The sequence below is a fragment of the Mesorhizobium sp. WSM4828 genome (assembly GCF_055811175.1).
Genome location: NZ_JBVVQK010000030.1, coordinates 1 through 54012, shown reverse-complemented (window position 1 = coordinate 54012; position 54012 = coordinate 1). Strand labels below are relative to the sequence as shown.

Sequence of the window (54012 nt, the reverse complement as noted above, 5' to 3'; positions counted from 1 at the left end):
GTGCGCAGGTGGTGGCAACGGCCGACGCCGATGTGGCCGAGCGCATGATCAAGGTCAATGTCGTGGCATTGACTCGTTTGACCCGCGCGGTCCTGCCGGAGCTGCTGGCGCGCAACCGCGGCGCCATCGTCAACATCGCCTCGGTGCTGGCCTTCGATACCTCGTTCGGCGGCATTTACAGCGGCACCAAGGCCTATGTCGTCAACTTCACCGAGGCCCTGCAGCAGGAAGTCGCCGATAGCAAGGTCGCCATACAGGTCGTGCTGCCGGGGGCTACGCGGACCGAGTTCTGGGAAGTCGCCGGAAGCGATATTGCCAACCTGCCGGCAGAGATCGTCATGACTGCCGACGATCTGGTCGATGCAGCGCTTGCCGGCCTGGCCAAGGGCGAAACCGTCACCGCGCCCGGGCTCTCCGACCCGGCTGGGTTGGAAACCTATCTTGGTGCGCGGCAAGGTTTCTTCGGCAGCCTGCTGGCCGGCAAACCGGCCGCACGCTACGCTGCCTGAATTAACTGGTCTTACGCTGTCCGCCACATCGGAATGATCGAGGCGGCCAGCAGCAGGCCAAGCACGGCGTTGAGCATGCGCCACTGCCGCTCGGTTCGCAGCAACCGGGCGAGCAACGTGCCGGCCACGCACCACGCCGCCAGCGATAGGGCCGCGGCAAGACCGAAGACCGTGCCGAGCAGCAAGGCGAGCTGCAGCGGCCCGTTGGCGAGCGCGGCAAAAGATGCTGCCGCTCCCAACCCCATGGCCCAGCCCTTTGGGTTCATCCATTGCAGGCCGGCGCCCCCGAAAAAGCTGTTCGGCTTTGTCATGCCCACGTCCAGATTGGGCGGACCGCTGCGGCCGATCTTGAGGGCAAGCCACACCAGATAGAGGGTACCGGCCATTTTCATTGCCAATTGCAGCGATGGAGCGGCGGCCAGCAGACCGGCGAGCCCAGCAGCACCTGCCGCAGCCACCGTGGCCAGGCCGGCCGCACTCCCGGCCATCAGCGGGATAGAGCGGCGAAAGCCGAACTGCGCGCCGGACGCCGTCGACAAGGTCGTGGCAATGCCGGGCGTTGAGGTTGAGACCAGCGCGAACAGGACGAGGGGAAGGACGGTTTCAAACATGCTGCTTCCTTTGAAGCCTGCACGGTAGGCTGTTTGGCCCATCAGTAAATGCAATGTTTGCTATGATCTGCATTAGCAAATATAATGGCAAGATGCTCCGTAACCTCGACACTGCCCTGGTTCGAACCTTCGTCACCGTTGCCGACAAGGCCAGCATGACGGCGGCGGCCAACGCGCTGCATTTGACGCAAGGTGCCGTCAGCCAGCAGATTAAGCGTTTGGAAGAGCTTCTCGGCTGCAGCCTGTTCGACCGCGATCGGCGCGGATTGCGATTGACCCGCTCCGGCGAACGATTGTTCGGCAAGGGCAAGCGCCTGCTTTCCCTCAATGACGAGATCGTGGCGGAGATGGCGGGCGATGCGGTTGCCGGTAAGGTGCGGCTCGGCGTGCCGTACGACCTTGTCGGCACCTTGCTTGCGCCGGTGCTGAAGGCCTATGCCGAGGCCTATCCGCAGGTCGAGATCTCGCTTGTCTGTGCTTCGTCGCCAGAGTTGGCCGCAGCCTTGGCGACCGGCACGATAGAGCTCGCGGTGATCGAGGAGCCGATCGGCCGGTCGGCCGGCGAATGCCTTGTTGTCGACCGGCTGGTCTGGGTCGGCGCCAAAGGCGGCGCCGCCCGCGGCAAGCGGCCCTTGCCGGTTTCGATGGTCGCCGAGACCTGCGCGTTCCGCCCGGTGGTGCTGGAGGCGCTTGACGAGCATGGGCTGGAATGGCGCACCGTATTCGAAAACGGCAGCATCGACGCGACGACGGCGACGGTGCGTTCGGACTTGGCCGTCACCACCTGGTTGGCGTCGACGGTGCCTGCCGACCTCGACATTTTGGCCAACGATCCGGAGCTGCCGTCATTGCCGAATTTTTCGATCAATCTGCATTTGCCGAAGCACGGAGTCGCGCCGGCTGCACTGGCATTCGCGGGCCACCTCCGCGATGGGTTGGCACGCCGACGAGAGGCGGCTTAAAAAACAACAAAAAGGGCGGCCAGTGTTCAGCCGTCCTTGATCGCCCGCAGGATCTACTTCCAGTTCTTGCGCCGCTCGATCTCCGCTTCGGACGGCTGCTCCGTGGCAAAGGACCCGGTCTTGATCTCGCCGGAGCGTTCATAGCTCGCCATGAGGACGCCGGTGGTCGATGTCTGCGAACGGGTCAGCTTGAACGCGGCAGGTATCGTGCCGCTGCCGAACAATTTTTTGCCCTTGCCCAGCACCAGCGGGAAAATCAGCAGGCTGATCTCGTCGATCAGGTCATTGGCGAGCAAGGTCTGGATCAGCTCGCTCGATCCCTGAATGAGCAGGTCCGGGCCGTCCTCCTGCTTCATCCGGCGCAACGTCGCCACGACATCGCCGCCGAGCGGCTGGCTATTTTGCCAGGACAGCGTATCCGGCCTGTGCGTCGCCACATATTTGGTGACGGCGTTGAAGCTGTCGGCGATCGGGTCATTCTTCTGATAAGGCCAGTGGGCGGCGAAGATGTCGTAGGTCTTGCGGCCGAGAAGCAGCGCGAACGGTTTTGAAAACGTCTCGCCCATCGCGGCGCCCATCACGTCGTCCCAGTAGTGAAACGTCCAGCCGCCGAATTTGAAGCCCCCGACAGGGTCCTCTTGCGGGCCGCCGGGCGCTTGCATGACGCCGTCGAGGCTGACGAATGTTGCGGCGATGATCTTCCTCATTGGAGCTTCCTTTCCCTGATCCGTGCCGTCATGGCCGGAGTTCGAGCCAAGGACGGGCGAACGGGCATTTATCCGACAGCGGCCGGCAAATTTCCAGGGTTGGAAGGGCGGATGACTGCCGACCTTGTTGCATCGGCTTGGAGAAGAGAAACGCTCAGCCCAGACCGACGACCGTATCGTAGAGCAGCTTGAAGTTGAGCACCAGGATGAGCCCAGCGACCACCCAGGCCAGCACGGCAACAGCGCGGGAAATGGCGAAATTGCCCATCTTGCGCTTGTCCGAGACGAACTGCACCAGCGGTACGACAGCGAAGGGAAGCTGCATCGACAGGATTACCTGGCTGAAGACCAGCAACTGGCCGGTTCCCTTCTCGCCATAGAGCGCAGTGACCACCACCACCGGGACGATGGCGATGCCGCGCGTCAGCAGGCGGCGCGCCCATTGCGGGATGCGCAGACGCAGGAACCCTTCCATCACGATCTGGCCGGCGAGCGTCGCCGTCACCGTCGAGTTCAGGCCGGAGGCAAGCAGCGCTACGGCAAACAGAATGGAAGCGATGCCGAGGCCGAGCAGCGGCGACAGAAGCTCGAAGGCCTGGCCGATCTCGGCAACGTCATGATGACCGGTGCCGTGGAACGCCACCGCCGACACGATCAGGATGGAGGCATTGACGAACAGCGCCAGTATCAGCGCGATGGTCGAGTCGGTCGTCGCCCATTTGATAGCGTCGCGCTTGCCGCGATCGGTGCGCTCGTAGGCGCGGGTCTGCACGATCGAGGAGTGCAGATAGAGATTGTGCGGCATCACCGTGGCACCGATGATGCCGATGGCGATGTAAAGCATGGCCGGATTGGTGACGATCTCGGACGATGGCACGAACATCGCATGCAGGATGGAGCCGACCGGCGGGGCGGCGGCAAAGATCTGGATGGCGAAGCAGCCGAAGATGATGATCAAAAGCGCTATGATGAAGGCCTCGAGGAAACGGAAGCCCTTGTTCATCAGCAACAGCAGCAGGAAGGCATCGAGCGCGGTGATGATGGCGCCGCCGATCAGCGGAATGCCGAACAGCAGTTGCAAGGCGATCGCCGTGCCAATGACCTCGGCGAGGTCGCAGGCGATGATGGCCAATTCGCAAGCGACCCAAAGCATGAAATTGACCGGACGCGGATAATAGGCGCGGCACGCCTGTGCAAGGTCGCGGCCAGTGGCGATGCCAAGCCTGGCGGCGAGCGCCTGCAGCAGGATCGCCATCAGGTTCGACAACATGATGATGAACAGCAGCGTGTAGCCGAACTGAGCCCCACCGGCGAGGTCGGTCGCCCAATTACCAGGATCCATGTAGCCGACCGAAACCATGTAGCCCGGCCCCATGAAGGCGAACAGCCGGCGAAGCCAAATCCCCGAGTGCGGCACGGCGATCGTGGCGTTGACTTCGCGAAGGCTGGGCTGCTCGCCGTCCTCCGGGCGGGCAAATCGCCACATGGACCGGGGGGCTGAGGTGGCTTCGGCTTCCGACATGAACTGGCTTTCCACAGGAGCGATCGATATTCTGTCCTTATTTATGCCACGGCTGAACATTATGCAATATGCTATATTTCATTGTCTGAGCTTTTTCGTGCAACCGCTTGGCCGTGCGGCCGGAACGGCGGTGAACGCCGGTTGCGCCGGCCACCGAATGGAAATAAACGGCCAGAACCAATAGGGTTCTGTGCTATGACTGCAATGCCGATTCAAACTGCCGGGAGGAGCGCGTATTGGCGCTGAAGAAAAGACCGGTTCCTCGCGAAAAGCCGCTGCCTGATGCAGAAATTCACTCGGAAGGCTTCCGGCAGACGCGTGAAGCGCGCCGCAGCGCGCTGGTCGAGGATTATGTCGAGCTCATCGCCGACCTGATCGAGGACGGCAACGAGGCGCGCCAGGTCGACATCGCGGCACGGCTCGGCGTCGCCCAGCCGACGGTGGCGAAAATGCTGACGCGGCTGTGCGCCGACGGGCTGGTCTCCCGGAAACCCTATCGTGGCGTGTTCCTGACCGATGCCGGCCGCAAGGTTGCGGAAGAGAGCCGCATTCGCCACCAGACGGTCGAGGCCTTCCTGCGCTCGCTCGGGGTCAGCGCCGAGACGGCGCGCATCGACGCCGAGGGCATCGAGCATCATGTCAGCGCCGAGACGCTCGAAGCCTTTCGCAAGGCAATAATCGCCGCCCGCTGAAAAGCACGGCCAGCGCATCTCGTCGCGCCACTCGCTTCCCACGAGCAGGGTGAGCGGCACAGACCTTGCGATGTCTCGGCCAGACCAGACAAGCGTCAGCAAGCATTGCTTGTTCGCACGAAAAATACTGTGACTTGGCGTAACCGTTGAGATAATTGTTGTCGTGTCCGATCGGACCGGGACACGGCCCGATCAGCCGGAAAATTGCATAAACGGGGGTTGCCATGCTCTGGAAGGGCCGTCGTCAGAGTGACAATGTCGAGGACGAGCGCGGCCAGAGCGGCGGGCTTGGTGGCGGGCCGGGGCAGTTTCGCATCCCGATCGGCGGTCGCGCCGGCGGCGGCGGCATGTCGGGCATCATCATCGTAGGGTTGATTTTCCTGGCAGGGTGGTATTTCGGCTTCGACCCGAGCCAGATCCTCGATAACAGCGGCTTGCAGCCCGGCGGCGGCGAGATCACCGACAATAGCGGCGAGCAAGGCGGCGGTACCGGTGCGCCCGCGTCCGACGAGATGAAGCAGTTCGTATCGACCGTGCTGGCCGAGACCGAGGATACCTGGACCGGTATTTTCCAGTCCGAGGGCCTGACCTATCAAGATCCAAAACTGGTCCTGTTTAGCGGCCGGATCGGCTCCGCTTGCGGTTCTGCCTCGTCAGCGGCCGGACCATTCTACTGTCCCAACGATCGCAAGGTCTATCTCGACACCACCTTCTTCCAGCAGCTCGATCAGCAGTTCGGCGCGTCCGGCGATTTCGCACAGGCCTATGTGATCGCGCATGAGGTCGGCCATCACGTGCAGAACCTCGTCGGCATCCTGCCCAAATTCAATCAGATGCGGCAGAATATGAGCGAAGCCGACACCAACCACATGTCGGTGCAGGTCGAGCTGCAGGCCGACTGCTTTGCCGGCATCTGGGCACATTTCACCGGTCAGAAGGGCATCTTGGAACAGGGCGACATGGCGGAGGCACTGAACGCCGCCAAGCAGATCGGCGATGACACGCTGCAGAAGAAGATGCAGGGCTACGTCGTGCCGGAAAGCTTCAACCACGGCACGTCGCAGCAGCGGCAGACCTGGCTGGCGCGGGGCTTCCAGAACGGCAAGCTATCGGACTGCGACACGTTCAACAATCCGATCTGAGCCGACGGCTTTCTCGTAATCCGAGACTGGATCGCAGTCAGGGGATGTCAGGACGAAAACACTCTGCCTGTTCCCTCATTGTTCCCAGCGATGTGCTCGCCTATAAGGTGTGTTCCCGTTCGCTCGGGCGGCCCGAGGAGATACCATCATGATAGACCCTAAAACCGCCAGGCGGGGCCTTGCGCTTGTTTTCACCACCCTGCTGCTCGACGTCATCGGCTTCGGCATTATTATGCCGGTGCTGCCGGCCTATCTCAGGGAATTGACCGGCGTCGGCATCAGTGAGGCGGCTATCGAGGGCGGCTGGCTGTTCTTCGTCTATGCGGCGATGCAGTTCGTTTTCGCACCAGTGATGGGCGGGTTGAGCGACCGGTTCGGACGGCGGCCTATCCTGCTTGCCTCGGTGCTGACGTTCGCTATCGACAACCTGATCTGCGCTATCGCCTGGTCCTATCCGATGCTGTTCATCGGCCGCGTGCTGGCCGGCGTTTCCGGCGCCAGCTATTCCACGACATCGGCGTTTATCGCCGACATCTCGACCGACGAAAACCGTGCGAAGAATTTCGGGCTGCTCGGCATCGCTTTCGGCGTCGGCTTCGTCATAGGGCCGGTTCTGGGCGGGTTGCTCGGCACGTTCGGGCCACGTGTGCCGTTCTATTTCGCTGCCGGGCTTGCTTTCGCAAACTTTCTGATCGCGCTGTTTCTGTTGCCGGAAACGCTTGATAACAAGCACCGTCGCCGCTTCGAGTGGAAACGCGCGAACCCGGTCGGCACTCTCGTCCAGATGCGCAACTACGAAGGCATCGGCTGGATTGGACTTGTCTTCTTTCTGATGACGCTTGGGCACATGATGTATCCCGCCGTCTGGTCGTTCGTCTCCAGTTATCGCTATGGCTGGAGCGAACAACAGATCGGCTTCTCGCTCGGCGCCTTCGGCCTGTGCGGGGCGATCGTCATGGCGACAGTCCTGCCGCGCGTGATCCCTAAGCTTGGCGAGTGGAAGACGGCGGTAGTCGGTCTGGCATTTACCGCACTCAGCGCCTTCGGCTACGCCTTCGCGTCACAAGGCTGGATGTTCTACGCGGTGATCGTCGTCGGATGTCTCGAGGCGTTGGCCGACCCGCCGCTCAGAAGCCTGGCGGCCGCCAAGGTGCCACCTTCCGCCCAGGGCGAACTCCAGGGCGCGATGACGTCGATCTTCTCGATCACCTCGATCATCACACCGCTGCTTTATACGGCGATCTTTTCCTGGTTCACGGGGCCGAGCGCGCCCGTGGTTTTCGGCGGTGCCCCGTATCTGCTCGGCGCGATTTTCCTCACGCTGGCGCTCGTCGTCTTCGTAAGCAGGGTGGCCAAGCCGACGCCGAAGGAAGTCAAACGCATGCACGCGCAGGAAGCGGTGACGGACGGGGCTTGATCGGCGCCGGGAGCCCGGCCGGCGCCGTCAGTCAAATCCGTTTTTACGCAATGCGCTAGACACGCTCGGCCAGTGCCGGCTCGCCGCGCTTTTCGCGGATGAGATTGACGAAGCGGCGAAACAGATAGTGCGAATCCTGCGGGCCGGGCGAGGCTTCGGGATGATGCTGGACCGAGAAGACCGGCCTGCCGGTGAGCGCAATGCCGCAATTCGAACCGTCGAACAGCGAGACATGGGTTTCCTCGACGCCGCTCGGCAATGAGTCGGCGTCGACGGCAAAGCCATGGTTCATCGAGACGATCTCGACCTTGCCGGTGGTGTGGTCCTTGACCGGATGGTTGGCGCCGTGGTGGCCCTGATGCATTTTTGCAGTCTTGCCGCCGAGCGCCAGCGCCAGCATCTGGTGGCCGAGGCAGATGCCGAACAGAGGGATATCGGTTTTCAACAGGTCCTGGATGACCGGAACGGCGTAGCCGCCGGTGGCTTCGGGATCGCCAGGGCCGTTGGATAGAAAAATGCCGTCGGGCCGCATCGCCAGGATCTCCTCGGCGCCGGTTTTTGCCGGCACCACGGTGACCTTGGCGCCGAGGCCGGCCAGCAGGCGCAATATGTTGCGCTTGACGCCGTAGTCGACGGCAACGACGTGCATCGACGGATCAGCCTGTTCGCCAAAGCCCTCGTTCCAGACCCAGGGCGTCTCGCGCCAGACCGAGGACTGGCCGGAGGTGACCTCCTTGGCGAGATCAAGCCCGATAAGCCCCGACCATGCGGCGGCGCGGCGCTTGAGGTCATCGACGTCGAAGATACCGTCGGGCGCGTGCGCGATGACGGCGTTGGGCATACCCTTTTCGCGGATCAGCGCGGTCAGTGCCCGCGTGTCGATGCCTGAAAGCGCGACGATGCCGCGCTTCTTCAGCCACTGGTCGAGACCGGTTCCGGCGCGGTAATTCGACGGGTTGGTGACATCGGCCTTGAACACGGCGCCGACGGCGCCGGCGCGGGCCAGCGGGTTGAGGTCCTCGATGTCTTCGTCATTGGTGCCGATGTTGCCGATATGCGGAAAGGTGAAGGTGACGATCTGACCGGCGTAGGACGGGTCGGTGAGGATTTCCTGATAGCCTGTCAGTGCAGTGTTGAAGCAGACTTCGGCGACGGCGGAGCCGGTGGCGCCAAGGCCGTGGCTCTCGATGACCGTGCCGTCGGCCAGCACCAGCAAGGCTGTCGGCTTCTCGGCGGCCCAGGGGGCGGTCATCGTTGCCATCGCGGCACTCCTAAAAGGCTGCGCCTTTCACTCGGCGCAGCAAAAGGCGCGCAGCAGCGATTTTCATAGCCTCCGCGCGCAACCAGACTTGGTTCATGCAAGGCCCAGTACATAGGGGAAGGCGCCAAGGCGGTCAATGATGCCGCGCCGTGCGAGCCTGAATTTATTTCGTCGAATAATATCAGCGGTTTGCCGGGCGCTATCGAGTTTGCCTTGAGCTATCGGCACGACTATTGTCCGCCGCATTCGAAGGAGAAAGCACCATGCGAGGAAAAATCGCCGAATCCCTGAAGAGCGCGATGAAGGCGCAGGACAAGCGTCGGCTGCCCACATTGCGGCTGATCCAGGCGGCCATTCACGACCGCGACATCGCCAATCGCGGCGCCGGCAAGGAGCCGGCCAGTGACGACGAGATCCTGCAGATCCTGGCCAAGATGGTGAAGCAGCGCGAGGAATCGGCCAAGGCGTTCGATGACGGCAAGCGGCCGGAGCTTGCCGCGCAGGAGCGCGACGAGATGGCCATCATTCGCGACTTCCTGCCGACGCAACTGGGCCAGGCCGAGACGGAAAGCGCCGTCCGTTCCGCCATCGCCGAGACCGGCGCCAGCGGTGTCAAGGACATGGGCAAGGTGATGGCAGCGCTCAAGGAGAAATATGCCGGGCAGATGGATTTTTCCAAGGCGAGCGGCATCGTCAAGAGCCTGCTTCAGTAAGCTGCGGAAGGGCCTTGCCGTCGCGCCCGCAATCCGGCAAAAGCTCGCGCCCGTGATCGAACTCGTCAAACCGGCGTTTGAACACCTGCCGTCCTACAAGGCGGCCCTCGAGCGCGGCTGGTCGCCGGACAATGTGCGGCTGCTCGACGCCACGCGCGAGCAGCTTGCGGCTATTGAAAAGGATCCTGCGACTTTCCTAGCCGATCTCGACGATCCTGACGGCAAGGGACCGCCGATTGCCTTGCCGGACGGTTCGACGGTGCCGCGGCTGCCCGGATTCCGGCGCTGGATCTGGGACGGGGAGGTCGCAGGCTCGATCGGCTTGCGCTGGCAACCCGGCACCGCGGCGCTGCCGTCGCACGTGCTCGGTCACATCGGCTATGCGGTGGTGCCGTGGAAGCAGGGGCGCGGCTATGCGACCGAGGCGCTGCGGCTGATGCTGGTGGAGGCGAGGGCGGTTGGCCTGCCCTTCGTCGAAATCACCTGCAAGCCACACAATGTGCCCTCGCAGAAGGTCGTTCTGGCCAATGGCGGCCGGCTCGTCGGGCGTTTCTTCGAGGATGCTTCCTACGGCGGTGCGGAAAGCCTGCGCTACCGGATTGATCTATAGCCCTATTCGGCGGCAGCCGGCAGCGGCGGCGCAGCCCGGCTGCGCCATTCCCAGACATGCGAGGCAAGCGCAACCGCGACGGCGACCAGCATGGCGATCGCGCCAACCACCGCCAGGCTGCGATAGCCATAGCCGGCATTGAGCATCGCCGCGCCGAGCGATGCGGCGAGCGCGATGCCGACATTGAAGCCCGACGGAATGAGTGACGAGGCAAGGTTGGAGGCATCCGCGGTCCAGGTCAGTATGCGGGTCTGGATCGGCGTGCCGATGGCGAAGTTGAGGCCGCCCCAGACGAAGATCGCCATCACCATCGGCAGTGGGTAAGGGCTGACGGCGTAGATCAAGGCGAGCATTGCCGCCTGCAGGAAAAGCATGGCGATAAGCGACGGCATCAGCTTCCAGTCGGCGAGCCGCCCGCCGACGAAGACGCCGATCGTTGCGCCGACCCCATTGAGCAGGAGCACCCAAGGTATCCATTTCTCGTCGAGGCCGGTGATCTCGAGCAGCGTCGGCGTGATGTAGGTGAACAGGCCGAACTGGCCGATCATCAGCATCAGCATGATAATGAGCGAGGTCCAGACCTGCTGGCGTGCGAGCACGCGGACCTCGCTGCCAAGGCTCGCCGACGGGCTCGACGATCCCGTCTTGCGCGGCAGCAAAGCGCCGATGGCCGCGAAGGCCACCACGCCGAGGCCACACATCACCCAGAATGTCGCGCGCCATCCCCAGATGTTGCCGATTGCCGTGCCGGCCGGAACGCCGATGACATTCGATACGGTGAGGCCGGACAGGATCAGCGCCACCGCCATGCCGCGCTGGTCTTCGCGCACCAGGCCGACGGCCACCACCATGGCAACGCCGAAATAGGCGCCGTGCGCCACGGCCACGGCTATCCGCAACAGCAGCATCGAGGCGAAGTCGGGCGCCAGCGCGCAGGCGGCTTGGCCGATGGTGAAGGCTGCAGTCAGTCCAAGCAGCAGGGCCTTGCGGGAGAACCTTTTGGTAGCGAGCGCCAGCAGCGGGCCGCCGGCTGCAATGCCGCCGGCATAGCCGGACACGAGATAACCGGCGGTCGGGATCGCGACGCCAAGGCCACCGGCCACCTGCGGCAGCACGCCGGCGATGACGAATTCGGTGGTGCCGAAGGCGAAGGCGGCAATGAACAGGGCAATGAGGGGGAGCATGGCGGAAAGGCGATCCTCGGATAAGGTCGCCTCAAACCACGGATGAGGGCAGCGGGCAATCCAGAAATTGTCGACGCCGCTTTAGCTTTTCTTGATCGCCGGTCAGGCGCCCGCCGCGGAGGCAAGAGCTAGGCGGCTGCCTTCCTCCCGTAAGGAATTTTCAGCCACGCCCGTTCGTGAAGATAGTAGAGCAGCGACTTGGTGACGACCTCGGTCAGGCCGATGGCCGCGGCGAGCTTGATGCTTCCCGTCACAACGAGCGAAATGATCATCGTGTCGATGGTACCGGTGATGCGCCAGGAAAGCGCTTTGGCGAAGCTGCGCGAATGGGTATCCATCGACTTTCCTCCCCGTAGATATTGGACGACCCTTTAGCCGACAGACGGGAAGCGGCGCAAAGATAATTTTTGCGCCTTGGCCCACTGCAATTTTCATAGGCGATGTCCTGAAGCAACCCGGCCTGTGGACGCAATCTATCCGGCCTTCAGCCGCGAACCGGTGAGCAGGCCGCGCTCTTCAAGCACGGGATAGGCCATCGAGGCGAGCAGCGAGTTAATCTGCTTGAGGTCGCGAATGGTGTCGAGATGGATGGAACTGGTCTCGACACTCTTGGCGGTGCCGTCGCGCAGCCGCACGAAATGGCTCTGGCTGGTTTCCTTCTCGCGGTCGCGCAGCCGGTCCTTTTCCAGTACCAACTGGCGAGCGGTCTCCGGATCGCGGGATACCAGCACGTTGAAGGCTAGCCTGGCATTGGCAAGCACCAGAGCATGGAAGGCGCAAAGCTCGCGCCAGCCTTCCGGCGTGAACTCCAGTCCGCGCTCGAATTTCTTCTTCACGTGGACCAGCATGTTGCGCACGATGATGTCGCCGACCTGCTCCAGCTTGACGCAGGCGCCAATCAACTCCTGGCAACGCAGGGCCTCGTCCTCGCTCAGCGGGTTCTTGGTGACCTTGGCCAGATAGAGCTTGATCGCCGCGTGCTTCCTGTCGACACGATCGTCGAGCGCGGCCAGCGCGCCGATCTTGTCGGCATCGGCGCTCTCATAGAGCTCGATGATCCGTTTCAGCATGATCTCGACCGTCTCGCAGACCCGCACCACCTCGCGGGTGGCGTTGGCCAATGCCTGGCTGGGCACGTCGAGCGCACTTTCGTTGAGCGCCGAAAGCTCGACGACGTCGAGCGCATTGGCGGGCTGCGGCTTGGTGCCCAACGCCACGATCTTTTCCGAGGCGCGATAGACCAGGCTCGCCAGCGGCAGGCCGGCGATCAGGATCAGGATGTTGAAGACGATGTGGGCATTGACGATCTGCTCGGGCACAGTGCTTCCCAAGAAGGCGACCGGCGGCTTGAACGTCAGGAACAGGATCAGCATGATCAGCGAGCCCATGCCGCGCATCAGGAGATTGCCGATTGGCACGATACGAACGCCGGGTTCTGCGTTGCGGGTTAGAAGCGGCGCGATGATCGAAGAGCCGAGATTGACGCCGAGCACCAGCACGATACCGAGTTCGGGCGGGATGAAGCCGCGGCCGGCCAGCGTCACCATCAGCAGCACCGCGGCGATCGAGGAATGGAACAGCCAGGTGACCAACGCCGCCAGAAGATAGGCGGTGACCGGATCGCCGGAGAAGTAGTCGACGATGAGCGGCATCAGCGTGCTCTGGCGCAGCGGCTCCGACGCCTGGCCGATCATCTCCAGCGACAGAAGCAGCAGGCCGATGCCGACCAGGATGCGGCCGAACTGGCGCCAGTCGCGCCGCTCGGTGGCCATGAACATGACGGTGCCGGCGACCAGGCAGACCGGCACCAGCAGCGACAGATCGAAGGTAAGCAGCTTGACCACGAGCGCCGAGCCGATCTCGGCGCCGCGCACCGCAAGCTGGCCCGACATGCCGCTGACGATGCCGGAGCCGGCGAATGAGCCGACCAGCAAGGTGACGGCGGTCGAGCTTTGCAGTGCGACCGCCAGGCCGCAGCCGGCCAGAACCGCCATCAACGGATTGCGCATGGTGGCGCGCAGCTTGTGACGCAGCACATCGCCATAGGCGCGCTCGACGCCGGTCTTCACCAGACGGGTGGCAAACAGCATCAGTGCCACCGCACCGGCAAGGTGCAGCAAAACGACTGAGCCACTCATGCCCGGCCCCGCAACGCGACAGGTGCCAGCGACGCGGGCGCGGTGAAGTCAAAGGGGCGAAAGTGGGCGCGAATCGTGGACATTGCAGAGGTTGATGTTACTCCGATTTATTTTAGCCGAATAATAAATTTTGCCCGGCTCGGACGCCTGTTGCCACGCGACGGGGCGTGTCGGAAATGGATGGCTGGCAAAATGGTTGCATTGCCGGCTGGGCTGCGGAGGGTCACGCAGCCCAGGCGGAGTGATCGCTTTAAAGGTAGTACTCAATTAGGCGGCCTAAATATAAGTAATCATTACGAAAACGTAATCTGTGTGTTCAGTTTCGGTTCATCCTTCCGGCTCTATTCCGTAGGCATCGACAACCAAGGAGTACCCGCCATGAAACGCATCGTTCTTTCCGCCATTGCCTTCTCGATGCTGGCTGCAACCACCTTGCAGGGCCAGGCTGCACCTCTGAACACACCAAACGCGCCGCAGTCGAACTACAGCCAGGTCGACTGGCAAAAGCCCGGCAGGCATGTCGAGGTGAACAAGCATGTCGACGTGAACAAGCGCGTCATAGTGAAGAAGAAGGTCGTGGTGAAGCGCAGCCATTGGCGCAACGGCCAGAGATATTCGAGCTGGAAACGTCACCAGCCGATCCGCGACTATCGCCACTATGGCCTGCGCCGTCCGGGTCCCGGCCAGGAATGGATACGGGTCGGCAACGACTATCTGCTGGTCAGCGTTCTCTCCGGGCTGATCTTCGGCGCCATCGCCGCGCAGTGAGCCCGGAACGGCTGACGGGCGCTGCGTCGGGCTTAGATCGAGACGGCGGCCCGCGGGCCGCCTTCTCTTTTTGGCCTGTGAAAACCGGGTATGTTCACCATTAGGAGTCGTCGGGCTTCGCCCGTGTGATTATATGGAAGCCAAACGAGCTGTCCCCCCATGCGCTTTCCGCCTGCTTTCCTTGACGAGATCCGCGACCGCGTACCGATTTCTTCGGTGATCGGCCAGCGCGTCGCGTGGGACAGGAAGAAGACCAACGCGCCGCGCGGCGATTATTGGGCGTGCTGTCCGTTCCACGGCGAGAAGAGCCCGTCCTTCCATTGCGAGGACAAGAAGGGCCGCTACCACTGTTTCGGCTGCTCGGTTTCGGGCGACCATTTCAAGTTCTTGACCGAACTCGATGGGATGAGCTTTCCCGAGGCCGTCGAGAAGATCGCCGACATGGCCGGCGTGCCGATGCCGGTTCGCGACGCCGATGAGGAGCGGCGCGAAAAGGAACGCGCCAGCCTGACCGACGTCATGGAGATGGCGACGGTGTTCTTCCAGGAACGGCTGCAGGGACCGGAAGGGGCAAAGGCCCGCGCCTATCTGCGCGACCGGGGGCTGACACCGACGACGCAGCAGTCTTTTCGCCTCGGCTATGCCCCCGACAGCCGCAATGCGCTGAAGGAGCATCTTGCCGCCAAGGGTGTCCCCAAGGCCGACATCGAGGCGTGCGGGCTGGTGCGCCATGGCGACGACGTCCCGGTTTCCTACGATTGGTTCCGCGACCGCATCATGTTCCCGATCCCGGATTCCAGGGGCAAGATCATCGCCTTCGGCGGGCGGGCACTGGCGCCGGATGCGCTGGCCAAATACATGAACTCGCCCGATACGGAGCTCTTCCACAAGGGCAACGTTCTCTACAATTTCGCCCGTGCGCGCCAAACGCTCGGAAAGGGGGCGCTGGGAAAGGGCGGCACGGTCATTGCTGTCGAAGGTTATATGGATGTGATCGCGCTGGCGCAGGCCGGCTTCGAAAACGTGGTGGCGCCGCTCGGCACCGCATTGACTGAAAACCAGCTCGAACTTCTATGGCGCATGGCTGGCGAGCCGGTGCTGTGCTTCGACGGCGACCAGGCCGGGTTGAAGGCAGCGTGGCGCGCCGCCGACATGGCGCTGCCGGCGGTCCAGGCGGGCCGCTCCGTGCGCTTCGCCCTGCTGCCGGAGGGCAAGGATCCCGACGATCTGGTCAAGGGTGACGGACCGGATGCGTTCCGCGCCGTGCTTTCCGAGGCGCGGCCGCTGGCCGACCTCTTGTGGATGCGCGAGACGGCCGGCGGCATCTTCGACACGCCGGAACGGCGGGCGGAACTCGAAAAGACGCTGCGCGAACTGACCAGCCGCATCCGCGACGAGAGCCTTCGCTATCACTACCAACAGGAAATGCGCGAGCGGGTACAGAGCTTCTTCGGGACCCAGCGCGGACGCCAGGGACGTCAGGACGGACGGTCCGGGGAGCGCTTCCCGGGCAGGGTCTCAGCACCCGGCGGACAGTTTGCACGTGGCGGCGGTGCCGGTGGGCGCACCGCGATCACCGAAAGCCTCGGCCGCTCGGCGCTGGTCAAACGCGGCGGCGAGGGCATGTCGGTGCGCGAGGCGACGATCATTGCGGCCCTCGTCAACCATCCCGTGCTGATCGACGAGAATTTCGCCCATGTCGAGTTCCTCGATCTCGCCAACTCCGATCTGAAGCGGCTGCATGCGGCCATCCTCGACGCCATGGCGCACGATATGGCCAACAACCGCGAGGCTGTAATCGCGACGATCGAGCGGGCCGGCTGCGGTGAGATCTGGCAGCGCGCGGTGGCGCTGATCAAACGTGCGCGGCAATGGCCGGCGCTGGAAACGGCAGCACTCGACGATGCTCGCGATGCGTTCAGCCAGGCTCTCCACTTGCAGCGCAGCGCGCGCACCTTACATAAGGAGCTGAAGCAGGCGGAAGCAGCGCTCGCCAGCGATCCCACGGACGAGAACTACCGGCACCTGGTCGAAATCCAGGCGCAATTTCGTGATGTGCAGGCAACGGAAGCGCTGATCGAAGGGTTTGGCGTATCATCGGGCAGGGCTGGGCGCGTCTAGATCGAAGCCTCCAGAAGACTGAAATGTAAGGACGTGCTTGCACGTTGAATCAAGCGTGCGGTGCTCTAAGTCGGGTAATTGATTCGCTTTTTTCATGCGAATCATGCGAGAGGCGCTTGACCTTCCGGCAGAATGGCGGAATCAGGTCGATTCGAAACGTTAACCCGCCCCGGCATCGACGGGAATGCAGCGATGTAAGGTACTGATCACTGGACAGGCAGTCAGCTTGCCACAGATATCAGGGTTAATCTGGACTTAACGAGAGATGCAGTTACTGGCCCGGTAAAGCGCGTTCTGGAAGGAGCGCATCCAATTTGACCGGACCGGCAGCGTACGCGGCTTTGATACTCAGCCGCTTGGAGAAAATAAAGACTATGGCGACAAAAGAAAAGGAAGAAGTCGAGACCGAACGCGAGGCCGCGACCGATGGCCCTCTGCTCGACCTTTCCGACGATGCTGTCAAGAAGATGATCAAGGCCGCCAAGAAGCGCGGTTATGTCACCATGGACGAGCTGAATTCGGTGCTGCCCTCGGAGGAAGTGACCTCCGAGCAGATCGAGGACACGATGGCCATGCTTTCCGACATGGGCATCAATGTGGTCGAGGACGACGAGCAGGGCGAGGAGCCCGAAGCCGCCGATACCGCCGCTGATGCCGAGGAAGATGCCAACGAGCTGGCCGAGCAGACCGGCACCGCCGTCGCCGCCACCACGACCAAGAAAGAGCCGACCGACCGCACCGACGATCCGGTCCGCATGTATCTTCGCGAGATGGGCTCGGTCGAGCTTCTGTCGCGCGAGGGCGAAATCGCGATCGCCAAGCGCATCGAGGCCGGCCGCGAGACGATGATCGCGGGCCTGTGCGAAAGCCCGCTGACTTTCCAGGCCATCATCATCTGGCGTGACGAGCTCAACGAATCGAAGATCCTGCTGCGCGAGATCATCGACCTCGAGGCGACCTATGCCGGGCCGGAGGCCAAGCAGGCGCCGGTTGTCGAGCGTATCGAGGAAGCCAAGACCGAGGAAAAGTCGCGCCGTTCGCGCGAGGACGAGGACGACATCACCAATGTCGGCGGCGACACCCGTGGCCTGGTGGACGACGACGAGGAGGACGATGACGAGGCGAGCCTGTCGCTGGCGGCGATGGAAGCGGAACTGCGCCCGCAGGTGATGGAGACGCTCGACGTCATTGCCGACACCTACAAGAAACTGCGCAAGCTGCAGGACCAGCAGGTCGAGAACCGGCTGGCTGCCGCCGGCACGCTGTCGCCCAGCCAGGATCGCCGGCTCAAGGAGCTGAAGGACCAGTTGATCAAGGCGGTGAAGTCGCTGTCCTTGAACACGGCGCGCATCGAGGCGCTGGTCGAGCAGCTCTACGACATCAACAAGCGCCTGGTGCAGAACGAAGGCAAGCTGCTCAGGCTGGCCGAAAGCTATGGCGTGCGCCGCGAGGAATTCCTCAGGGAATATCAGGGCTCGGAGCTCGATCCGAACTGGACTCGCTCGATCGGCAATTTGACCTCGCGCGGCTGGAAGGAATTCACCAAGAACGAGAAGGACGCCATCCGCGACCTGCGCGCCGAGATCCAGAACCTCGCCACCGAGACGGCGATTTCGATCCAGGAATTCCGGAAGATCGTCAACCAGGTGCAGAAGGGCGAGCGCGAAGCCGCGATCGCCAAGAAGGAAATGGTCGAGGCCAATCTGCGCCTCGTCATCTCCATCGCCAAGAAATACACAAATCGCGGCCTGCAGTTCCTCGACTTGATCCAGGAAGGCAATATCGGCCTGATGAAGGCGGTCGACAAATTCGAATACCGCCGCGGCTACAAGTTCTCGACCTACGCGACATGGTGGATCCGGCAGGCGATCACCCGTTCGATCGCCGACCAGGCGCGCACCATCCGCATTCCGGTGCACATGATCGAAACGATCAACAAGATCGTGCGCACCTCGCGCCAGATGCTGCATGAGATCGGCCGTGAGCCGACGCCGGAAGAACTGGCGGAAAAGCTCGCCATGCCGCTGGAAAAAGTGCGCAAGGTGCTGAAGATCGCCAAGGAGCCGATCTCGCTCGAAACGCCGGTCGGCGACGAGGAGGATTCGCATCTGGGCGACTTCATCGAGGACAAGATGGCGATCCTGCCGATCGACGCGGCGATCCAGGCCAATTTGCGCGAGACGACGACGCGCGTATTGGCCTCGCTGACGCCGCGCGAAGAGCGCGTGCTCAGAATGCGCTTCGGCATCGGCATGAACACCGACCACACGCTGGAGGAAGTCGGCCAGCAGTTCTCGGTCACCCGCGAGCGCATCCGCCAGATCGAAGCCAAGGCGCTGCGCAAGCTCAAGCACCCGAGCCGGTCGCGCAAGCTCAGAAGCTTCCTCGACAGCTGAGGCCGGGTGACGGATAAGCAGTTTAAGGGGCGCCGGTGGCGCCCTTTTCCGTTTTGGCACAGGCGATCACGATTGGACATGCCGCTCTTGCGGGTCGTGCCCTACGAGAGGATAATTCCGCGACGGACGCATTCTCTGGGCGATAAACCCGGATGCCCGCCCCGGCGGTTGGACGCCGTGCTCCGTGGCACCGGAGGGAGGTGTGGCATGACAACTTACATCGTGCTGATCAACTGGACGGAGCAAGGCGCAAAAAATGTGCGCGAGTCGCCGAAGCGGCTCGATGCCGCCAAGAAGCTGCTGGGCGACATGGGCGGGTCCTTCAAGGCATTTTATCTCACCATGGGGGATTGCGACATGGTGGCCGTGCTCGAAGCGCCCGACGATGCCGTCCTGGCCCGCTTCTCGCTGATGCTGGCGGCGGGCGGAAACGTCAGGACGCGGACGCTCAAGGCTTTCCCGGAGGATGCCTATCGCGAGATCATCACCTCGCTCGGGTGAGTTGCGCTCCAGGCTTGGCCGGCCATTTCGCGGGTGAAGTGTTGCGTTGCGGCGTAATGGCGTTTGCCGGATAGTCCGTGCGCGTCCCTCTGGTGCCGTTTCGAAACATGAGCAAGCCGCTGCTGACCGTCTGGTATAATACGCGCTGTCCGGTCTGCGATGCCGGCATCAGCCGGCAGAAGCGGCGGCTGATCGAGGCGGTCAAGGCCGGGCGGATCGAATTTCGCGACATCAATGCCGAACCGACGGCGCTGGCCCGCTACGGCATAAGGCTGGAGGATATCCGCCGCCGGCTGCATGCGACCGACGCCGGTGGCAAATTGCTGGTCGGCGCCGATGTTGCCGTTGCGGTGTGGCTGATAACGCCGGGCGAGGGCTGGTTGGCGACGCTGTTCGGCAATCCCGCCGCACTGCCTTTGACGCGCTATGCCTATGATCGTTTCGCCGATCTGCTCTACGCCTGGAATCGGCGCAAAGGCCGCTGGTGACGGGTCCGTTCACTTGGCAAAGGCCCGGAGATTGTTTCCGGGCCTTCGCATGGGCCGGCTATCGGGCCACAGGCTCGCAAAGCCAGCCAACGATGCGGCGCACCGCCGGCAGCACCAGCAGCAGCGTCCGAAACGCTACCAGCCAGGACAGGGCCCAGGCCGTCAGCCAGGTGGCAGGCATGTCGGGCTGGAAGCCAAGGCTTTTCAGTGTCGAGATAAACGATACGATGAACGTCATCAGCAACGACAGCACTAGCGGGCTGACGATGGCGGCATAGTGCGCTGGCAGCTTTCTGCGCGAGGTTTTCACGATCATCTGGGATTTTCCCTGAAGCATCCGGTCCGTCGCCGTGGCATCCATTCGCCGGTCTTTTCGGCGTCACTGCCCGGAACGACCGGGGTGGATGCGTTGCTTCACGTCAGACGCTTACGGAGCGGTCTTCGACCCTCACGCGCTTCCTAGCTGCGTTCTCCGCCGAAATCAATCCTGCTGGCGCCATTTCAGATACATCGTAAGATATATCTTGACTCGGTCGCTGTAGATATCTAATTGAGATATATCGTAAGACATAACTCAAGGAGCGGACAATGCACAAAGGCAATCATTTCGGGCATCATCGTTTTGGCGAACACGCCGAACGTGTTTTCATGCATATGGCCGGCAAGTTCGGTGGGCGCGGCGGCTTCGGCCCGTTCGGGCATGGCATGAGAGGCGGCGGACGCGGCGGACCGGGCGACATGTTCCGCGCCGGGCGCATGCTGGCCGACGGCGACCTCAAGCTGATCACGCTGTCGCTGTTGGCCGAGGCGCCGCGGCACGGCTACGATATCATCAAGGCGCTGGAGGAGCGCACCAGCGGCGTCTACAGCCCGAGCCCCGGCGTGGTCTACCCGACGCTGACCTTCCTGGAAGAGGCCGGCTATGCCGTTTCTGCGGCGGAAGGCAACAAGAAGGTGTTTTCGATCACCGAGGCAGGGCAGGCGCACCTCAACGAAAATCGCGAGATGATCGACCACGTGCTCGACCATCTCGAGCGCTTCGGCCGCAAGATGGCTAAGGCGCGCGACTGGTTCGGCTGGAACGATGACGGCGACGGTGGCCGGCGCGGCCGCGGCCGCTCGGAAAAGCGCGACGAGTTTCGCGCCGTGCGCCACCGGCTGCGCGCCGCGCTCGGCGAAATCGTCGATGCGCCTGAAGCAAAGCAGGCCGAGGCAATCAGCATATTGGAAGCTGCCGCGGAGGCCTTGGAAGCGTTGTCGCGCGACTGACCTCTGAGTGCCAAGCCAGCTGCGGCCCTTGCCCGCTCGGCCAAGGACCGGTACTGAAAATCATCCTGCACCGCGCTATGTGGTGCAGGATGATTGCCGTTGGAGGATACCCCCATGTCTTTTCTGAAGCGTCTTTTCGGCGGAGGCAACGAAGCCGCCGAGCCAAAGACAGCGGCGCCGGCAAAGCAGATCGAGCACAAGGGATTTTTGATCAGCGCCACTCCCTACAAGGCGGAGGGCCAGTACCAGACCTGCGGCGTGGTTTCTAAGGAGATCGACGGCGTGATGAAGGAGCACAAATTCATCCGCGCCGACCGTTTCGCCGGACTTGATGACGCTGTCGACATCTCGATCAAAAAGGGCATCCAGCTGGTCGATGAGCAAGGCGAGAAGATCTTCGGGTAGATCGGCTACTACAGCCTTGGGTCGATTGGCTCGCTTTCCAACGCCAGCACGGCGAAGACACACTCGTGAACCCGGCGAAGCGGCTGCCTGGCGACAAATCGCGTTAGCGCTTCGTGACCAAGCGCGAACTCTCTGAGCGCCAGGCTGCGCTTGCCGGCCAGGCCGCGTTCTCGGAGGCGGACGAGATTGTCGGGCGCGTCATATTCGGGACCATAGATGATGCGCAAATACTCCGGGCCGCGGACCTTCAGGGCCGGCTGGATGAGCCCCTTCTTGCCACGGCTGACGAAGTCGCGTGGTTTGACCACCATGCCTTCGCCGCCCGAGCCAGTCAGCGCCTCCCACCAGGCGACGGCCTCGGCACACGCGCTGCCGTCGGCCAGATCAACCATACGCCATCGAGTCGGCGTGACCACGCCGCCACGGGCAGCCAGACGGTCCGCGAGCGACATGTGCCAGACATGGTCCTGGTCAAACCAGACACGTCCTTCGCTGGCCAGCAGGTGGAAAGGCGCGGCCTTAAGGTCCTCGACGCCCGAAACTGGCCATACGTAGGGCGCCCAGGCGGTGGCGTATTTGGCTGCGCGGGCGGCACGGTCTTCAAGGCGTGCGTTCAGGCCGGCTGCATCGACGCCGCGCGCCATCGCACGGGCCAGCGCCTCACGGCTGGCTTTGAATCCGGCGGCAGAAGATATCGCCACCGGCGCATATTGGCTTTCGATCAGACTGCCGGCCTTGGCCGACCAAGGCATTATCTCGGCGTCCAGCAGCAGCCAGTCGCTGTTCAATTCTTTCCACAGGTCCGCCGCGTCGACCTCGGTGCGAAGACGGGCGAGCAGGTCCTCCGTCATGGCACTGTCGTTGAAAAAGGACCGTCCGGTGCGGGTCCAGATTGCGCCGGTTTCGTCGCCCGGGATCCCGAAGCGGCTGCGTGCCGCCTGCGCGTTCCGGCAGAGCGCGATCACTGCCCGCGAACCCATGTGCTTCTCCTCGCACACGATCTGGGCAACGCCGCGCTCGCGGAAATAAGCGAAGGCATCCTCCGGACGTTCCAGCCAGCCGTCCTGGCTGCTGGTCTCGGACGGCGACATGGTCGGCGGCAGATAGACCAGCCATTGCGGCGAGAGCGCGAAGCGGCTCATCACCTCCAGTGCTGCCGACGCGTTCTCCTCGGCCACGACAATCCGGCCCCTCAGTCCGGTCTCGATCCAACGGCGCCCGGAAACGTCTTGATAATCGAGCACGCCGTCGGCGTCGGCCTGCGCCGATTTGTCCTGACCGGGCCCGCCCAGCGGACGTATCGGCTCCGACCAGGTCTGGATTGCCGGCACCTCGACCAGTTCGCGTTCCGGCCAGCGCAAGGCCGTCAGCTTGCCGCCGAATACGCAACCGGTGTCGATGCACAGGGTGTTGTTGACCCATTCGGCCGATAGCGTGGGCGTATGTCCATAGATAATGGCCGTCTTGCCACGATAGGCCGCAGCCCAGTCGGCACGGACGGGCAGCCCGAACTCGTCGGTCTCGCCTGTGGTCTCGCCGTACAGAGCGAACTCGCGCACAGCGCCGGAACCGCGTCCGATCATCTCTTCCTTGAGGCCGGCATGGGCGACGGCGAGGCCTCCGCCATCGAGCCAGACATGGCTGCGCAGGCCGTCGAGAAAGGCGGGCAGCGCCTCGCGCAGGCCTCGGTCCTGTGCACCTAGCTGATCGATAGTCTGCTGGAGGCCGTGGGCGACCGTGACCTTGCGGCCTTCTAGCCAGCGGCTGAGCTTGCGTTCATGGTTGCCCTGGACACAGTAAGCCGTTCCAGCCGCGACCATGCTCATGGCGATGCGCAGTACGTCGGGCGAGTTGGGGCCGCGATCGACGAGGTCGCCGACAAAGACGATCTTGCGGCCCTCTGGTGGAACCACCGTGACCGTTCGGTCGCCCAGATGCTCAGACCAGACGATGCCGTAGCCCAATCGAGCGAGCAGGGTATGAAGCTCATCCGAACAGCCGTGGATGTCGCCAATGATATCGAACGGGCCATGATCGTCGCGCTTATCGGTCCACAGCGGCTGTCGCGACACCTCGGCCGCGTCGATGCTGGCCTCGCTGGTAAGCTTCCAGACCTGGCGGAAGCCCTCGCGTTGCAGGCCGCCAAGACCTTTGCGGATCTCGGTTGTCATGCGCTGGGCGACCCCGGCGCCAAACGGCCGGTCGGCTCGCACCGCATTGCGGGCGACGCACACCTCGACGCCTGGATCGAGGACCACGGCGACGGGCAAAGCGTGCCACTTGCGCGCCAGCTCAATCCAGGCCTTGCGGTCGGCGGCTCGCACATTGGTGGCGTCGATGACGGCCAGCCTGCGGCGTTTAAGCCGCTTGCCGGCTATCTCGCGAACCAGATCGAAGGCATCCGCAGAAACGTCCTGATCGGTTTCGTCGTCGGAGATCAGCGCCCGGCACTGGTCCGAGGAGATGATCTCGGTCGCCAGGAAATGCTTGGCGGCGAAAGTCGACTTGCCCGATCCGGTCGAGCCGATCAGCACGACGAGGGCGAAGTCAGGAATGGTGAGGTTGGTCTTGTTGGGTTCTCTCATCGAGTGAACACCGCCATCTGTGTGGGGGCGCCGAGGGTCGGGTCCTCGGCTCCGATACCGCTGAAGGTGGCCGAATAGCCATAGATCTCGCCGATTTTGGCCGCCCAGGCTTGGAACTGAGCCCGGCTCCATTCGAAACGGTGATCGGGATGGCGGAATGCGCCGGCGGCCAGTCTTGGAAACAGAGCGTTGTAGTCCGCATTCGGAGTGGTCACGATAACGGATTTGGGCGCCGTCTCACCGAAAACGATGCGTTCGACCAGGGGCAGCCTGTCCTCGTCGAGATGCTCGATGACCTCGACCAGAACGGCGACGTCGGCTGCGGCCCAACGGCTGTCCCGGTAGGTCAGCGATCCATGCAGCAGCGTGACCCGGCCCTCGGGTGGCCCGCCTAATTCGTTCAGCTTGAGACGCTTTGCAGCCCATTCCAGTTCGCGTGCCGCCGGATCCAGCCCGAACAGCTTATGCACCCATCGCTCGCGCACGAGCCGACCGAGCAGCTTGCCTTCGCCGCATCCCAAATCTGCAATCGAGGTTGACCCCGTCGCCTGAATGGCCTGGACCACAGCTTCCATGCGCAGATCGTTGAGCCGGATCGGCGTCTCCAGCACTTCCTCGGGTGTAACGCGCAGCTCGGCAGGTTGTGCCTCGCCAGCCGTCTCGGGAGCCAGCCGCTCCAGGGCGATGCGGGCCAAAGCCCTGCGATTGCCAAGATAGCGACGCACGATCAGGTCTTTGGCCGGATGGTTTTCCAGCCACCCCTCTCCCTTGGACAGCAGCTTGTCGATCTCAGCTTCGCCGACCCAGTAGTGCTTGGCATCGTCCATCACCGGGATCAGCACATAGAGGTGATTCAACAAGGCGCTGAGCCGGCCGGTGCCGGTCAGCTTCAGATGGCCATATCGGGGCTCGCCTGCAGCCCCCCCGACTCCTTCGATTGGCGTCAGATCGACTGTCCAGCCCAAGGATTCGAACAAACTTCGAACCAGAACCTCACCGCCGCGCATTGGCAATGGCGTAACCACGGCTTCCAGCGGCAGTTCGCTGTCGGCTAGTTCCTGGCGCTCCTTCGATATACCGGTCATCGTCGTCCGCAGCATCTTGTTCAGCGCCACCGACAGGAAGGATGATGCAGCGTAAGGCCGGTCGTTCACATATTGGTCGAGCAAGCCTTCTGCCTGGCCTTTGCCTCGCACCAGTCCCACCGGGTCGACGTCGAGCAGGAGTGCAGCCTCGCAACGCTCTTCGGTTGCCTCGGGATAGAACAGCCACGCCTTGCCGAAAGACAGGTCGGTCTCGTGCAGACGATCCGGATGCTTGTGCAGCAAGAAACCGAGATCGGTGGCCGGACGGTGCGTTGTGGCAACAGACAGGAACATCCGCGACCGATAGCGCAGACAAGCGGAATAACCAATGGCGGTTGTGTGGCCCACCACAAGCTGTCGCTAACGAAAAACAAGGGCAGGCGCCGGGCGCCTGCCCTTGTACAATTCAGACGATGCTGACGCTTTACGCCGCGGTGGCAACGCGCTCGGCATCACCGGTCGCGGCCACAATGGCGTCGACCTTGGCCGAGGCCTTGGCCAGCGCTGCTGCCACCGCATCGGCGCCCATCCCGACTCCTTCGATGCGGATGACCTCGACATCGGTCATGCCGAGGAAGCCGAGCACGCTGCGCAGGTAGGGAATGGCGTGATCGAACTGCACGGCCGCACCTTCGGAATAGATGCCGCCCGAAGCCAGCACGACATAGACCTTTTTGCCGGTGACGAGGCCCTTAGGGCCGCTCTCGCCATAGGCAAAGCTCCTGCCGGAACGGGCGACGTGATCGACCCAGGACTTCAGCGTCGAGGAGATGTTGAAGTTGATGAAGCCGGTGGCGAGAATCACCGTATCGGCGGCGAACAGTTCATCCAGCACGACATCGGAAACGCCAACGACTTCAGCTTGGCGCTGGGTGCGCGCTTCGGCCGGCGTGTAGATGCCAGTCGCATAATCGGCATCGATGTGCGGCAGCGGATTGGCGACGAGGTCGCGCACGACAAGCGTGTTCGACGGATCGGCGGCAACAAGCTTTTCAGCGAATTCAGTAGCAATACGGGTCGAGTGTGAGGCAGCGCCGCGCGGGCTGGATGTGACAAGAAGGATGGACATAATGGGGTCTCCAGGTTGGATCAAAATCTCCCGACAAATATGTGCGCGCAGACCCATTTGAAAAACTGGTATATTTTGTATATTATCCATCTAAATTGTGGATTGAACGATGCAACCGAACCCGACGCTTGACCAACTGCAGATATTGGTTGCGGTGGCCGAGACCGGCAGCTTCTCGGCCGCCGGGCGCAAATTGAACCGCGCGCAATCGGTGATCAGCTACGCCATCGCCAACCTCGAAGCGCAGCTCGGGCTGAAGCTGTTCGAGCGCGAGGGCACGCGTGAACCGCAACTGACCGATGTCGGCAAGGCGACGCTGGAAGATGCGCGGCGTATGGTCGGCGTGCTGCAACGCATCCGGTCGCGTGTCGACGGATACCGGCAGGGATTGGAGGCCGAAGTTACGCTGTCGGTCGACGTGACGCTACCGTCGCCGGTGCTGGTTCGGGTGCTAAAGGCATTCGAGGCGCAGTTCCCGGCCGTGACGCTGCGTCTGCATATCGGCTCGCTTGGCCTTATCCTCGATCATGTTGTCGGCGGACAGGCCGATCTCGGCATCGGGGGGCTTCTGGGTGAGACGGACGTTAATCTGCTTCGCATCGGCTTCATCTCCCTGGTGCCAGCCGCAGCGCCTGATCACCCGCTCGCGCTGCTGCCGAGACCAGTGGCGCTAGAGGATGTCCGCGAACATATCCAACTGGTCGTCTCGGATCAGTCCGAGCGTACGCGCGGGCGTGACTATGGCGTCTTCGCCTACCGCACCTGGCGGTTGACGGATGTGCGCACCAAGCACGTGCTGATGCGCGAGGGGCTGGGCTGGGGCGGGCTGCCGCGATGGCTGATTGCCGATGATCTGGCGAACGGCCGGCTCGTCGAACTCGATCTTGAGCCTTATAGCGAAGTTCGCGCGCCGCTCTATGCCATGCACCGCGCCGATCGCAGCCCGAAACCGGCGGCCGCCTGGCTGATCGACCAGTTCAAGCGCCAGCTAGGCTGTTTCAACGAATTCGAACCGGGTGAGGTGCCTGAGGATGAGCCGGAGACAGGCCGTCGATCAGCGCCATGAGAACGGCGCGATAGTCCTCGATCGATGCTCCAGCTTCGATGGCGAGCGCTGCGCGGTCGAAGGCAGCGGCGAGCAAAGCGGTCAGTGCTTCTACAGGCAGTCTCGTCATAGAGTGCGAGCGCATCGCGGCAACAAGGCCCTCGCGCAGCGAACGGTTGCCGTGGCGATCGTCGATCGCATCCATGGCGGCGCGGCCGAGCACGGCCGGGCCATCAAGCAGCAAGAGCCGCGTGCGGCCAGGGGCACGCATGGCAGCCAGATAGGCATCCGAGCCGGCAATCAGCGCATCGCGGGCAAATAGCGAAGGCGGCGACGCCCGTTCGATCTCTTCCGAGACGGCTTGCGCCTCCTGTTCGACCACAGCGGCAAACAACGCCTGCTTGTCGGCAAAGTGATGATAGAGCGCGCCGCGCGTGACCCCGGCAGCGGCGACGATCTCGGGTGTGCCGGTCTCGGCATAGGACTTTTCGGTGAACAGTTTTCGCGCCGCGGCGATGAGCTCGGCGCGTGTCGCCTCGGTGCGATCACGGTTGGAGCGACGAGCGAGCCCTTGTTGCATACATGCAGCCTGTATGTTAAATGCATTTACATGCAGACTGTATGTTATTCGCCGGGAGAAGGAAAGATGAGGACGACGAGCTATTATCCGGTGCTGATGACGAGCGACGTCGCCGGCACGGCAGCCTTTTATGTTGCGCATTTCGGCTTCAAGCCGCTGTTTGAGGCCGACTGGTACGTACAGCTGCGCTCAGCCGTAGACCGCAGCGTCAACCTCGGCATCGTCCAGGGCGATCATGAGACGATCCCGGAGGAAGGGCGGGGCCGCACATCTGGCCTGCTGATCAATTTCGAGGTCAGGGATCCGGATGCCGTCTATGAACGGATCACCGCCGCTGGCCTGCCGATCCTGCGAACGCTGCGCGACGAACCCTTCGGCCAGCGCCATTTCATCACCAGGGATCCCAACGGCGTGCTGATCGACGTGATCAGGCCGATCCCGCCGAGCTCAGAATTCCTGGCGCAATATGCGCAGGGTGCTGCGGCGCGCTAACTCGCCCGCGCCAACGGCATCACCGTGACCTGCGTAATGCCGGAGCGGCGCACCACGGTGCACAGTGTCTCGCGGCCAATGCGCTCGGCGTCGAGCATGCGCACCAGATCGTCGACGCCGGTGACCGGGCGGCCGTCGATGGCGGCAATAATGTCGCCTTCCCTGAGGCCGGCTTTGGCTGCCGGGCTGTTCTTTTCGACGGTGCGCAGGCGCACCGCCGTGCTGCTCGATACTTGCGACAAAAGGGCTGCGCGGCGCGGCAGGTTGGTAGTGTCGGCGGAAACGCCGATGAAGGCACGGCGCACGCGGCCGAAACGGATGATTTCCGAGATGACGAAATTGGCCGTGTTGGAGGCAACCGCGAAAGCGATGCCTTGCGCACCATGGATCATCGCGGTGTTAACGCCGATCACCTCGCCGGCCGAGGACACCAGCGGTCCGCCGGAATTGCCAGGGTTGAGCGCGGCGTCGGTCTGGATGACGTCGTCGATGAGCCGGCCGGTGGAGGCACGCATCGAGCGGCCGAGTGCCGAGACGACGCCAGTGGTGACGGTCCATTCGAAGCCGAGCGGATTGCCGATGGCAATTGCAATCTGGCCGCGCCTCAAACGCTTGGAATCGCCAAGCGGCGCAACGTCGGCAAAGTTGCCGTCGGCGCGCACCAGCGCAATGTCGGTGTCGGGATCGCGGCCCAGCACGCGGCCTTCCCTGGAGGCGCCGTCCGGCATTGACACGCGCACGCTGCGCGCATCGCCGACGACGTGGAAGTTGGTGACGACCAGCCCGTCCTGCGCGATGACGAAGCCGGAGCCATGGCCGCCCGGGCCACCGATGCGCTCGATGCGGCAGACGGCGGGCCCGATGCGGTCGACGGCATCGGCGACCGTCGCCGAATAGGCATCGAGAAGGCTATCGTCATATTGCAATTGCTGGGCGGGCAGGGCCATCTGAGGGCTCCGTTTTGAACAAGATGAACAATGCCTATATGTGCGGAGCTGCCGGACCGGCCGCGACCTGACCAGATGGCCAGTCAAATGCCCAACTAGCCGTCAGGCGAGTATCCGCCAACGCCCTGCCGGGCGATATCTGGGTCACGAAGAACCCAGGAGACAAATCATGAGCGATTTCAATCTGAGCACGTTTTCCGACGCCATTGCCGACATCGCGGCAGCCACGGCACCAGCGACGGCCAGCTTCGCGACGCACCACCGGACGTCAACTGCTTTCCACTGGCGGGACGGCTATTTCGTCACTGCCGAGGAGGCGGTCGAGGCCGGCGAGGAGATCGAGCTGACGTTTTCTTCGGGCGAAGTCGTCAAGGCGGAACTGGTCGGCCGCGACCCGTCCACCGGCACGGCCGTTTTGAAACCGGCCGGCGCGCCGAGCGCCCCGTCACTGGTAAAGGCGGATGCGGTGCGGCCGGGCAATCTGGCAGTCGTAGCGGGCAATAGCGACGGCACCTCGCTCGCTACCTTCGGCACGGTCGGCGAGGTCGGCCCGGCTTGGCGTTCGATGCGCGGCGGCACCATCGACCGGCGCATCAATCTTGCCGTCAATGCCGGCGGCCGTTTCGAGGGCGGCCCTGTACTCGACGCCAAGGGCGGACTGATCGGCATGCTGCTGTTCGGGCCGCGCCGGCGGGCGCTGGTCATGCCTTACGAAACGATCGAACGGGCAGTCACGACGCTGCGCGAGAAGGGTCATGTGGCGCGCGGCTATCTTGGCGCCGGCCTGCATCCGGTGCGCAATGGTGATACACAGGGCGCCATGGTGATGAGCCTCGACGATAACGGGCCGGCGAAAGCAGCCGGTCTCAGCCTCGGCGACATCATCGTGTCGTGGAACGCAGAGACGGTGCATGGCCCGCGCGAGCTGATCCGCAAGCTCGGACCGGACAGCGCCGGTGCCTTGGTGACACTCGGCGTGGTGCGCGGCGGCGAGAATCGCGAGGTTTCCCTGACCATCGGTGAAAAGCCACTGAGCTGAGGGATAGATGGTAAGCGGTGAGGTCGCTGGCAGACGGCTGACAGTGCTGATCGCGCTCGGTGACGCCGAGCGCGCACGAAGTCTGTCCGCGGCTCTCGCCGCGACCGATGATCTGCGGCCGGTTCTGGCGGGCGAAGTCGACGGGCGTGAGGCGGCGGATGTCGCCATCGTCGATGATCATGGGGTACAAGACAGTCTCTTCGACGCGGCTATGCCTCGGGTGCTGCTATCGTCGCGAGCGGCCCGGGAGCTGCCGGCCGATACAGTGTTTGCCGTGCTGCCGGTGCAAGCGGACGAGTTGCTGATCGCCGCGGCCGCGCGGCTGGCGGCGGCGGGCTACCGGATTTCGCGCGACAGCCATGCTCTATCCGAACGGCATCACGATTTGACCTTCCATGACAGCGACCGGTTCGAAGACGAACCGACCGACGAGCAAATCGTTCGGCCGACGCTTTCGCCGCGCGAAAGCGAGGTGCTGGCGCTGCTGACAGAAGGCGCGCCCAACAAGGTTATTGCGCGCCGGCTGAACATCTCCGTGCACACGGCGAAGTTCCACGTCGCTGCGATCCTGACGAAGCTCGGTGCCGCCAACCGCACCGATGCGATCGCCATCGCCATGCGGCAGGGCTTGGTGCTGGTTTAGCTCGGATTGTCTCAAGGCCGACGCAGCGTAACCCGCATCCGGTGTGTTGGGCCTTGCGCGGCGGTTCTCAGCCGCGCAAGGATCGTGTTTTTCATGTTGCAGGGAGGCGCAAGGATGTCGCTCAAGGGAAAGACGCTTTTCATCTCCGGCGGGTCGCGCGGCATCGGGCTGGCGATTGCGCTGCGCGCCGCGCGCGACGGCGCCAATGTGACGATCGCGGCCAAGACCGCCGAGCCGCATCCGAAGCTGCCCGGGACGATATACACGGCGGCGCAAGAGATCGAGCAGGCCGGCGGCAAGGCGCTGCCGGTGTTGTGTGACATCCGGGATGAAGCACAGGTCGCCGAAGCCGTCGCCAAGACCGTGGAGAGGTTCGGCGGCATCGATATCTGCATCAACAACGCCAGCGCCATCCAACTCACCGGCACGCTGGAGACTGATATGAAGCGCTACGATCTGATGCACCAGATCAACACGCGCGGCACTTTTCTCGTCTCCAAAGTGTGCATTCCGCACTTGAGGTTGGCGGAAAATCCTCACATCTTGAATCTGGCACCGCCGCTCGACATGAAGGCCAAATGGTTCAAGAACCATGTCGCCTATACGATGGCTAAGTTCGGCATGTCGATGTGCACGCTGGGGATGAGCGCCGAGTTTGCCAGGGATGGCATCGCGGTCAATTCGCTATGGCCGATCTCAACCATCGACACGGCGGCGGTGCGCAACCTCCTGGGCGGAGCGACGGTGGCGGCGATGAGCCGTTCGCCCGACATCATGGCCGATGCCGCACACGCTATCCTGGTCAGGCCCTCGCGCGAGGCAACCGGCAATTTCTACATCGACGAAGAAGTGCTGCGTGCGGAGGGCGTCAGCGATTTCTCGGCTTATGCGCCGGGTGCGACAGGCCCGCTCGCCGGTGACTTTTTTGTGCCGGACGAGGTGTTCGGCCGGACGGATACCGAAATCAAAGCTATCTACTGACGGAAAGCATCTAGCTACAGAAGTATGTCTCAAAAGACCGGCACAGACGCGTGCTTATTCCTCGGCTTTCTTGGCTTTGCCAAGACCCATCAGCCGGTCGATATAGGCAAGCATCAGTGCCGAGAGAACGAAGGCCAGATGAATGACGGTCAGCCACATCAGCTGGTCGGTCGTGTAGGAGACCGAGTTCAAGAACACCTGCAAGAGGTGGATCGAGGAGATTGCGACGATTGTCGAGGCGACCTTGACCTTCAGCGAGCCGACATCGATCGTGCCCAGCCAATGCACCTTGCCGTCATTTTCATCGAAGCGGCTGACGAAGTTTTCGTAGCCCGAGATGATCACCATCACCACCAGTGAGGCGACCAGCGCGGCATCGATGAGGCCGAGCATTTTCAGGATGGTGTCGGTGTCATCGAGCGTGAAAGCGACGGGAACGAACTCGAACAGCTTCTTGCCGAATGACACGGCATAGATGGCAAGCGCTGCACCCAGTCCGAGATAGAAGGCGACCAGCAGCCAGCGCGAGGCGAGAATGATCGATTCGATGGCAAGTTCGAGGCGCTTCATGCGGTTCGGGCTCCGTTGTCGGAGTGCCGTATTTCGGGCAGGCTGCGGCGGTTTGCAAGGCTCCAAAAAAACGAAACCCCGCCGGGGAGGGGAACCGGCGGGGCTCGTGTGTCCCGCTGGAGTCGGGACAGGGCAGGGAACGCCCTGTCCAGAATCTGGGATGGGTAACCACACGTTTCAAGATTGATGACCGCGCGATTCAATAGTTGATCAAATCGCGCGGTTCACATTCCGGTTTATTGGGCGCTGGCCACCGGCGCCACCAGCGGGGTAATCCGGCGGATGGCGACGCGGCGGTTCTCGCGGTTGGGTCCCGACGTGTTGACCTTGAGATACTCCTCGCCATAGCCCTGCGTCGTCAGGTTCTCCGGCGGGATGCCAAACGCGTTGGTCAAGGCTTCGGCGACCGCCTCGGCGCGGCGGTCGGACAGAGCAAGGTTCGCTTCCGGTGTGCCGACAGCGTCGGTATGGCCCTCGATCAGGAAGCTCTCGGCCGGGTTTTTCTTCAGCAGCTTGTCCATGGCGTTGGCAACACCCTCCAGCTTCTGGACTTCGGTGTCGGAAATCGAGGCCGAACCGAATTCGAAGTTGAGCGTGTCGAGGTCGATGCGGCGGGCGATGTCGCGCACGCGGGCCGAGCGCTTGACCTCGTCGATCGAATAGAGGCGCTGGACCCTCTCGACCGGCGGCCGTTCGAGGAAGGTGTAGTAGTCGTCCGGATCCTCGACCTCCTCGGAATCCAGAATGTATTCCTCCTGCGGGATGGTAAGGCGCATCGGCGGCAGGTCGTCGCCCGGGTCGCGCCAGTCTGCATCATAGTCATAGTTCCGCTCGTCGACATAGCTCAGCACATATTCGCGGCCGTCGGGCGCGATGCGTGAACGCTGGATAACGTCGCCGTAACGGTTGCGGATAGTGACGATCCGGACACCATTGTCACGCTCGACGATTTCCCGGGTGCGATCGCCCGACAGGTCCTCATAATAGATATTCCTGGCGCCACGATGCATGCGCGGGGCATCGCTGCTTTCGACGAACGTCTGGTTGTTGAACTGGAGGATGACGCGGTCGCCGAATTCCCTGACGACGTTGGCACCCTGGGGACGCGGACGGCGGCGAACATCCTCGATGTCGGGCGCACGCTCGACACGCTTGCCCTTTTCCTCCGTCACCGGAACGATCTTTTCAGGCTTGATCGCCTGCTGGGCCGCCTTGTCGTCGGTAGGTGGCGGTCCCTCCTCGACCGGAGCCGGCTTCGGGGCTTCCACCTGGTTTTCGCCCTGCTGGGCGGGCTGGTTGCCCTGCTGCTTACCGGCATTTTGGCCGCGCTCCTTGCCACCCTTGCGCTTGCGCAAGACATCCTTCTGGCTGTCCAGAACAGGTGCCTCGTTCGGATTGGCCTGGGCTTCACCCTGGACCGGATTTTCACCCTGGACCGGCGCGGCCTGGCCAGTCGAAGGCTGTTCGCCGGTTGAGGGCTGTTGCTCTCCTGTCACCGGCTGTTCGCCGACAGGCCTCTTGCCACGTTTCTTGATCTTGTCCTGGGGCTGTTCGCCCTGGACGGGAGCGGCCTGCTGCTCGGTCGGAGCCGGTTGGGCCTGTGGGGTCGCTTCCTTATTGGTCGGCGCCGGCTGGCCTTCCGGCTCCGTGGCGGGTCCGGTCAATTCAGCAGGCTTCTTGCGCTTGCCCGGCTTTTGTCCCGGCTCGACAGTCGGAGCCTGTTCTGCCGGGGCGGCCTCGATCTGCTGGTTCTGTTTTTGCTTCTTCTTGCGCGGATTGACGTTGGGCTGGTTGTCGTTTGCCGGCGCTGCCTGCTCGGCCGGTTGTTCCGATGGGGCCGCTTCGATCAGCTGCTGATTGCGCCGCTTCTTGCGGGGCTGTTCGGTCTCGGCCGGAGCGATCTGCTCGGTGGGAGCAGATTCCGTTTGCTGCTGTTGGTTGCGCCGCTTCTTGCGGGGTTGCTCGGTCTCGGCCGGAGCGATCTCGGCCGGAGCAGATTCCGTTTGCTGCTGTTGGTTGCGCCGCTTCTTGCGGGGTTGCTCGGTCTCGGCCGGAGCGATCTGCTCGGCCGGAGCGGATTCTGTTTGCTGCTGCTGATTGCGCCGCTTCTTGCGGGGCTGCTCCGACTCGGCTGGAGCCGCCTGCTCGGCCGGAGCGGATTCCGTTTGCTGCTGGTCGCGCTTCTTCTTTCTGGGCTGCTCTGCCTGCTGGCTTTGCGCGCAGGCCTCCGCCGACTCGCTCTCGGCGCAACTCGATTGCACTGGGATGAGCGGCGCTGCGGTGCGTTGCACGGGGCTGAATGCGGCAGTGCCTTGCAGCGGGAACGCGCCCAACGGCGCGGACGCCATCAACAGGCCAAGCGCCGTGCCTGCCAGAATCCGTGGTTGGCGTTTCATCATAAACACTCCTTGTGGCGTCCCATCCCTGCCCAAACTTTCAGCAACCATGTTTGGTTCCTGTTTGTAGGTTCTAGCTGTGGCACAGGGCGATTGACCGGCGTTTTGAAGGCGACTTCATGTCATTCGTATGGTCCTGGCATATATTCCGGCGTATGGTCCCGGCGTATCGTTCGGACGAGGGTGCACGGTTGCCGTGCTTGACCTTGAAGCGTCCGAGGGCCACATGCCGACGATGGAAAAGCCGTTCTGGAAAACCAAGACGCTCGAGGCGATGACCCCGGCCGAGTGGGAATCACTCTGCGACGGCTGCGGCAAATGCTGCCTGTCCAAACTCGAAGACGAGGACACCGGAGAGATCTATTGGACCAGCGTCGGCTGCCGGCTGTTCGACGCTGGAAGCTGCCGCTGCTCCGACTATGTCAACCGGCTGGCGCGTGTTCCGGATTGCGTCGGGCTGACGCCGCAGAATGTGCGCACCATCAGCTGGCTGCCCAAGACCTGCGCTTACCGGCTGGTTGCCGAGGGCCGCGATCTCTATTGGTGGCACAGGCTGGTGTCGGGAAGCGACGAGACCGTGCACGAGGCCGGCATCTCGATGCGCGGCCGGGTCAGCGCCAGCGAGACCGACCTTGCCGAGCCGGACGACTATTTCGACCATATGCTCGCGGACGAGCCTTAGGATTTCCTCTGGTAACGAAGACCGGGACCATGGCAAACGGTACGCTCCCCATTTGCCCTGCATAGAACGGTTCCAGAAACGCAGAGACTAAACGGCTGGCCCATTCTTGCCGCATGAACGGCGGATGAATGGCCGGTTGGCAAAAAATTCAGACAGGCAGGTGCATTCTCCTCCCATCGGTTCGACGAAAACGGGTGGAAACCCTCAACAAGGAGAGAAGACAATGTTCAACACCATCAAGACTGCGGCTCTTTCGGCTGTTGTCGGCCTTGGCACGCTTGCTGCCATTCCCGCTCATGCTGACAGCATCTATCTCGGCTTCGGCAACAACCAGGATCCGCGCGTCGGCGTCTATACCGGCGACGAGGATGATGGTTACTATCGCGAACACCGCCGTCATGGCGGCTGGCGCCGGTCCTGCTCGCCGGAGCGTGCCATCGACAAGGCCGAACGCATGGGCCTGCACCGCGCCCGCATCATCGACATCAACCGCCGCACGGTCAAGGTTGCCGGCCGCCAGTATGGCGATCGCGTCGTGATCGTATTCGCCAACGAGCGCGGCTGTCCGATCATCTATCGCTAAGCCCGTCGGAGCTTTGCGGCCGGCGATCTTTCAGCCGGTAGAGTAGCGGAGTCCCTTTCCGCCAGAACGGAAGGGCGCGGCTCGAAAACCCCGGAGGATCGATCCTCCGGGGTTTTTCATGCGATCGACGGCTACTTCAGTTCGAAAGTCACCGTCACCTGCGCGGTGTAGGAATTTTCGCCCGCCTGTACGGGGACCGATGCGCCGGCGGCATCGAAAGCCTTGGCATTGATCGGCATCGGTGGCGGTGCGAAATTCTGGTCGGTGATTTCCAGGACCCGGCCGATGCCGACGCCCGCCGCTTCGGCCAGCGTCTTGGCCTTGGCCATCGCATTGGCGACGGCCTTCTTGCGGGCCTCGGTGACGGCTGCCGCCGGATCGTCGTTGGAGAAGGAAATGCCGCCGCCCTGGTTGACGCCGAGCGACACCGCCTTGTCGAGAATGTCGCCGGTCTTGTCGATGTCGCGGATGCGCACCGACAGCGTGTTGGTCACCTGATAGGCGACAAGCTCGGCCTCCTGGCTGCCGTCGGGCTTGTTGGTGTAGTTATACCGCGGGTTGATCTGGATGCCCGCGGTCTGCAGGTCGCGCTCCTTGATGCCGGACGATTTCATCGCAGCGATCACCGCGGCCATGGCGTCGTTATTGGCATCGAGCGCCGCACGTGCCGTTTTGGCTTCGCGCATGACGCTGAGCGTCAGCAGAGCCAGATCGGGTGCTATCGCCGCCTCGCCTTCACCGGTGACGACGATACGCGGCGGCGGTGGCGCATCGGCGGCGGCCGCGATCGCCGGAAATGCGATTGCGGCGGCAATCGCCAGGGGCAAAAAACGTCTGGTCATGAAATCTCCTCGATCTGCGATCCCAAGACAACCGAGTGTTGGCCGGCGTCCAATGGGCGACGTGCAATAGGTTATCAATATGGGCTGATTTGGGCGATCTCTGCCAGCCCCTTGGAACGTCTGCTCGGAAAGCCCCAGGGAAAGCCTTGTGCGGTTCAGGGAAAAACACTAATCCAGCGCCGTGGGGCCTGTAGCTCAATGGTTAGAGCCGGCGGCTCATAACCGCTTGGTTGGGGGTTCGAGTCCCTCCGGGCCCACCATTGTCATTATTTATCAACGACTTAGAAAAATTTTACCTCGGTTAGCCATGTCATAACTGGCGAACCTTCATCCATGGAATTGATTTTGTTGATTTATGGTGGGCTACCGAGGACTCGCTGCAACCGAAGTGGAATGGACCGTAGGCGCCAAGAGGCGCGTTGAGATCAAAAGCTCGATCGCGATGGGTCTGAAGCTTCTCTTGGCGCTGAACGCTAGTGGCGCTATTGCGCCGCTTCCGCGAGCTGTCGGCAATACTGTGTAAGCCGACGCGTATCCAAGTTGGTCACGCCGAGCAGGAGCCCCTGCCACGGGGGTGATCGGACGCACCATTGAGAGAGGGGCGACGGAGCCAAGCCGAACGAGCGGGCGCGGCGGGCGATCTCCACGCCCGACAGAGAGGCGGTTATCGAGACAATAACGGCCAAGCCAGCGGTGGCTTCGACTTTCAGCGACTCCGACCCGACCTGCGCGAGGCCCTCAAGCAGGGCTTGCCGCCGAGACGCGTAGAGGCGCTTCATGCGCCGCAGATGCCGAATATAGTGCCCCTCGCGCACGAACTCGGCCACCGCGCCTTGGAGCGCCAGGGCCGGAGCCGGCGCCAGGCAGGCGCATACGTCACCGAACCGGCCAGTCAGTTCGATGGGCGCAACGACAAACCCGAGGCGCAGAACCGGGCTGATCGTCTTGCTGAAGTTGCCAATATGCACGACCCGTCCACCGTGATCGAGCGAAGCGAGCGCTGGAGCCGCCCGGCCGGTCAGCTGCAGCTCGCTCAGATAATCGTCCTCGATGATCCAGGCGTCGCTCCGCCGAGCCCAAGCGAGCAACGCAAGCCTGCGGGGCAGCGACATCGTCATCCCGAGCGGCGCATGTTGCCCTGGCGTGACGATCGCCAGCGCTGCGTCCTGAGCGCTCCGGACGCCGGAAGCGACATCCAGGCCTTCGGGGTCGACCGGAACGGCCGTCACGGTGATGCCGGCCAGGTCGAGCGCTTTGCGTGTGATCGGGAAGCTCGGGTCCTCGATCAAGGCTCGCGATCCCTCGACCTGCAGAGCGCGCACCGCCAGACCGATCGCCCCGGAATAGCCTGCCGCGATGAACACCTGGGCGGGACTGCACCGAAGACCCCGCGCGATCCCGACATAGGCCGCGATCTCCTTTCGCAGCTGCGGATCGCCCCGGGGATCGGGATAGCTGAGCGGCGCGGCCGCCGCCCGCCGCGCCGCTCGCGCGAAGACGCGCGACCACAGCTTGAAACGGAAAGGCGTCTTGCGAGGGCACGCCCATCTGGAAGGGCAGGGGCGGCGTTCCATAAGTATGGAACAGCTCCGGCAGGGGCGGCACGTCTGGCGACCACAAGGGCGCCGACCAAGGCGACGGGCTCTCGGCGACGCGGGTGCCCGCCGCGCCGGCGCCGACCGCGAACTGCTCGTCGATGAGGCGCTGGTAGGCGACGCGTACGGTGCCGCGCGAGACGCCGAGCTGAGCGGCCATGTCACGCCAGGAAGGAAGCTTTGCTCCCGCGTCTAGCCGCCCCGTCTCGATGGCGTCCCGGACCGCCCGGTAGATCTGCGTCGCCAGCGGCGTCCTTGCGGCGCGGTCGAGATGGATGGGCACAGCAGCCATGGCGCAATGGTACCATCATTCCCGCTAATCTTGGTCCTGTTTCACGACCAGAGCCGGACATATCTACCGGCCATCGCCACGTGACAAATGACCGAGGAGACAATTCCGATGAAGGCAATCGTTGTGACGGATCAGGCCGCGGGAACGGCCGGGATGAAGCTGGCCGAGCGGCCCGAGCCGCAGGCAGCGATAAACGACGTCGTCGTTCAGGTTCATGCGTCAGGATTCGTCCCGACTGAGTTGGCGTGGCCATCGACCTGGACCGATCGCCTCGACCGTGACCGGACGCCATCGATCCCCGGGCACGAGCTGGCCGGCGTGATCACCGCCCTCGGCTACGGGACGACGGGACTGTCCGTGGGCCAGCGGGTATTCGGCCTCGCCGATTGGTATCGCGACGGCACCCTGGCGGAGTATGTAGCCATGGAGGCACGTAACCTCGCGCCACTGCCGGGCGACGTCGACTTCACGGTAGGCGCCAGTTTGCCGATCTCGGGCCTGACTGCGTGGCAGGGTCTGTTCGACCATGGCCGCCTTCAGGCCGGGCAGAGCGTCCTCGCGCATGGTGCGGCCGGCGCAGTCGGGTCGATGGTGACGCAACTCGCACGAGAGGCCGGCGCCTATGTCATTGGCACTGGACGCGCTGCCGACCGTCAGAAGGCGCTCGACTTCGGCGCGAACGAGTTCGTCGACCTCGAGAACGACGCCCTGGAAGATGTCGGCGGCGTCGATCTGGTGTTCGATGTCATCGGCGGCGACATACAGAAGCGATCCGCAGGCCTGGTTCGAGCCGGAGGAACACTGGTGACCGTCGTCGGGCCGCCCGACGCGCAGCCCGCCAATGGCCTGGCAGTCGACTTCGTTGTCGAGTCCGATCGTGCTCAACTGAGTGAAATCGTCCAGCGGGTGCGGGACGGACGGCTCCGGACGAACATCGGCAACATCTCGACCCTCGATGATGCCGTTTCCGCCTTCAACCCGACCGAGCGACGCTCGGGGAAGACGATCATCCGAGTTCGTCCGTGAGCGACACGCGCGTATCGATGCACGCGGCCGACCGGCGCTGTCCAGATCGGCCGGCTGCGTCCTAGTCGCGACCCGCGGCGGACCGCTCAGTACGCGCGAGGCGTACGGCAAGCTGCATAGCCTCAGTCCCCGGATGCGATCAGAGTCGCTCAGACCGGGTCTTCAGGATCTGGTACAGCATGTTTCGGATGCGCAGCCAGACGGTCAGACGCTTGATCATGCCTTCGCTTCCTGTTCATCGCAGATACCTGCGGGTCAGATGATCTGTGCCGCCAACGCCATACCGACCACCGACGTGCCGACTCCTGCCGTGCGGATGGCGCCCGGCCAGCGCCGAAGTGTCAGGGCGGCCAACGCGCCGGTCGCGTGAAGAGCCGAAGTAGCGACCACGAAGCCAACCGCGTAAGCGATGCCGCTGGTCGTCTCGGGAATTTCGAGGCCATGGACATTGCCGTGGAAGAGGGCGAAAAGGGCAGTCAGCGACGCAGCCACAGCGAGCGGAAACGGCTTGGCAAGCATCATCATGGCGCCGAAGACTACCAGCGATAGCGCTATGCCCGCTTCCAGTGAGGGCAGGCCGATGCCGGCGATTCCGAGCAGGGCGCCAGCGACCATCGCCGAGACAAAGCACGACGGGACGATGATGATCCCATTGCCACCGGCGCGAGCGGCAATGATGCCTACAGCCATCATGGCAAGCAGGTGGTCCATACCGGCCAGCGGGTGCTGAAGGCCGTCTACAAACCCATGAGCATGAAAACCGCCGCTGTGGGCGAAGGCCAATGAGGGGATGAAAGTTGTGGCGGCTGCCAAGGCGAGTCTGCCGAAGAATGAATGCGTTTTGTTCATGGTTCCTGACCTGTTTGATAGAGGTGCGATCGGTTCAAGGCCGGTGCTCATTGTCCGGCCCCTGGCATGGTGAATTGTGCGGCGCCGGACCTGTCGGCTAGAAGCCGCGCCTCGCCGAAGTCGAGGGGCGTTTGTGCCTTGCCGTTGTGGTAGACGAAGGCCAGGCGGCGCCGACGCGACGTCAGTTTCGCGGGCAGCGGGTGATAGGTGACGCCGGCGCCGCCGATCAGCGGCATGACGGCGCCGACATCGACCATGTCCTGCGTCTCGACGCGCAGAAGATGCAGCCGTACGCCGTCGGCGGTCTCGCCGACGAACGGAATCCCGGCGAGGCGCAGGAAACTGGAGGGGTCTGGCGCCCGCGAAAACCCTTCGAGAAACGCGATCTCGACGAGATCGAGATCCGTCGCCCGCGTGTCGGCGGGTTCGGGCGCATGGTGGTGCGGCAGATGCGGTGTCTGCCATTGCAACGGCTTGCCGGCCGGCCCGTTGTGGCCGACGGGGTGCGGATGGTGATGATGACCGTTCGGCCCGTCATGGTGACCGTCGCCATGGTTATGGTCGTGGTGATGATGATCATCGTGCATGGTCAAAAGCTCGTCGGCTTGTCGATGATGGATTTGTGCTTGCCGAGATTGCCGTGCGCGACCATCGAGCCGAGCGCCTCGACGACCACCCGCACGCCAAACAGCGCCGTGATGTCTGACGTGTCGTAGGGCGGCGACACCTCGACCACTTCCAGTCCGCAGATGCCGGGCGCCGACACCAGCCCGAGCAGCTTCAGTGCCTCGCGCGGCAGGAAGCCGCCGGGCTCCGGCCAGCCCGTACCCGGCACGAAACCGCAATCGATGCTGTCGACATCGAAGGAGATGTATACGGCGTCGGTGTCCTTCCATGCGAGCTCGAGCGCGATCTCCGCCGCCTTCTCCAGCCCCATCTGTTCGATATCGGAAATCGTCAGCACGTTGGTGCCGCGCTTCCGCGCCTCTGCGACGGCGTAGCGGGGCACCTGCCAGCCGCCGATGCCGAGTTGCACCAGATTGGTGGCCGAGACGTTCGGCAGGTTGGTTGCCCAGTACCAGGGCGTCGTGTGCATACGTTCGTCGAGATCCTTTTCCTGAATGTCGATGTGGCGGTCGAAATGGATGATGCCGATGCGCTTGGAGGTCACGTCGGCGATGCCGCGCACGCACGGAAACCCGATCGAATGGTCGCCACCGAGCATGATCGGCAGCGCGCCGGACGAGGCGACATGGCTGACGCCCTTGGTGATCTGGTCGAAGCTCTTTTCGAGATTGGCGGGAATGGTGAAGACGTCGCCGGCATCGCAAAGCGTCATCTGCTCGCGCAGGTCGACACCGAGCTCGTAATTGTAAGGCGTGTAGAGCGCCGAGATGCGGCGCATGCCTTGCGGCCCGAAGCGGGTTCCGGGCCGATAGGTGGTGCCGCTGTCGAAAGGAATGCCCATGACGGCAGCGTCATATCTGCCGACATCGCGGACGTTCTCGACATAGGGCGCCTTGAGGAAGGTGTTGATGCCGGCGAAATGCGGCAACTCGCCTCGCGCGAATGTCGGGATCGACTTGTCGATGATCGAATCCGATCCGGGCAGGCCCATGTCGAGTGCCCATTTCTGTTCCTTGCGCCAGCCATCCTCGGGCAGCTTTCCTTCCGCCTCGATCGACTTCCAGCCCTGCATGTCGCGGATCTCGAAGTTCGGATGATGGAAGCGTTGGCGCGGCTGGCGGTCGGTGAGCCCGGCGCGGCGATGCCGACGTTCTGGACTATCTCTGTGCATGAAAACCTCCTTCACGACGCCGTCGTCGCGATTGCGCTATCCAGTCGGGTCGTCCCAACCATCGCGGCCACTTCGGCCACGTCTCGTGTGGAAGCCCGGTGCTTGCGGTCGAGCTTCAGATCGTAGGTGATCGTCGCGCCATAGGCGGACGGGAACTGGGGGTCGTGGCGCACCTTGTCGAAGACCAGCACGCGGGTGCCGAGCTTGAATGCCTCGCCGATATCGTGGGTGACCATGACCACGGTCATGCCGTGCTCGGTCCATAGCTCGGTGAGCAGCTCATGCATCTCGGCACGGATGCCGGGATCGAGCGCGCCGAACGGCTCGTCGAGAAGCAGGATCCGCGGCCGCCCGAGCAAGGTCTGCGCGATCGCCAGCCGTTGCTGCATGCCACCCGACAGCGAAGCCGGATAGAGGTCGCGCGCATGGGCAAGCCCGACCCGTTCCAGCATGGTTTCGGCTTCTTGCCTGGCGCTTTTGCGCCTGGCGCCGAAGACGCGGCCGAACGGTCCGCCCGAACGGAAGTCCTCGACCAGCAGCAAGTTCTGCAGCGCGGTCAGATGCGGAAACACGGAATAGCGCTGGAAGACGATGCCGCGCTGCGGCGTCGGCTCCGGCACGATCGGCTGGTCGCCGACGACGACCACGCCGCCGCTTTGCTGTTCCTGGCCAAGCAGGATGCGCAGGAATGTCGATTTTCCACAACCGCTGGCGCCAACCAGCGACAGGAATTCACCCGCTTCGGCGGAGACGTTGACCCGTTCCAGCACACGGGCGTCGCCGTAGCTCTTCTCCAGCCCATGGACGAGGATCCGGCTCATCTGCTCCGCACCGGATGCGCCCAGGGCGAGATGATGTGAGAGAGCCGCACGAGCAGCCAGTCGGTCATCACCGCAAGCAGCGTGATCCAGGCGACGTAAGGCAGTATGACGTCCATCGACAGGTAGCGACGAACGAGGAAGATGCGGTAGCCGAGCCCCTCGGTGGAGGCGATGGCTTCTGCCGCGATCAGGAACAGCCAGGCCGGCCCAAGCGCCAGCCGTACGCAAGTGATGAGGCGCGGCATGACCTGTGGCAGCACCAGCCTGAGCACCATGGTCCAGCTGTTGCCGCCGAGCGTCTGTGCCTTGGCGACGAGCTCCGGCGGCAATTCCATCACCCGGTTGGCGATGTCGCGCACCATGACCGGTGCGACGCCGAGAGCGATCAAGGTGATCTTGGCCGTTTCGCCGAGGCCGAGCGCAATGAACAGGATCGGGAGCAGCGCCAGTGGCGGGATGACGCAGACAACTGTGACCAAGGGCAGCACAAAGGCCCTGACGCGAGGGATGAAACCTATGGCGACGCCGAGGCTGAGCGCCACCAGCGTGGCCACGCCGACGCCGGCGAACAGCCTAATCAGGCTGGCATAGGTGTCGGCCCATAGGATCAGGTCGCCGGAGCGCTTGTCCGGCACTGTCGCCAGGTCTGAAAAGGCCGACCACATCTGTGCAGGGGAGGGCAGCAGCTTGTCGCTGGGATTGACCGCCAGCCTTCGCGCGGAAGCGAAGAGATAGGCAATCGCCACGGCGGCAAACGGCAGCGTCCCAAGCAGCAACGCTCCGCCGCGCGAGACCGTCGCGTTGATGAGGCGAAGCCGCGCTTTCGGCCTGCTAAGTTGCAGGCGCGCGACCTCGGGGCCTATTGCGGCCTGCACGATGCCGGTTCCTCTGGCTAGCATGTCGCGCTCCCGTGTCAGAGCGTTCCGCCCGCCGCCTCTGCCATAAAGGCCGGATCGAAGCGCAGCTTGACGTTGTTGACGTCACCCAGCGTCGAGCCATCGGGGAAGCTCATGCCGATCACGTCGACGCTCGGCGCGTTGGTACCAAGAATGCCGTGGCTGAACAGGAAGTTACGCACCAGATCCATGGTCTTCGGCAGTTCGGCGCCGTTGGTGAATGCGACCGCCTTGGCCGGCTCGAAGAACATCGCCGTTGATCCTAGCTGAGCGTCGAAACCGGTAAGATCCGTCCCCGACGCCTTGGCCATCTCTTCCTTGGCCGCCTTGCCTTCGGGCGTGCCCGAGGTCATCAGCGCCATGGCTTCATACCATGCACCGACAAGCGCCTTGCCCAAGGCCGGATTGTCCTTCAGCGTCGCGGTGTTGACGACCATCATGTCGATGATCTCGCCGGGAATCTCAGTCGAATCGAATACCTTGTGGGCGCCCGGCATGGCGGCGATTTCCGAGACCAGCGGATTCCAGGTGACGACGGAGGTGACATCGCTGGTGCCGTAGGCGGCGACCATGTCGGCATCGGAGGTGTTGACCACAGTGATGTCCTTCTCGGCGAGCCCGACCGTCTCCAGTGCGCGCGCCAGCAGATAATGCGAGACGGAGAGCTCGACGAGATTGACCTTCTGGCCGGCAATATCCTTGAGCGCGGCCTTGTTCTTGAGGATGACGGCGTCGTTGCCGTTGGAGAAATCGCCGACGATCAGGGCCGTGGTGTCGACACCGCCGCCGGCCGGAATCGAAAGCGCATCCATGTTGGTCATCGAACAGCCGTCAAAGCCGCCGGCGGTGTACTGGTTGATGCTCTCGACGTAGTCGTTGATGCGGGTGATTTCGACATTGATGCCGTATTTGTCGGCCCACTTCTTCATGATGCCGCTGTCGGAAAGATAGCCCCACGGCATCCATCCGACATAGATCGACCAGCAAATCTTGAAGTCTTTCTTGGGCGCCGCTTCCGCGGCCGATATGGAGGGAAGGCTGAGTGATGCGGCTAGGATGATTGCAGCCAGTTTGCGAAGCATTGCGTACCCCTGTTTGCGATCCGGATTGCGTCCGGACGTCTGTTGGGGGTTCACGGAGCGCGCATCCGGGAGAGGTTCGCGCCAGCAAACCCGTGCAGGGTTCTCCCGGGATTTTGGCCCGCCGTGTTCCGCCGGATGCCTCAATGCATCTCAAGCGGTCGCGTCTCTTGGACCAGCACCGTAATCGACACGGCCGGAACCCTAGACGCTCTGCACGTGAACGACGAAGCAAGGGGCGTGCCAGTCCGGAAAGCCGTCCTGAGGCGGCCTTTCCCCGGATTTGCAGGCAATCGCGTTATGCTGATGCCACAAAAGTCATCGCAACGCCGACGGATTAGGCAAAGAAAATCTAGCGTCACCAATGTGAGCCTTGTGCCCTGGGGACCTCCGCTGGTGGCACCATCCTCTATGGTGGCCCACATACACGCCCAGTAGGGACACGTTCGGGGAGGGCGTGAGCGCGCGGCGGATCCGGATGCCAATTGGCGCCGACCCATGTGACGAGTGCGCCCGATCGTGCAAGGGCAATTCGTGAAATAAGCGCGACTGCAATGATGCTAGGCAAGCCCGATCGCGTGTCGGGAGGCAGTTGTGAAAGTTGCGATCATCGGACCAGGCTCGCTCGGGAAGGCCTTGGCGAAACGTCTTGGCCTCGCCGGGCACGAAATTCGCCTCAGCTTCAGTCGTGACGAAGGCAAGTTGCGCGCAATCGCGGCAACCCTCCATGTTGGCTTCGGTGCCCCTGACGAAGTAGCGAGATGGGCCGACGTAATTGCCCTGGCGACGCCATGGCCGGCTCTCGAGTTGGCGATGGACGCGCTTGGCGATTTGTCGGGCAAGATCGTCTGGGACAATACCAACGCAGTCGCGCCTGAGCTTTCCACGATGCTGCTAGGCACTACTACGTCGGTAGGCGAGGAGGTTCAGAGGCGCGCGCGGGGCGCGCTTGTCGTCAAGTGCATTCCGACCTTTGCCGAATTGCTTGACAGGGATGATCCGCGTCTCAACGGCGATCCGGTGACGAGCTATGTCGCCGGCAATGACGCTGATGCCAAGGCGGCGGTTTGCCGGCTTCTCGCCGATCTACCGACAATGCCGGTCGATGTCGGCGATCTCACGGCCTCGCGCCTGATCGAGCCGATGATGCTGCTATTGGTCCAGCTCGCTTATCGGCGCGGGATGGGGCCGACAATTTCCTTCAATCTCATTCGACAGGACGGAACCGGTTCATGACTGATTATCTACCCGCGCGGCGCAAGGCGATTCCAGTAGGACGTCTGCTGATCGATGGCCAATGGCGCGATGCCGTCAGTGGCGAGACTTCGACGACTTTTGATCCGACCACGGAGGCGGCGATCACCGATATTGCGAAGGCGGACGTCACCGACACGAGCGATGCCGTCGCGGCCGCGCAGCGGGCTTTCGAGCAAGGACCCTGGGCGCGGATGCATCATGAGGAGCGCGCCAAGATCCTGTTTCGCATCGCCGATCTGATGGACGAGCGGGCCGAGGATTTCGCGGTGCGCGAGGCGATGGACATGGGTATGCCCTATCGCGATTTCCGCGATATCATCATGCCGCACTGCTCAGGACTGTTCCGCTTTCATGGCGGGCTCGCCATGAGCGCGATGGACGGCGCCTATCGTACAAGCTACGAACCAAATATCAGGATCCTGACGCGACGCGAGCCGCTTGGCGTGGTCGCTGCGATCACCCCGTTCAATTTTCCCCTCGCGCTGTCCTGTTCGAAGATCGCGCCGGCACTCGCGGCGGGTAACACGGTCGTTCACAAGCCTGCGACCGACACGCCCCTGACGGCCCTCGCCTTGGCGCAAGTCATCCTCGACGCGGGCGTCCCGCCGGGCGTCTACAATCTCATCACCGGCCCGGGCGGCACCATCGGCGACGCGCTGGTCAACGATGCCCGCGTCGACAAGATCGCCTTTACCGGGTCGACCGCCGTCGGCCAGGGCATCATGCGCAACGGTGCCGGGACGATGAAACACCTGACCATGGAGCTCGGCGGCAAGAGTCCCAATATCGTTTTCGCCGATGCCGATATCGATGCCGCGATACAGGCAGCCTTCTGGGGCATCTTCTGGAACAAGGGCGAAGTCTGCGTCGCCGGATCGCGCCTGCTGGTCGAACGCGCCTGCTATGACGAGGTCGTCGAGAAGCTGAGCGCCATGGCCAAGTCGGCGACGCTCGGCGATCCGCTGGACCCTGCGACGATGATCGGGCCGATCGCGGCGCGCGGCGAGTATGACAAGGTCTTGAGCTATGTCGAAGAGGGCAAGCGCACCGCGCGACTGACGGCGGGCGGCGGCACCTGCCAGATCAACGGCAAGGGCCTCTTCATCGAGCCGACCATCTTCGCCGATGCGACCAACGACCTAAGGATATCGCGCGAAGAGATTTTCGGCCCCGTCCTGCCGGTGATTCCATTCGACAGCGAGGAGGACGCGATCCGGATCGCAAACGACACGAGCTACGGGCTCGCCTCGGGCATCCAGACCGGCGATCTTGGCCGCGCCTTGCGGCTCGCCGACCGGATCAAGGCAGGCACGGTGTGGCTGAACTGCTGGCACAAATACCATCCTAATGCGCCGTTCGGAGGCTTCAAGATGAGCGGCTATGGCCGCGAGCAGGGCCGCGAGGCGTGGGAAAGCTACACCCAATACAAGACGATTTGGGCAAATCTTGGCGAACCAGTCGAGATGGCGCGATGAGCGTACGCGATCCCAACCCGCTCGACCCGCTGCATCCCAAACGCGTCGCGATGGTCCTTTCAAACCCGGCTGTGTCAACCACCACAGGCTGGCCGGTCGGGTTTTGGTGGAGCGAGTTAACTCATCCCTGGCTCGCCTTCACGGAGCGCGGATACGAAGTCGCGATCTTCTCGCCTGAGGGCGGCAAATGCGAGGCGGATGTGTTGAGCGACCCACGCGATCCGTCCGGCTATTCGGATACGGATCTGATCTCGCTCGGTTTCCTGTCGACGCCGAAACTGGCGGCGCTGGTGGAGACGACCCGGCCCATCGCAGAGCTGTCGGTCGACGCGTTCGACGCGATCGTCGTCGCTGGCGGCCAGGCGCCGATGTTCACCTTCGAAGGCGCAACTGAGTTGCAGCGGCTGTTCGTCGCCTTTTTCGCGGCCGACAAGGTCGCGGCCGCCTTGTGTCACGGCGTCGCGCTGCTGCGCTACGCGCGCCTCTCAACCGGCGAGCTGCTGGCCAAAGGCCGCACTGTTACGGGGTTCGCCAATGTCGAGGAGGACTTCGCCGACAATGCCGTCTGGGAGATGGGCGCGCTGCCGCACGGTACGCATTTGATGCCATGGCGGATCGAGGATGAGATGCGTGCGCTCGGCGCGAACTATATTCAGGCCGGGCTGTGGCGCGATTTTGCCGTGCGCGACGGCAATTTGATCACCGGCCAGCAGAACTTCTCCGGAGCGGCGACCGCCCGTCTTGTCATCGAGGCGCTCGGTGGCTGAGGACCAAAGACCGCTCCTGTCGGTGAAGTTCGGGAGTCAAACTCGCCGTCAGGACGGCGATGCCAAACGACATCGGCCCAGTAGGAGCCGGGGTCGTCCAAGAACTTCATTTCAAACAACCACAATCAGCAGCGAGGATGAACCATGGCCGTGGTGACGACACTTGATATTGCCGGCCTGACGGCCGAAGATTATAGCCGCATCCTCGCTCGGATCGGCGTGGAGAAACGGCCCGCTGGCGGCATCTACCAGCACCTCGCGCATGCCACCGACGATGGCTATCGCATCATCGAGATATGGGACGACAAGGCAGGCCTGGAACTCTTCTTGCAGCACACATTGTTTCCCGCCGCACAGGAACTGCAAATTCAGCGTGAAATGACCATTATGACCCAGACACTGCACAACATCTTTGTGCCCCGGATTGGTGAACTGACCGCCTTGGCAAGTGATGCGCCTGGTGGGCCGGCCAAACGGGCAAAAGTGTAGGCGTCAAGGATCGAGGATGCGGCGATCGATCATCGAAGTCCTGGAGGAACTTGCGTCCGGACGCCCGGTACAACGATGGTGACCGCCGCAAGTGCAAAGAGATTGTTCTTTCCTGCCGGCGACTATCGCCATGCGCCGGCCGGAGTCGTTCAGCTGCGTGTGATCCGCAGTGGTTCATCCTATGCAGAGATCGATCTTGGCCGCGGGCTGCGGCGCGTCTTCACCCGCCCCGGCGACCTGCTGCTCAGCCTTCCCGAGCGTGCCACGCGGTTCAAGATCGAGGAGCCGCGAGAGCTGACGATGATCACCGTTGACTCCGCGCTGGCTTCAAGGCTCCTGGTATCCGCAGCCGGGACCCTCGACGATCTGGTGATCCTGACCGATCGACCGATACGCGATTCGCTGGTGGCCGAGTTGTGCCGACGCCTCGAAGGCGACGCGCCAGCCAACGCCATCGTCCGCGAATGGACGCTGGGCCTGGTTTTCGCGAACCTGCTCCGTCTCGGGCATGCACGTCAGCGGCGGCAGAAATCTCCGGTCCTAACCTCGCAGCGGTTCGACCGGGTCCTCGCTACGATTGACGGCGATCTGGAAAAGGGGGTGTCGATCGACCATCTTGCCGGAATCGCGGGAATGCCACGACGCGCCTTCACCGCCGCCTTTCGCGAGGCGACGCAATTGCCGGTACATCAATTCATTTTACGCCGCCGCGTTGATCGCGCGGTCGAGCTTTTGGAAAATAGCGATCTGCCGCTGGCCGAGATTGCTCAGCACGCGGGTTTCACTCACCAGGCCCATATGAATCGCGTCGTGACCCGATTTAAAGGGCTGTCGCCAGGCCGGCTGCGGTCTCGCAGGCGAGACGGCTGACTTGTGATCTATTCCAGCATCGCGATTCGAATGGCGGAGCGTGAGTTGCTGAAACGTCCGTTGGCTAAAATGCCCGACAGTTTGCGTGCAGAGCTCGAGGCCGCAAATCTGATGCATGCTTTCAAGCAACGGCCTCCCTATCAGCGCAATGATTACTTGCATTGGATCGCGCGCGCCCGTCACCCGGAAACACGCCGAAAGCGCATAAATCAGATGATTGACGAGCTTACGAAGGGAGGAATCTACATGGGCATGCAATAAGAGCTGGCATCGTCGCGAAGCTAGCAGATCCGTCAACGATCATCTTCCGATAGCCTATCGAGATCGGGTGCTTTCCGCATTGATCTTCATCGATTTCCCCACGCTTTTGCGCAGAGGATGCAGAGAGCCAATAGTGACAATCGAACCTATCCTCCATTTTCGTTTGCGGCAGGTGGCCTTATGATCGTGACATCGCAAAGCAGCAACGTGCTCGGCAGCACGTCGGGAAGGTGGCGCGTCTGGTCGCTCTCGGACGGTTACATCGAGATGCCGGCGGACCTTCTGCGGGACACGCAGGATAATCCGGTGCCGCAAGCTGCGCAGGCAGGGGCGCTTCGCCTGTCTGTCAATTGCTTCGCGCTCGCAGGTCCAGGCGTTGACGGCGTTCTGATCGACAGCGGAGGAGGGGGGTGGGCCCCGACAGTGGGACGTCTTGAGCAGGCCATGGCGGAGGCCAAGATCGACCCGGCTTCGATCACGGTCTTGGCGCTAACCCACGCCCATCAGGATCATGTGCACGGACTTTTGGCCCCCGACGGCCGAGTGCTCTTTCCAAACTTGAAGGCGATCGTAATTCCCGAGGCGGCTGTGCAGAGCTTTTTCGCTTACGCGCACCTTGCGCAGTTCCGGCCCCTGCTGAAGCCTGTCCAGAATGGCGACCAGGTGGGTGAGCGATTGAGGGCGGTCGCCCTGCCCGGTCATGCTGCCGGTCACACCGGCTACACGTTCGACACGGACGAGGACCGTTTCCTATTCTTCGGGGACTTCGTTCATGTGCCGGCCTTGCAGTTCAGCAATCCCGCGTTCAGTTGGGGCTATGACGACGATCAGCTGACCGCGCGCGCAACCCGCCTAAAGGTTTTCAGTGACGCGGCCGAGGCGGGGACGTGGATCGCCGGCGCGCACCTTGGCTGGCCGGGCATCGGTCGCGTGGTGCGTAAGGGCGAAGCATACGGCTATGAGCCGGCAGAAGGACGAGTGACCGGATAGGCGGCCCGGTGCTGATCGGTTATACCGCTCTCTCAGATCTCGACGAGCAGCGCGCCGCACTCCGGCGTCCTCAACGGCAGCGGCACATCGTCGGGCCCACCGAAGTATCTGATTCTTGATCCGCCGGCGGCCGATCGACGCCTGAGGCTTATCGGATCGGCGTCTCGCCGCGAAACAGCGGCTGGTGCGCCCGCATCAAGGCGGCAATCCGGTCGGCGACTTTTCGTACCGGCGGGGAGTGACGTTCCTCGTGATGGGTGACGATCCATTGGTCGGTTTCGAGTTCGGGGATAGGCTGAGCGACGCGAACCAGCCGCGGATCGCTGTCACCGACGAAGCACGGAAAGATCGAAAGGCCGGCGCCGGCGGCCACCAGTTCGCGCACCGTATGGGTGTTGTTGCCGCGTACAGCGATGCGGTCGCCGTGATGGGCTTGCAGCCAGCGCGCCGAGGCAACGTTTGCGCCTTCGCCGGTGACGCCGACGAACAAACCGGCGGCGATGCCGTTGATCAGGTGGCGTCCTGAATAAATGGCGTGGGCGACCTTGCCGCTCTGACGGCCGGCCAGCCACTGCTCGGTCGGGCGCTCGCTTCGGATGCCGATGTCGGCGGCACGGCGGCCGATGTCGACCCGGTCGGTGGTGGTGACAAGCTCTACCCTTATGCCGTCATCGACCGTCCAGATCTCGCCGATATGAGCGGAAACGAACGCCGAGGTCCATGGCCCGGCCGAGACGCGGACAATGCGGTCGGGCAGGTTTCCCTCGCGCCAGCGCGTCAGCGACTGCATTGCCGCCTCGACGTCTTCGGCGCGCCGCAGCAGTTCCTCGCCGACCGGGGTCAGCCGGTAGCCGGTCTGCTGGCGCACGAACAGAGGTTCGCCGATCTGCTTTTCGAGCGCGGTGACGCGTCGTCCAAGGGTGGCTGCGCTGAGGCGCGTGGTTCCCGTCGCTGCGCTCAAGCCACCCAGCCGCGCAACGTCGAGAAACAACCTCAGATCGTCCCAGCCGATATCCATTTTGCAGAAATGAAAAACTCCTTGCGACCGTGGCTGTAGCGCGAAGCAGGCATCACGCGCAAGTATGCAGGCGTTGGAGGCGTTGGACAATCCTGCCTGGCGGGACAGGGACAAGCGCCTCGGCTGGCCAAGAAGCGAGCGCAGCCCCGTCGATCGCGCATGCGATTGGCGCAGATGTTTTGCGCTTTCGACCAACCCAGGCGCGCGGGCATTCTGCGGGCCAAAGGAGACGATCATGTTGGATGAACTTCGATACCGTTTCGAACGCTGGATTGCCTATCGCCAGACTCTTGCGAGCCTGAGGCAGGTTCCGGACAGCACATTGGCGGATGCCGGCATTTCTCGCGAAGAGATCCGCGAGCGTGCCCGCCGTGCCTGCTTGTGTCGTTGAGGAAGCGGGCATGCAGATGATGGAGCTTTGGGATGGCCGCTCGGTACCGCGCATCGGCATCGGCACCTGGGCGGCCGGTGGTGCCGCGCGCTGGCGCGACACGGCGACAGTCTATGGCGAGGTCGACGATATCAGGTCGCAAGCCGGGCTGGCGATGGCCTATGACATCGGCGCGCGGGTGTTCGACACGGCTGCCGCCTATGGCGCCGGCAATGCCGAACTGATCCTCGGGCGGGCGTTGAAGAATAAGGACGAAGCCGTCATCGTCACCAAGGTCGGCTATTTCGGTGATCCCCAAACGCGCAAGATCGCACCCGAGGATGCCTCTGCCGCGGCGATCCGGACATCGATCGACAATTCGCGGCAGCGCCTGCAGCGCGATTGTGTCGACGTAGTGCTGCTACATATCAACGAGTATCCGATCGAGCGCGCCGGCGAGGTGTTCGATACGCTCGGCCTGTTGCGCCAGGAGGGCAAGATCGGCGGCTTCGGCTGGAGCACCGATCACCCCGAACGGCTTGCCGCCTACGCGCCGCGCGAGGGGTTCGTCGCCGTAGAGAACGACTTCAATGTGTTTACCCCGGCGAACGAGCTGATGGCCGTTGCGGCGCGCGAGAACCTCGTCTCGTTCAGCCGCCTGCCGCTGGCGATGAGGCTGCTCACTGGCAAATACACGCCGGCCATGAGGCTGCCCACCGACGACGTCCGCGGCGGGAATGCCGAATGGATGGTGTTTTTCAGGGATGGCGCCGCCAACCCGCACTATCTGTCAAGGCTCTCGGCAATCCGCGACCTGCTCACCTCGGGCGGGCGCACGCTTGCGCAGGGCGCGCTCGGCTGGATCCTTGCCAAGTCGGCAATCGCCCTGCCGGTTCCCGGCTTCACGCGGCCCGAGCAGGTCGCGGACAATCTCGGTGCGCTGGAAAAAGGGCCGCTGCCGGCAGCGGTGATGGCCGAGATCGACGCCGTGCTGAAAATTGCCGAGACCGCTTAGGGTGTGGCGGCGCCGAAATTCATTGGCGATATGCCGGCCAACTTCGATCTGTCGGATGTCAGCCGATATCGCATCTTTCCTTGATCAAGCTTCCGTGGCGCAATTGAACAAGGACGGAGCGGCGGACACGCTCGAGTTGAAGGTCCGCCGCTCTGGTTTTCAGATCAAAGAGTGATGCTGCAACGGGAG

At 63.1% G+C, this 54012-nt stretch carries 56 protein-coding genes, 1 tRNA gene, 1 pseudogene and 1 riboswitch (1 of these 59 only partly in view); of the genes and pseudogenes, 33 read left to right on the top strand and 25 right to left on the bottom strand.

Annotated elements, in window-relative coordinates; all coding sequences use genetic code 11:
* Positions 1 to 509, top strand: the 3' portion of a protein-coding gene (locus AC0L2X_RS26730; RefSeq protein WP_473559406.1) for an SDR family NAD(P)-dependent oxidoreductase. It extends 283 nt beyond the left edge of the window; 509 of the gene's 792 nt are visible here — the last part of the coding sequence; its start codon lies beyond the left edge, outside the window; it ends in the stop codon at positions 507 to 509.
* Positions 510 to 520: 11 nt separating this feature from the next.
* On the opposite strand, the gene AC0L2X_RS26725 is transcribed toward AC0L2X_RS26730, so the two are convergent.
* Positions 521 to 1120 carry a LysE family translocator gene (locus AC0L2X_RS26725; protein WP_473559408.1) on the bottom strand — a complete coding sequence of 200 codons (600 nt, stop codon included), beginning with the start codon at positions 1118 to 1120 and terminating at the stop codon, positions 521 to 523.
* Between the two features lie 92 nt (positions 1121 to 1212).
* Between AC0L2X_RS26725 and AC0L2X_RS26720 the strand changes: the two genes are divergently transcribed.
* Positions 1213 to 2082, top strand: a complete 870-nt coding sequence (locus AC0L2X_RS26720) for a LysR family transcriptional regulator (RefSeq protein ID WP_473559410.1) — start codon at positions 1213 to 1215, stop codon at positions 2080 to 2082.
* Positions 2083 to 2135: 53 nt separating this feature from the next.
* On the opposite strand, the gene AC0L2X_RS26715 is transcribed toward AC0L2X_RS26720, so the two are convergent.
* Both AC0L2X_RS26715 and AC0L2X_RS26710 read right to left on the bottom strand, forming a co-directional pair.
* The gene (locus AC0L2X_RS26715; protein ID WP_473559412.1) at positions 2136 to 2789 is read right to left on the bottom strand and encodes a dihydrofolate reductase family protein; all 654 of its coding nucleotides are present in this window, start codon (positions 2787 to 2789) and stop codon (positions 2136 to 2138) included.
* Between the two features lie 154 nt (positions 2790 to 2943).
* Positions 2944 to 4311: an Nramp family divalent metal transporter gene (locus tag AC0L2X_RS26710; RefSeq protein ID WP_352466717.1), complete on the bottom strand. Its 1368-nt coding sequence runs from the start codon at positions 4309 to 4311 to the stop codon at positions 2944 to 2946.
* Here AC0L2X_RS26710 and AC0L2X_RS26705 point away from each other — a divergent pair.
* The 4 genes from AC0L2X_RS26705 to AC0L2X_RS26690 all read left to right on the top strand — a co-directional run bounded on the left by AC0L2X_RS26705 (position 4310) and on the right by AC0L2X_RS26690 (position 7562).
* Complete coding sequence (locus AC0L2X_RS26705) at positions 4310 to 4495, top strand: hypothetical protein (protein ID WP_352491509.1); 186 nt, start codon at positions 4310 to 4312, stop codon at positions 4493 to 4495. The two genes, AC0L2X_RS26710 and AC0L2X_RS26705, sit on opposite strands and share 2 nt — an antisense overlap.
* 52 nt (positions 4496 to 4547) lie before the next feature.
* Positions 4548 to 5003, top strand: a complete 456-nt coding sequence (gene mntR, locus AC0L2X_RS26700; RefSeq protein WP_023678308.1) for a manganese-binding transcriptional regulator MntR — start codon at positions 4548 to 4550, stop codon at positions 5001 to 5003.
* 224 nt (positions 5004 to 5227) lie between these two features.
* Positions 5228 to 6145: a KPN_02809 family neutral zinc metallopeptidase gene (gene ypfJ, locus AC0L2X_RS26695; protein ID WP_352491508.1), complete on the top strand. Its 918-nt coding sequence runs from the start codon at positions 5228 to 5230 to the stop codon at positions 6143 to 6145.
* A gap of 148 nt (positions 6146 to 6293) precedes the next feature.
* Positions 6294 to 7562 carry a TCR/Tet family MFS transporter gene (locus AC0L2X_RS26690; protein WP_473600644.1) on the top strand — a complete coding sequence of 423 codons (1269 nt, stop codon included), beginning with the start codon at positions 6294 to 6296 and terminating at the stop codon, positions 7560 to 7562.
* A 55-nt stretch (positions 7563 to 7617) separates the two neighbouring features.
* Here the strand turns inward: AC0L2X_RS26690 and carA are convergent, their stop codons facing one another.
* A complete protein-coding gene (gene carA / locus AC0L2X_RS26685; protein ID WP_473559417.1) occupies positions 7618 to 8823 on the bottom strand; it encodes a glutamine-hydrolyzing carbamoyl-phosphate synthase small subunit in 1206 nt (401 codons plus the stop codon).
* A 263-nt stretch (positions 8824 to 9086) separates the two neighbouring features.
* Between carA and AC0L2X_RS26680 the strand changes: the two genes are divergently transcribed.
* Together AC0L2X_RS26680 and AC0L2X_RS26675 are read left to right on the top strand one after the other, a co-directional pair.
* Positions 9087 to 9536, top strand: coding sequence for a GatB/YqeY domain-containing protein (locus AC0L2X_RS26680; RefSeq protein ID WP_023678304.1), 450 nt, complete (start codon positions 9087 to 9089; stop codon positions 9534 to 9536).
* A 52-nt stretch (positions 9537 to 9588) separates the two neighbouring features.
* On the top strand, positions 9589 to 10146 hold the full coding sequence (locus AC0L2X_RS26675) for a GNAT family N-acetyltransferase (protein WP_473559419.1): 558 nt from the start codon (positions 9589 to 9591) through the stop codon (positions 10144 to 10146).
* 2 nt (positions 10147 to 10148) lie between these two features.
* Here the strand turns inward: AC0L2X_RS26675 and AC0L2X_RS26670 are convergent, their stop codons facing one another.
* The 3 genes from AC0L2X_RS26670 to AC0L2X_RS26660 form a co-directional block, all read right to left on the bottom strand.
* Complete coding sequence (locus tag AC0L2X_RS26670) at positions 10149 to 11330, bottom strand: MFS transporter (protein ID WP_473559421.1); 1182 nt, start codon at positions 11328 to 11330, stop codon at positions 10149 to 10151.
* Between the two features lie 128 nt (positions 11331 to 11458).
* Complete coding sequence (locus AC0L2X_RS26665; RefSeq protein ID WP_292658743.1) at positions 11459 to 11668, bottom strand: DUF2061 domain-containing protein; 210 nt, start codon at positions 11666 to 11668, stop codon at positions 11459 to 11461.
* A 135-nt stretch (positions 11669 to 11803) separates the two neighbouring features.
* The gene (locus tag AC0L2X_RS26660) at positions 11804 to 13468 is read right to left on the bottom strand and encodes a Na/Pi cotransporter family protein (RefSeq protein ID WP_473559424.1); all 1665 of its coding nucleotides are present in this window, start codon (positions 13466 to 13468) and stop codon (positions 11804 to 11806) included.
* A gap of 378 nt (positions 13469 to 13846) precedes the next feature.
* On the opposite strand from AC0L2X_RS26660, the gene AC0L2X_RS26655 reads away from it, so the two are divergent.
* The 5 genes from AC0L2X_RS26655 (at position 13847) to AC0L2X_RS26635 (ending at position 19742) form a co-directional block, all read left to right on the top strand.
* Positions 13847 to 14236 (top strand): RcnB family protein, encoded by a 390-nt coding sequence (locus AC0L2X_RS26655; protein WP_352669659.1) that lies wholly within the window; start codon positions 13847 to 13849, stop codon positions 14234 to 14236.
* Between the two features lie 159 nt (positions 14237 to 14395).
* Positions 14396 to 16357, top strand: a complete 1962-nt coding sequence (dnaG, locus tag AC0L2X_RS26650) for a DNA primase (protein WP_473559426.1) — start codon at positions 14396 to 14398, stop codon at positions 16355 to 16357.
* Between the two features lie 374 nt (positions 16358 to 16731).
* Positions 16732 to 18753, top strand: coding sequence for an RNA polymerase sigma factor RpoD (gene rpoD / locus AC0L2X_RS26645; RefSeq protein ID WP_352466688.1), 2022 nt, complete (start codon positions 16732 to 16734; stop codon positions 18751 to 18753).
* Positions 18754 to 18960: 207 nt separating this feature from the next.
* Positions 18961 to 19254 (top strand): GYD domain-containing protein, encoded by a 294-nt coding sequence (locus AC0L2X_RS26640; RefSeq protein WP_352566065.1) that lies wholly within the window; start codon positions 18961 to 18963, stop codon positions 19252 to 19254.
* A 107-nt stretch (positions 19255 to 19361) separates the two neighbouring features.
* Positions 19362 to 19742, top strand: coding sequence for a thiol-disulfide oxidoreductase DCC family protein (locus AC0L2X_RS26635; RefSeq protein WP_473559429.1), 381 nt, complete (start codon positions 19362 to 19364; stop codon positions 19740 to 19742).
* A 58-nt stretch (positions 19743 to 19800) separates the two neighbouring features.
* Here the strand turns inward: AC0L2X_RS26635 and AC0L2X_RS26630 are convergent, their stop codons facing one another.
* On the bottom strand, positions 19801 to 20058 hold the full coding sequence (locus AC0L2X_RS26630) for a DUF2798 domain-containing protein (RefSeq protein WP_473559556.1): 258 nt from the start codon (positions 20056 to 20058) through the stop codon (positions 19801 to 19803).
* A gap of 272 nt (positions 20059 to 20330) precedes the next feature.
* Between AC0L2X_RS26630 and AC0L2X_RS26625 the strand changes: the two genes are divergently transcribed.
* Positions 20331 to 21011, top strand: a complete 681-nt coding sequence (locus AC0L2X_RS26625; protein WP_352566061.1) for a PadR family transcriptional regulator — start codon at positions 20331 to 20333, stop codon at positions 21009 to 21011.
* Between the two features lie 114 nt (positions 21012 to 21125).
* Positions 21126 to 21416: an HlyU family transcriptional regulator gene (locus tag AC0L2X_RS26620; RefSeq protein WP_023678291.1), complete on the top strand. Its 291-nt coding sequence runs from the start codon at positions 21126 to 21128 to the stop codon at positions 21414 to 21416.
* Between the two features lie 8 nt (positions 21417 to 21424).
* Here the strand turns inward: AC0L2X_RS26620 and AC0L2X_RS26615 are convergent, their stop codons facing one another.
* The 3 genes from AC0L2X_RS26615 to AC0L2X_RS26605 all read right to left on the bottom strand — a co-directional run bounded on the left by AC0L2X_RS26615 (position 21425) and on the right by AC0L2X_RS26605 (position 26155).
* A complete protein-coding gene (locus AC0L2X_RS26615; RefSeq protein WP_473559431.1) occupies positions 21425 to 24001 on the bottom strand; it encodes a polynucleotide kinase-phosphatase in 2577 nt (858 codons plus the stop codon).
* A complete protein-coding gene (locus AC0L2X_RS26610) occupies positions 23998 to 25380 on the bottom strand; it encodes a 3' terminal RNA ribose 2'-O-methyltransferase Hen1 (protein WP_473559433.1) in 1383 nt (460 codons plus the stop codon). Before AC0L2X_RS26610 ends, AC0L2X_RS26615 begins: the two co-directional genes overlap by 4 nt.
* A 130-nt stretch (positions 25381 to 25510) precedes the next feature.
* Entirely contained in the window at positions 25511 to 26155 is a 645-nt protein-coding gene (locus AC0L2X_RS26605) for an FMN-dependent NADH-azoreductase (protein WP_473559435.1), read from the bottom strand.
* 109 nt (positions 26156 to 26264) lie between these two features.
* Here AC0L2X_RS26605 and AC0L2X_RS26600 point away from each other — a divergent pair, with 109 nt between their 5' ends.
* A complete protein-coding gene (locus AC0L2X_RS26600; protein ID WP_473559437.1) occupies positions 26265 to 27221 on the top strand; it encodes a LysR family transcriptional regulator in 957 nt (318 codons plus the stop codon).
* Here AC0L2X_RS26600 and AC0L2X_RS26595 read toward each other — a convergent pair.
* Positions 27154 to 27780 (bottom strand): TetR/AcrR family transcriptional regulator, encoded by a 627-nt coding sequence (locus AC0L2X_RS26595; protein ID WP_473559439.1) that lies wholly within the window; start codon positions 27778 to 27780, stop codon positions 27154 to 27156. The two genes, AC0L2X_RS26600 and AC0L2X_RS26595, sit on opposite strands and share 68 nt — an antisense overlap.
* Before the next feature lie 66 nt (positions 27781 to 27846).
* Here AC0L2X_RS26595 and AC0L2X_RS26590 point away from each other — a divergent pair, with 66 nt between their 5' ends.
* Entirely contained in the window at positions 27847 to 28272 is a 426-nt protein-coding gene (locus AC0L2X_RS26590; RefSeq protein ID WP_473559441.1) for a VOC family protein, read from the top strand.
* Here the strand turns inward: AC0L2X_RS26590 and AC0L2X_RS26585 are convergent.
* The gene (locus AC0L2X_RS26585) at positions 28269 to 29219 is read right to left on the bottom strand and encodes a S1C family serine protease (RefSeq protein WP_473559443.1); all 951 of its coding nucleotides are present in this window, start codon (positions 29217 to 29219) and stop codon (positions 28269 to 28271) included. The two genes, AC0L2X_RS26590 and AC0L2X_RS26585, sit on opposite strands and share 4 nt — an antisense overlap.
* A gap of 169 nt (positions 29220 to 29388) precedes the next feature.
* On the opposite strand from AC0L2X_RS26585, the gene AC0L2X_RS26580 reads away from it, so the two are divergent.
* The 3 genes from AC0L2X_RS26580 to AC0L2X_RS26570 all read left to right on the top strand — a co-directional run bounded on the left by AC0L2X_RS26580 (position 29389) and on the right by AC0L2X_RS26570 (position 31882).
* Positions 29389 to 30258, top strand: a complete 870-nt coding sequence (locus AC0L2X_RS26580; protein ID WP_473559444.1) for a S1C family serine protease — start codon at positions 29389 to 29391, stop codon at positions 30256 to 30258.
* A gap of 7 nt (positions 30259 to 30265) precedes the next feature.
* On the top strand, positions 30266 to 30901 hold the full coding sequence (locus AC0L2X_RS26575; protein WP_352566048.1) for a helix-turn-helix transcriptional regulator: 636 nt from the start codon (positions 30266 to 30268) through the stop codon (positions 30899 to 30901).
* Positions 30902 to 31015: 114 nt separating this feature from the next.
* A complete protein-coding gene (locus AC0L2X_RS26570; protein WP_473559447.1) occupies positions 31016 to 31882 on the top strand; it encodes an SDR family oxidoreductase in 867 nt (288 codons plus the stop codon).
* A gap of 54 nt (positions 31883 to 31936) precedes the next feature.
* On the opposite strand, the gene AC0L2X_RS26565 is transcribed toward AC0L2X_RS26570, so the two are convergent.
* Entirely contained in the window at positions 31937 to 32452 is a 516-nt protein-coding gene (locus tag AC0L2X_RS26565) for a TIGR00645 family protein (protein ID WP_352866311.1), read from the bottom strand.
* A 236-nt stretch (positions 32453 to 32688) separates the two neighbouring features.
* Positions 32689 to 34848 carry an OmpA family protein gene (locus AC0L2X_RS26560; protein WP_473559449.1) on the bottom strand — a complete coding sequence of 720 codons (2160 nt, stop codon included), beginning with the start codon at positions 34846 to 34848 and terminating at the stop codon, positions 32689 to 32691.
* A gap of 235 nt (positions 34849 to 35083) precedes the next feature.
* Between AC0L2X_RS26560 and AC0L2X_RS26555 the strand changes: the two genes are divergently transcribed.
* Together AC0L2X_RS26555 and AC0L2X_RS26550 are read left to right on the top strand one after the other, a co-directional pair.
* The gene (locus AC0L2X_RS26555) at positions 35084 to 35530 is read left to right on the top strand and encodes a YcgN family cysteine cluster protein (protein WP_473559558.1); all 447 of its coding nucleotides are present in this window, start codon (positions 35084 to 35086) and stop codon (positions 35528 to 35530) included.
* 223 nt (positions 35531 to 35753) lie between these two features.
* Positions 35754 to 36113 carry a hypothetical protein gene (locus AC0L2X_RS26550; RefSeq protein WP_473559451.1) on the top strand — a complete coding sequence of 120 codons (360 nt, stop codon included), beginning with the start codon at positions 35754 to 35756 and terminating at the stop codon, positions 36111 to 36113.
* A 131-nt stretch (positions 36114 to 36244) separates the two neighbouring features.
* On the opposite strand, the gene AC0L2X_RS26545 is transcribed toward AC0L2X_RS26550, so the two are convergent.
* Positions 36245 to 36955 (bottom strand): SIMPL domain-containing protein, encoded by a 711-nt coding sequence (locus tag AC0L2X_RS26545; protein WP_473559453.1) that lies wholly within the window; start codon positions 36953 to 36955, stop codon positions 36245 to 36247.
* A gap of 184 nt (positions 36956 to 37139) precedes the next feature.
* Here AC0L2X_RS26545 and AC0L2X_RS26540 point away from each other — a divergent pair.
* A tRNA-Ile gene (locus tag AC0L2X_RS26540) sits at positions 37140 to 37215 on the top strand.
* A 222-nt stretch (positions 37216 to 37437) separates the two neighbouring features.
* On the opposite strand, the gene AC0L2X_RS26535 is transcribed toward AC0L2X_RS26540, so the two are convergent.
* Complete coding sequence (locus tag AC0L2X_RS26535) at positions 37438 to 38529, bottom strand: aminotransferase-like domain-containing protein (protein ID WP_352489774.1); 1092 nt, start codon at positions 38527 to 38529, stop codon at positions 37438 to 37440.
* Positions 38530 to 38665: 136 nt separating this feature from the next.
* Positions 38666 to 38842: pseudogene (locus AC0L2X_RS26530) on the bottom strand (GntR family transcriptional regulator); the annotation flags it as partial.
* 108 nt (positions 38843 to 38950) lie between these two features.
* Here AC0L2X_RS26530 and AC0L2X_RS26525 point away from each other — a divergent pair.
* A complete protein-coding gene (locus AC0L2X_RS26525) occupies positions 38951 to 39868 on the top strand; it encodes an NADP-dependent oxidoreductase (RefSeq protein ID WP_352489775.1) in 918 nt (305 codons plus the stop codon).
* 255 nt (positions 39869 to 40123) lie between these two features.
* Here the strand turns inward: AC0L2X_RS26525 and AC0L2X_RS26520 are convergent, their stop codons facing one another.
* From AC0L2X_RS26520 to AC0L2X_RS26495, 6 genes are read right to left on the bottom strand one after another with little or no spacing between them, the layout of a single operon-like run.
* On the bottom strand, positions 40124 to 40717 hold the full coding sequence (locus AC0L2X_RS26520) for a HupE/UreJ family protein (RefSeq protein ID WP_352489776.1): 594 nt from the start codon (positions 40715 to 40717) through the stop codon (positions 40124 to 40126).
* A 47-nt stretch (positions 40718 to 40764) separates the two neighbouring features.
* Positions 40765 to 41304 (bottom strand): hypothetical protein, encoded by a 540-nt coding sequence (locus AC0L2X_RS26515; RefSeq protein ID WP_473561066.1) that lies wholly within the window; start codon positions 41302 to 41304, stop codon positions 40765 to 40767.
* Positions 41305 to 41306: 2 nt separating this feature from the next.
* Positions 41307 to 42515 carry an agmatinase family protein gene (locus AC0L2X_RS26510; RefSeq protein ID WP_473600643.1) on the bottom strand — a complete coding sequence of 403 codons (1209 nt, stop codon included), beginning with the start codon at positions 42513 to 42515 and terminating at the stop codon, positions 41307 to 41309.
* Positions 42516 to 42526: 11 nt separating this feature from the next.
* Complete coding sequence (locus tag AC0L2X_RS26505; protein ID WP_473561064.1) at positions 42527 to 43336, bottom strand: ATP-binding cassette domain-containing protein; 810 nt, start codon at positions 43334 to 43336, stop codon at positions 42527 to 42529.
* Positions 43333 to 44235 (bottom strand): ABC transporter permease, encoded by a 903-nt coding sequence (locus tag AC0L2X_RS26500; protein ID WP_473561063.1) that lies wholly within the window; start codon positions 44233 to 44235, stop codon positions 43333 to 43335. The genes AC0L2X_RS26505 and AC0L2X_RS26500 overlap by 4 nt, the downstream gene beginning before the upstream one ends.
* 14 nt (positions 44236 to 44249) lie before the next feature.
* On the bottom strand, positions 44250 to 45314 hold the full coding sequence (locus AC0L2X_RS26495) for a putative urea ABC transporter substrate-binding protein (protein ID WP_352489781.1): 1065 nt from the start codon (positions 45312 to 45314) through the stop codon (positions 44250 to 44252).
* Positions 45315 to 45414: 100 nt separating this feature from the next.
* Positions 45415 to 45530, bottom strand: a riboswitch (guanidine-I (ykkC/yxkD leader).
* A 375-nt stretch (positions 45531 to 45905) separates the two neighbouring features.
* Here AC0L2X_RS26495 and AC0L2X_RS26490 point away from each other — a divergent pair.
* The 7 genes from AC0L2X_RS26490 (at position 45906) to AC0L2X_RS26460 (ending at position 51420) form a co-directional block, all read left to right on the top strand.
* On the top strand, positions 45906 to 46547 hold the full coding sequence (locus AC0L2X_RS26490) for an NADPH-dependent F420 reductase (RefSeq protein ID WP_473561061.1): 642 nt from the start codon (positions 45906 to 45908) through the stop codon (positions 46545 to 46547).
* A complete protein-coding gene (locus AC0L2X_RS26485; RefSeq protein ID WP_473561059.1) occupies positions 46544 to 48043 on the top strand; it encodes an aldehyde dehydrogenase family protein in 1500 nt (499 codons plus the stop codon). The genes AC0L2X_RS26490 and AC0L2X_RS26485 overlap by 4 nt, the downstream gene beginning before the upstream one ends.
* Positions 48040 to 48810, top strand: coding sequence for a type 1 glutamine amidotransferase domain-containing protein (locus AC0L2X_RS26480; protein ID WP_473561057.1), 771 nt, complete (start codon positions 48040 to 48042; stop codon positions 48808 to 48810). Before AC0L2X_RS26485 ends, AC0L2X_RS26480 begins: the two co-directional genes overlap by 4 nt.
* Before the next feature lie 144 nt (positions 48811 to 48954).
* Positions 48955 to 49299 (top strand): hypothetical protein, encoded by a 345-nt coding sequence (locus AC0L2X_RS26475; protein ID WP_352489785.1) that lies wholly within the window; start codon positions 48955 to 48957, stop codon positions 49297 to 49299.
* A 75-nt stretch (positions 49300 to 49374) separates the two neighbouring features.
* A complete protein-coding gene (locus tag AC0L2X_RS26470) occupies positions 49375 to 50169 on the top strand; it encodes a helix-turn-helix domain-containing protein (protein ID WP_473561055.1) in 795 nt (264 codons plus the stop codon).
* 3 nt (positions 50170 to 50172) lie between these two features.
* Entirely contained in the window at positions 50173 to 50430 is a 258-nt protein-coding gene (locus AC0L2X_RS26465; RefSeq protein WP_473561054.1) for a YdeI/OmpD-associated family protein, read from the top strand.
* A gap of 180 nt (positions 50431 to 50610) precedes the next feature.
* Positions 50611 to 51420, top strand: a complete 810-nt coding sequence (locus AC0L2X_RS26460; RefSeq protein WP_473561052.1) for an MBL fold metallo-hydrolase — start codon at positions 50611 to 50613, stop codon at positions 51418 to 51420.
* A gap of 148 nt (positions 51421 to 51568) precedes the next feature.
* On the opposite strand, the gene AC0L2X_RS26455 is transcribed toward AC0L2X_RS26460, so the two are convergent.
* Positions 51569 to 52438: a LysR family transcriptional regulator gene (locus AC0L2X_RS26455; protein WP_473561050.1), complete on the bottom strand. Its 870-nt coding sequence runs from the start codon at positions 52436 to 52438 to the stop codon at positions 51569 to 51571.
* A gap of 235 nt (positions 52439 to 52673) precedes the next feature.
* Here AC0L2X_RS26455 and AC0L2X_RS26450 point away from each other — a divergent pair, with 235 nt between their 5' ends.
* Positions 52674 to 52829: a YjiS-like domain-containing protein gene (locus AC0L2X_RS26450; protein ID WP_352951170.1), complete on the top strand. Its 156-nt coding sequence runs from the start codon at positions 52674 to 52676 to the stop codon at positions 52827 to 52829.
* Positions 52830 to 52839: 10 nt separating this feature from the next.
* Positions 52840 to 53823 carry an aldo/keto reductase gene (locus AC0L2X_RS26445; protein ID WP_473561049.1) on the top strand — a complete coding sequence of 328 codons (984 nt, stop codon included), beginning with the start codon at positions 52840 to 52842 and terminating at the stop codon, positions 53821 to 53823.
* Positions 53824 to 54012: the final 189 nt, after the last annotated feature.

Excerpts from the sequence above, each read along its gene's own strand:
- AC0L2X_RS26725 (WP_473559408.1), bottom strand. The coding sequence starts at position 1,120 with ATGTTTGAAACCGTCCTTCCCCTCGTCCTGTTCGCGCTGGTCTCAACC.
- AC0L2X_RS26720 (WP_473559410.1), top strand. The coding sequence starts at position 1,213 with ATGCTCCGTAACCTCGACACTGCCCTGGTTCGAACCTTCGTCACCGTT.
- AC0L2X_RS26715 (WP_473559412.1), bottom strand. The coding sequence starts at position 2,789 with ATGAGGAAGATCATCGCCGCAACATTCGTCAGCCTCGACGGCGTCATG.
- AC0L2X_RS26705 (WP_352491509.1), top strand. The coding sequence starts at position 4,310 with ATGAACTGGCTTTCCACAGGAGCGATCGATATTCTGTCCTTATTTATG.
- AC0L2X_RS26710 (WP_352466717.1), bottom strand. The coding sequence starts at position 4,311 with ATGTCGGAAGCCGAAGCCACCTCAGCCCCCCGGTCCATGTGGCGATTT.
- ypfJ (WP_352491508.1), top strand. The coding sequence starts at position 5,228 with ATGCTCTGGAAGGGCCGTCGTCAGAGTGACAATGTCGAGGACGAGCGC.
- AC0L2X_RS26690 (WP_473600644.1), top strand. The coding sequence starts at position 6,294 with ATGATAGACCCTAAAACCGCCAGGCGGGGCCTTGCGCTTGTTTTCACC.
- carA (WP_473559417.1), bottom strand. The coding sequence starts at position 8,823 with ATGGCAACGATGACCGCCCCCTGGGCCGCCGAGAAGCCGACAGCCTTG.
- AC0L2X_RS26680 (WP_023678304.1), top strand. The coding sequence starts at position 9,087 with ATGCGAGGAAAAATCGCCGAATCCCTGAAGAGCGCGATGAAGGCGCAG.
- AC0L2X_RS26670 (WP_473559421.1), bottom strand. The coding sequence starts at position 11,330 with ATGCTCCCCCTCATTGCCCTGTTCATTGCCGCCTTCGCCTTCGGCACC.
- AC0L2X_RS26665 (WP_292658743.1), bottom strand. The coding sequence starts at position 11,668 with ATGGATACCCATTCGCGCAGCTTCGCCAAAGCGCTTTCCTGGCGCATC.
- AC0L2X_RS26660 (WP_473559424.1), bottom strand. The coding sequence starts at position 13,468 with ATGAGTGGCTCAGTCGTTTTGCTGCACCTTGCCGGTGCGGTGGCACTG.
- AC0L2X_RS26655 (WP_352669659.1), top strand. The coding sequence starts at position 13,847 with ATGAAACGCATCGTTCTTTCCGCCATTGCCTTCTCGATGCTGGCTGCA.
- dnaG (WP_473559426.1), top strand. The coding sequence starts at position 14,396 with ATGCGCTTTCCGCCTGCTTTCCTTGACGAGATCCGCGACCGCGTACCG.
- rpoD (WP_352466688.1), top strand. The coding sequence starts at position 16,732 with ATGGCGACAAAAGAAAAGGAAGAAGTCGAGACCGAACGCGAGGCCGCG.
- AC0L2X_RS26640 (WP_352566065.1), top strand. The coding sequence starts at position 18,961 with ATGACAACTTACATCGTGCTGATCAACTGGACGGAGCAAGGCGCAAAA.
- AC0L2X_RS26635 (WP_473559429.1), top strand. The coding sequence starts at position 19,362 with ATGAGCAAGCCGCTGCTGACCGTCTGGTATAATACGCGCTGTCCGGTC.
- AC0L2X_RS26630 (WP_473559556.1), bottom strand. The coding sequence starts at position 20,058 with ATGATCGTGAAAACCTCGCGCAGAAAGCTGCCAGCGCACTATGCCGCC.
- AC0L2X_RS26625 (WP_352566061.1), top strand. The coding sequence starts at position 20,331 with ATGCACAAAGGCAATCATTTCGGGCATCATCGTTTTGGCGAACACGCC.
- AC0L2X_RS26620 (WP_023678291.1), top strand. The coding sequence starts at position 21,126 with ATGTCTTTTCTGAAGCGTCTTTTCGGCGGAGGCAACGAAGCCGCCGAG.
- AC0L2X_RS26615 (WP_473559431.1), bottom strand. The coding sequence starts at position 24,001 with ATGAGAGAACCCAACAAGACCAACCTCACCATTCCTGACTTCGCCCTC.
- AC0L2X_RS26610 (WP_473559433.1), bottom strand. The coding sequence starts at position 25,380 with ATGTTCCTGTCTGTTGCCACAACGCACCGTCCGGCCACCGATCTCGGT.
- AC0L2X_RS26605 (WP_473559435.1), bottom strand. The coding sequence starts at position 26,155 with ATGTCCATCCTTCTTGTCACATCCAGCCCGCGCGGCGCTGCCTCACAC.
- AC0L2X_RS26600 (WP_473559437.1), top strand. The coding sequence starts at position 26,265 with ATGCAACCGAACCCGACGCTTGACCAACTGCAGATATTGGTTGCGGTG.
- AC0L2X_RS26595 (WP_473559439.1), bottom strand. The coding sequence starts at position 27,780 with ATGCAACAAGGGCTCGCTCGTCGCTCCAACCGTGATCGCACCGAGGCG.
- AC0L2X_RS26590 (WP_473559441.1), top strand. The coding sequence starts at position 27,847 with ATGAGGACGACGAGCTATTATCCGGTGCTGATGACGAGCGACGTCGCC.
- AC0L2X_RS26585 (WP_473559443.1), bottom strand. The coding sequence starts at position 29,219 with ATGGCCCTGCCCGCCCAGCAATTGCAATATGACGATAGCCTTCTCGAT.
- AC0L2X_RS26580 (WP_473559444.1), top strand. The coding sequence starts at position 29,389 with ATGAGCGATTTCAATCTGAGCACGTTTTCCGACGCCATTGCCGACATC.
- AC0L2X_RS26575 (WP_352566048.1), top strand. The coding sequence starts at position 30,266 with ATGGTAAGCGGTGAGGTCGCTGGCAGACGGCTGACAGTGCTGATCGCG.
- AC0L2X_RS26570 (WP_473559447.1), top strand. The coding sequence starts at position 31,016 with ATGTCGCTCAAGGGAAAGACGCTTTTCATCTCCGGCGGGTCGCGCGGC.
- AC0L2X_RS26565 (WP_352866311.1), bottom strand. The coding sequence starts at position 32,452 with ATGAAGCGCCTCGAACTTGCCATCGAATCGATCATTCTCGCCTCGCGC.
- AC0L2X_RS26560 (WP_473559449.1), bottom strand. The coding sequence starts at position 34,848 with ATGAAACGCCAACCACGGATTCTGGCAGGCACGGCGCTTGGCCTGTTG.
- AC0L2X_RS26555 (WP_473559558.1), top strand. The coding sequence starts at position 35,084 with ATGGAAAAGCCGTTCTGGAAAACCAAGACGCTCGAGGCGATGACCCCG.
- AC0L2X_RS26550 (WP_473559451.1), top strand. The coding sequence starts at position 35,754 with ATGTTCAACACCATCAAGACTGCGGCTCTTTCGGCTGTTGTCGGCCTT.
- AC0L2X_RS26545 (WP_473559453.1), bottom strand. The coding sequence starts at position 36,955 with ATGACCAGACGTTTTTTGCCCCTGGCGATTGCCGCCGCAATCGCATTT.
- AC0L2X_RS26535 (WP_352489774.1), bottom strand. The coding sequence starts at position 38,529 with ATGGAACGCCGCCCCTGCCCTTCCAGATGGGCGTGCCCTCGCAAGACG.
- AC0L2X_RS26525 (WP_352489775.1), top strand. The coding sequence starts at position 38,951 with ATGAAGGCAATCGTTGTGACGGATCAGGCCGCGGGAACGGCCGGGATG.
- AC0L2X_RS26520 (WP_352489776.1), bottom strand. The coding sequence starts at position 40,717 with ATGAACAAAACGCATTCATTCTTCGGCAGACTCGCCTTGGCAGCCGCC.
- AC0L2X_RS26515 (WP_473561066.1), bottom strand. The coding sequence starts at position 41,304 with ATGCACGATGATCATCATCACCACGACCATAACCATGGCGACGGTCAC.
- AC0L2X_RS26510 (WP_473600643.1), bottom strand. The coding sequence starts at position 42,515 with ATGCACAGAGATAGTCCAGAACGTCGGCATCGCCGCGCCGGGCTCACC.
- AC0L2X_RS26505 (WP_473561064.1), bottom strand. The coding sequence starts at position 43,336 with ATGAGCCGGATCCTCGTCCATGGGCTGGAGAAGAGCTACGGCGACGCC.
- AC0L2X_RS26500 (WP_473561063.1), bottom strand. The coding sequence starts at position 44,235 with ATGCTAGCCAGAGGAACCGGCATCGTGCAGGCCGCAATAGGCCCCGAG.
- AC0L2X_RS26495 (WP_352489781.1), bottom strand. The coding sequence starts at position 45,314 with ATGCTTCGCAAACTGGCTGCAATCATCCTAGCCGCATCACTCAGCCTT.
- AC0L2X_RS26485 (WP_473561059.1), top strand. The coding sequence starts at position 46,544 with ATGACTGATTATCTACCCGCGCGGCGCAAGGCGATTCCAGTAGGACGT.
- AC0L2X_RS26480 (WP_473561057.1), top strand. The coding sequence starts at position 48,040 with ATGAGCGTACGCGATCCCAACCCGCTCGACCCGCTGCATCCCAAACGC.
- AC0L2X_RS26475 (WP_352489785.1), top strand. The coding sequence starts at position 48,955 with ATGGCCGTGGTGACGACACTTGATATTGCCGGCCTGACGGCCGAAGAT.
- AC0L2X_RS26470 (WP_473561055.1), top strand. The coding sequence starts at position 49,375 with ATGGTGACCGCCGCAAGTGCAAAGAGATTGTTCTTTCCTGCCGGCGAC.
- AC0L2X_RS26460 (WP_473561052.1), top strand. The coding sequence starts at position 50,611 with ATGATCGTGACATCGCAAAGCAGCAACGTGCTCGGCAGCACGTCGGGA.
- AC0L2X_RS26455 (WP_473561050.1), bottom strand. The coding sequence starts at position 52,438 with ATGGATATCGGCTGGGACGATCTGAGGTTGTTTCTCGACGTTGCGCGG.
- AC0L2X_RS26450 (WP_352951170.1), top strand. The coding sequence starts at position 52,674 with ATGTTGGATGAACTTCGATACCGTTTCGAACGCTGGATTGCCTATCGC.
- AC0L2X_RS26445 (WP_473561049.1), top strand. The coding sequence starts at position 52,840 with ATGCAGATGATGGAGCTTTGGGATGGCCGCTCGGTACCGCGCATCGGC.